Origin of the sequence: Nonomuraea sp. PA05, from assembly GCF_008086045.1 — a bacterium.
GTDB lineage: Bacteria > Actinomycetota > Actinomycetes > Streptosporangiales > Streptosporangiaceae > Nonomuraea > Nonomuraea monospora.
On record NZ_VSEY01000065.1, the window covers coordinates 1 to 54,344 of the forward strand.

A 54,344-nucleotide genomic window follows, 5' to 3' on the forward strand; every position below is an offset into this window, starting at 1 on the left:
GGGAAGAGCGCGGGGGAGTCGCGAGGGCGGCGAGGGGCGGGGGAGGGGGAGGGGTCGGGAGGGTCAGAGCGGGGGCGGGCGGGGCGGGGGGTGTGGCATCAGTGTCGGCGGTGGTAGTGACATTGGCGGTGGCGGTGGCGGTGGTGGTGGTGGCGGCGGTGGTAGTGGCAGTGGCGTTGGTGAGGGCGGCTGTCGGGGACGTGGTCGGGATGGCGGGAGGGATCGCCCGGGTGTCGGGGAGGCGGGCGGTGAGGGAGAGGAGGCAGAGCGGGACCGGCAGGAGGAGCAGGGCGCGCCAGCCGAGCGGGCTCACCAGCCCGCCGCCCGCCGCCGCGCCCGCGAACCCGCCGAGCGTGGCGCAGACGGCCGCGACCGCCAGCCCGCCGACGCGTCCGCCGCGACTCGCACCGGCCCCTGCCTTCTCGGCCGAGTCGGCCACCGCCTTCCCGGCCGAGCTGGCCTCTGCCTGCTCGCCCGAGTCCGTCGTCGCCTTCCCGTCCGAGCCGGACACCGCCAGGACGGCGGTCAGGATCGTGAGGAGGGCGGCGAAGGCGGCCAGCACCAGCCGCCCCGCCAGCAGCGTGACGACCTCGGGCGCCACCGCGCACACCACCGAGACCACCCCGAACCCGCCCGCCCCCCACACCATCGCCCGCCGAACCCCCACCCGCCGCCCGGCCCGCCCCGCCACCGGGATGAACGCGACGGTGGCCAGCGCGTAGCCGAGCACGACCCAGCGGCTGACCGCCGGGGTGATGCCGAGGTCCCGTTCGACGGCGGGCAGGATGACGTTCCCGGCGCTCAGGTTGAGCGTCAGGGCGAAGGCGATCAACCCCGCGGCCACGACAGGCGACCGCAGGCGGCTCATGCGGGAAGCACGCAGTGGGCGCGTGCCCGGCTGGGAGGCGGGTGACCGGCTCGTGAAGGGGACGCGTAGCCGGTTCATGCCGGGTACGGCCCGAGCTCGATACCGGCCGTGGCCAGCCGCTTCCCGTACTGGTGCAGCTCCAGCCCCACGGTGACCCGCCCGTCGGCGGCCCCCGTGACCTCGGCCGAGCACTCCAGCAGCGCCCCGAACTCACCGAAGGACCCGAAGGTGGTCGTGCAGCCGAGCACCGCGGACACCGGCGAGGCCAGCTCCCCGGCCCTGACCGCCGCGACCACCGCCGCCTGCCGGAACCCCTCCACGATGAACGGCCCCGGCACGTGGTCGTAGGCGTGGTCGAAGTACGACGGGTGCGAGGTGTCGATCACATAAGGGAACCGCTCGCCGTCGCCGATGACCACGTTGCGCCGGTCCCGCCGCCCCACGAAAGCCGGGTCGAGCGGGACGACGGCGGCGGCGGCCGGGTCCGGCGGCGGCTTGCTCGCCTGCTGGTATTTGCGCAGCGCCGCGTAGTCCTCCTTGCCGAAGAAGACCACGTCCCCGGTGAAGCTCATGGCGGTGGACGTGCCGATCGTCAGCTCCCCGGCCAGCGTCATGTCGCCCAGGTCGCCGCTCTTGGACTTGTTGTTCACCCGGTAACGCAGCACCCCTTGCAGCGGGGACCGCTCGTCGTCGCGGTAGGCGGCCAGGTCGTGGACGCGGAACTGCCAGCGCAGCAGGCTGAACGGCAGCCCGACGGGGACGCCGAAGTACCGGTGCAGCACGACGAACGACCCCTGCCGGGCGGCCTCGGCGGTGGAGAACGGGTCGTGGTAGGCGGCGAGCCGGTCGAACCAGAGGCTGTGCGCACGCGGGACCTGCACGGCCACCAGGAAGTCGCCGTCGGGGCCGGGGGCGGAGTCGGTGACGAACACCTCGCCCACGGCCTGCCTGTGGGCCAGGGAACGCGGCACCGTCTGGTCGAAGGTCAGCTTCGCGTGCGGGTCGTTCGTGTACGGGTCGTTCGTGTGCACGTCGGTTGTGTGCAGGTCAGAGGTCACGACGAACTCCTCGTCAGAGCGTGGCGGGAGGCCAGCCGGCGCCAGAGGGTGTCCAGCACCTGGCGTTCGGCGGCGTCGAGGTAGAAGTGGCCGCCGGGGAAGCGGGCGAAGGTGAACGCGCCGCTGGTGTGGCGGTTCCAGGCGGACAGCTCAGCCTCGGAGACGGTCGGGTCGTCCGTGCCGCCGAGCGCCGTGATCGGGCACGACAGGGGAGGTCCTGGCCGGAAGACGTACGAGACGGCCAGCTCCAGATCGGCGCGCAGGACGGGCGCGAACAGCCGCAGCAGTTCGGGCGAGTCCCGCAGTGCGGCGGGGATGCCCTGGTAGACGCGGTCGACGGCCTCGATCAGTTCCTCGTCGCCGTCGGGCAGCGTCAGGGGGTACGGGGTGGCGGGCGTGGCGCGGGCGGAGACGACGAGGTGCTCGGGCGCCCGCCCGGCCAGCGTCAGCGCCCGCCCCACCTCGAAGGCCAGCAGCGCGCCGAGGCTGTGCCCGAACAGCGCCACGGGCCCCGGCACCTGGTCGAGCACGGCGTCGGTGATCTCGGTGACGAGGGGGCTCCACTGACGGGCGAACGGCTCGCTCACCCGGGTGGCGCGGCCGGGCAGCGTCGCGCCCCACACCTCGACGTCCGGGGCCAGGCCGGCGACCCAGCGGCGGAACATCCCGGGCTGCCCGCCGGAGTGCGGGAAGCACACCAGGCGCAACGCGGCGGCCGGGTTCTCGCCCAGGCAGGTCAGTGCGGTCATGGGCGCTGCTCTCCTTCGCAGGACAGTGACGTCATGGGCTCAGCTCTCCTTCGCGATCATGGCGGCCAGGTCGAGCGCCGTACCGCCTTGCAGGACGCGCAGCAGCGCCTGCAGCGGCACGGTGACGCCCAGCTCGCTCTCCGCCTGGCCCTTCAGCTCGACGATCACCAGGGAGTCGAGGGCGAAGTCCGCCAGCGGCCGGTCCTCCGGCACCTGCTCGACGTCGTCGAAGCCGAGGGCGTCGGCGATGCGCCGCCGTACGAACAGGGCGATCGTCCCGGTGCGTTCGGCGAGCGGCACCGTCGTGACGAGGTCGGCCCGCTGCGGCGCCTCACCCAGCCAGTGGCGGCGCCGCTGCCACGGATAGGCGGGCAGCGGGACGTCGGCGGGCGCGGAGCCGAGCACCGCCTCCCAGTCCAGCTCCAGCCCGGCGCGGTAGAGGTCGCCCAGCGAACGGTCGAGCGTGGCGGACACCGGCTGGTCGCGCCGCAGGCTGCCCACGGCCCGATAGCGGACGCCGGCCTCCTCCAGCGTCTCGCCGAGGTCGCGCAGCAGCACCGGGTGCGGGCCGAGCTCCACGAACACGGTCACCCCCGTGGCCGCGATCGCGGACACGGCGGGCGAGAAGCGCACCGCGTCGCGCAGGTTGTGCCCCCAGTGCGCCGCGCCGAGCTGCCCCGGCCCTGCCAGCGCGCCGGTGACGGTCGAGTACATCGGCACCGTGCACGGGCCCGGCCGCAGGTGCGCCAGGTCGGCGGCCAGCAGCTCGTCCTGGCCGTCCAGCATCGGGCTGTGGAAGCCGTACCGGCTGGGCAGCCTGCGCACGCTCGCGCCGAGCCGCTCCGCGGCGGCGCAGACGGCCGCCACGGCCTGCCGATCGCCCGACACCACCGTGGAGCGGGGGCCGTTGATCGCGCCGATGCCGACGCGGTCGGAGCCGATCAGGGCGCGGACCCGTTCGGGCGGCAGCGCGATGCTCGCCATCGCGCCGCCCGCCGCGCCCTCCTCCGCCCTGCGCGCCCGCGACAGCAGCACGTCGAACGCCTCGGCCCGGTCCAGCGCCCCGGCCGCGTACGCCGCAGTGACCTCGCCCATGCTGTGCCCGGTGACCGCCGACGGCTCGACGCCCCAGGACCGCCACAGCGCGGCCAGCCCGAGCTGCAGCGCGCCGATCGCCACCTGCGCGACCTCCGTCTCGTGCAGCCGGCCGCCGTCGGCGAGCTGCTCCAGGACGGACCAACCGGCCAGCTCCCGCACGACGGCGTCGCACTCCGCCACCTCCGCCGCGACCACCGGCTCGCGCCGCAGCAGCTCCGTGCCCATGCCGGCCCACTGCGAGCCCTGGCCGCTGAAGACGAACGCCACCCTCGGCGGGCGGGGCGGGACGGCCGCGCCGCCGCCCTCCACCTCGTTCAGGCGGGCCAGCAGCTCGGCCGGGTCTTCGGCGGTCAGGCACAGGCGGTGCGCCAGGTGGGTGCGCCGCGTTCCCGCCGCCGCGCACACGGCCGCCGCCCGCGCCGCGTCCGCTCCGGCCAGCCGCTCGGCGTACGCCCTGGCCAGGGGGACGAGTGCGGCGGAGTCACGGGCCGACAGCGGCAGCACCAGCTTGCCGAGCGTCCCGCCCCCGGCGCCCGGCGTGCTCGTGCCGGTGCGGGCCGGTGGTGCTTGCAGGATGGCGTGGGCGTTCGCGCCGCCGAACCCGAACGAGCTGACCGCCGCCAGCGGCGCGTGCTCGCCGAGCGCCAGCCCGGTGAGCGTGGCCGGCGCGGACAGCCTGCTGCCGGTCAGGTCGATCTCCGGGTTGAGCCGTCGCAGATGCACGTTGGGCGGCACCTGCTCGTGCTCCAGCACCAGCATGGCCTTGATCAGCCCGGTGACGCCCGCAGCCGCCTCCTGGTGGCCGAAGTTCGTCTTCACAGATCCGAGCGCGCACGGCGAGGCCCCGTCCCCGTACACCTCCCGCAGCGCCTCCACCTCGATCGGGTCGCCCAGCGGCGTGCCCGTGCCGTGCGCCTCGATGTAGCTGACCTGATCGGGCCGCACCCGCGCGTCGGCGAGGGCACGGCGCAGCAGGTCCGCCTGGGCGCGCGGGTTGGGCGCGGTGAGGCCGTTGGTGCGGCCGTCGTGGTTGGCGGCCGTGCCGCGGATCACCGCCCGCACCCGCCGGCCCTCGGCGAGCGACTCGCGGGTGAGCACGAGGACGCCGCACCCCTCGGCCCGGATGATCCCGTCGGCCGAGGCGTCGAACGTCCGGCACCGGCCGCTCGGCGCGAGCGGCAGCACCTTCTCGGTGACCAGCGTGGAGATGGGGTTGAGGATGATGTTGACGCCGCCGGCCAGCGCGATGTCGCACTCGCCCTGCCGCAGCGCCCGCACCGCGAGGTGGACGGCCATCAGCGAGGAGGAGCAGGCGGTGTCCACGGCCATGCTGGGGCCGCGCAGGTCCAGCAGGTAGGACAGGCGGTTGGCCAGCACGCTGTGGGCGCCGCCCGGGGCCGTGTAGGTGTTGATCGAGGACGGCTCGCCGTACTGGAGTGTGAGGTAGTCGCTGTTGTAGACGCCCAGGAACACGCCGGTGCCGGCGCGTTGCAGCGTCTCCAGCGGCAGCCCCGCGTCCTCCATCGCCTCCCAGGCGACCTCCAGGACGAGCCGCTGCTGCGGGTCCATCTTGGCGGCCTCGCCGGGCGAGATGCCGAAGAAGCCGGCGTCGAAGCCGTCCACGTCCGTCAGCAGCCCGGCCCAGCGGCCGTTCTCGACGCGGTCGGCGGGTTTGGGGCGGTGGCCGTCGAGCGTGTCGACCGACGGCGTGACGGCGTCCACGCCGTCACGCAGCAGGCTCCAGAACGATTCCAGGTCCGCCACGTCGCCCGGCAGGCGCACGCCCGCGCCGAGCACCGAGATCGGCTCGTGCCTGCCGCGTTCCGCCTCGGCCAGCCTGGCGCGCGTCTCGCGCAGTTGCACCAGGGCGCGCTCCAGGAGTTTGCGCTGGTCGGTCATGCCGTCCCGCCCTTCAGGTCGAGCTCCTCGGCCAGCAGCGCGGCCAGCTCGTCCTCGCCGAGCTCCGCCAGCTCGCCGGGCGTGTCCGGTGAGCCGTCCGTCGTCTGGTTCGTCTCCTGTACGGGGAGCCGCTCGTCGCCGATGCGCTGGGCCAGGCCGTCCGCCAGCGCCTCCACCGTCGGGTAGGTGTAGACGACGGTGGCCGACAGCCGCAGGTCCAGCCCCGTTTCCAGGCGGGTGCGCAGCTCCATGGCCATCAGCGAGTCGAAGCCCAGCTCCTGCAGCGGGGAGGTGGTGTCCAGGCTCTCGGGGGCCCGGCCGAGCACCGAGCCCACCTGCTCCAGCAGGAAGCGGCGCAGCACGTCCAGCCGGGCGGCGGCGCCGGTGGCGGCCAGGGCCGCCGCCTTGATCGCGCCGCGTTCCGCGCCCGCGACCGGCCGGTCGGCGCTGACCTGCCCCTCCAGCATGCGGGCCAGGTCGGGGCCGAGCCCGGCCCTGCCGAACGCCGCCCAGTCGAACGCCGCCGCCACCAGATGGCCGCGGTCGCTGCCGAGCGCCTCCTCCAGCAGGTCCAGCGCGACCTCGGGGGACAGCGGCGGCAGGCCGCGCGCGGCGAGCCGCTCGACGCCGCCCGCCTCCACGGCCAGGCCGGTGCCCGACCAGGTGCCCCAGTCGATGCTCTGCGCGGGCAGGCCGAGCGCGGCACGGTGCTCGGCCAGGCCGTCGAGGAACGTGTTCGCCGCCGCGTACGCGCCCTGGCCGGGAGAGCCGAACAGCCCGGCCAGCGAGGAGAACAGGACGAAGTGCTCCACGGGGAGGTCCGCGGTCAGTGTGTGCAGGTTCCACGCGCCGGCCGCCTTGCCCGCCAGCGCGCGGCGCAGGAGGTCGTCGTCGATCGTGGAGATCAGCGCGTCCTCCAGGACGCCCGCCAGGTGAAACACGCCGGCCAGGTCCGCGGGCAGCATCCTGGCGAGCTGGCCGGGGTCGGCCAGGTCGGCGAGCTCGACCCTGACCTTGGCGCCCGCCTCGCGCAGCTCCTCCAGGACGGCCCTCGCCTTCGGGCCCGGGGTGCCGCGGCCGGTCAGGACCAGCTTGCGGGCGCCCTTGTCCACCAGCCTGCGGGCGACGTGCAGGCCGAGGGCGCCGAGCCCGCCGGTGATCAGGTACGGGCGGTCGGGCCTGATCGGCGCCGGGCCGCCCGAACCCGCCGGGGCCGGTGCGAGCTTCGGCTCCAGCAGGGCGCCGTCGCGGACGCGTACCTGGCCTGGGGTGTCCTGGGCGCGCAGGGCCGTCACCAGGGCGTCGAGGTCGGCCCGCGTGGGGGAGCCGGGCAGGTCCGCGACGCCGGGGGTCAGCTCGGGGTGTTCGTTGGCGAGCACCCTGGCCAGGCCCCACACGACGGAGGCCGCCGGGCCCGCGGTCAGCAGCCACAGTCGTGGCGGCCGGCCCAGCCAGGTGCGGCGGATCAGGTCGCGTGCCAGACCGAGCGCCTTCGAGGCGGGCGCGTGCAGCGACTCGACCCCGCTCGCCGGCGGCCCCTCGTGCGGGCCGGCGCCGGTGGTGGCGTAGGACTGCGGGATGCCGGTGGTGGCGCGCGCGTCCAGGATGCCGCGCAGGCCGCCGTAGCGGGTCATCGCCTCGTCGAGCAGGTCGTCGAGGGGACGTTCGCCGTTGGCGAGGAGGTAGGGCTCGCCCGCCGCGGCCAGCCGTTCCGCCAGCCGCTCGCCCACCGAGGCGGGGCCGCTGCCGGGGACGGGGTCGGCGAGCACCAGCCAGCCGCCACGGCCCGTGACGGCGGGGCCCGGGGTCAGGGGCTGCCAGCGCACCGTGTAGAGGCGACCGGCCTCGGCGGGGCGGCGCCCGATGAGGCGGACGCGCAGACCGGTTACGGCCCAGATCACCTCGTCCGCCGGATCCGTCCCCGATCGCACGGTGACGTCGGCGATCAGCTCGTTCGGGCTCAGGTCGCGGATGACGGCGTGGGCCGTGCCCTCCCGCGCGGCCTCGCCGCCGCCGCGCGACCACACGCGCGCGGCCCCGGCGGGCAGGGGCAGGACTCCGGTGGGAAGCGCCCCGCCGGCCGCCGCCGCGACCGTGTGGAAGCAGGCGTCGAGCAGGGCGGGATGCAGGGGCGGTAGGTCCGCGCCGAGCCCGCCGGGAAGCCGGAACGTCCCGACCGCCTCCCGCCCGCCGGTGCCCAGCCCAGTCCCGACCGCCTCCCGACCGCCGGTGCGCAGCCCGGTCCCGACCGCCTCCCGACCGCCGGTGCGCAGCTCGGTGAGCCCGCGGAAGCGCGGACCGTAGTCCAGGCCGGTCGCCGCCAGCCGCTCGTACAGCTCCCCGACCTGCACGTCACCGGCCAGATCGGCGGGGACGGCGGGAGGCGTGGGCGGGGCGGCGTCCGCGGCGACGGTGCCGCGCGCGTGGACGACGGGGCCGCCGCCACGGTCGGAGGTGATGACGAAGGAGAGCCGCCCCTGCTCGGACGGCCGCATGGCGAGCTGAAGCCCCGGATCGCCGTCGGCCGGGCAGGGATGCTCGAAGACGACGTCCTCCAGCACCACCGGGCCGGGCCCGGCGGCCTGGGCGGCCGTGGCCAGCCAGTAGGCGCCGGGCACCAGCGGCACGCCGTCGGCGACGTGGTCGGCGAGCTCGGGCGCGCCGCCGAGCGACAGCGGCCACAGCCGCAGCCCGGGGTCGGCGCCCACCTTGAGCCGGGCGCCCAGCAGCGCACCCCCGTGCCCCTGCGGGACGACGGCCGCGCCGGGTGTGGCGCGCAGCAGGGGGAAGCGCTGCCGGTCCCACCCGTGGGGCGGCAGGGCGACGTGGACGGCGTCGGCGTACAGGGCGTCCCAGGCGACGGTGGCGCCGCCGGTGTAGAGGTCGCCGAGGGCGCCGAGGAGGGCGCGGGCCTCGTGCTCGTCACGGCGTACCGAGGAGATGACCTCGGCGGGCCGGTCGAGGTGGGCGGCCAGCTCGGCCACCGAGCGGGTCAGCACCGGGTGCGGCGCCACCTCCACGAACAGCTCGTGCCCGGCGGCGATGAGCTGCTCCAGCGCGGGCGAGAAGAGCACCGGCTCGCGGACGTTGCGCCGCCAGTAGGCGGGGCCCAGCTCGGACCCGGCCGCGGGTTCGGCGGTGACCGTCGAGTACAGCGGGGTCGTCGCGGGGCGGGGGGCGAGCCCGTCGAGCGCCGCGGACAGCTCGTCCTGCAGCGGCTCGACCTGGGGGCTGTGCGCGGCGAAGTCGACGGCGACGCGCCGGGCGAACACCCCGCGCGCCTCCAGCTCGGCGATCACCTCGTCCAGCGCCGCCGGCTCGCCGGACAGCACCGTGGCGCGCGGCCCGTTGACGGCCGCGACCGACAGCCGGTCGCGGCGGCCCGCCAGCGTGCGGTCCGCCTCCTCGGCGTCCAGCTCGACCAGCGCGAGCCCGCCCTGGCCCGTGAGCCGGGTGAGCAGCCTGCTGCGCTCGCAGACGACGCGGGCGGCGTCCTCCAGCGACAGCGCGCCGGAGATGTGCGCGGCGGCGATCTCGCCCATGCTGTGCCCGATCACCGCGGCCGGCTCCACGCCCCACGCCCGCCACGTCTCGGCCAGCGCCACCTGGTAGGCGAACAGCGCGGGCTGGACGTGCGCGGTGCCCCGGGGGGTCAGGCCGTGCTCGTCGTCCCACAGCGACTCGCCGAGCCAGCGGCTGATCGCGGCGTCGCAGCGGCGGATCGCCGAGCGGAAGGCGGGCACGGCGTCGGCGAGCTGCCGTCCCATGCCCTCCCACTGGGCCCCCTGGCCGGGGAAGACGAGGGTGGGGCGCTGGGTGCGCCGCCTGCGGGCGGTCGTCGCGTCGCCGGCCTGCGCGATGGCGGTCATCTCGGCCGCGAGCTCCTCGGGGGAGGAGACGACCACGGCGGCGCGGTGGCGGTCGTGGTCGCCGCGCAGGGCCGCCGCCGCTGCCGCCGCGGCCAGCCAGGCGGTGTCGCCCGCCCTGGTGCGCGCCTGATCGGCCAGTGCGGCCGCGCGGCGGCGCAGGGCCGCCCGGGAGCGGGCGGAGATCGGGAACAGGTGCAGTTCGTCGTCCTTCGCCTGCTGGTCGCGGGGCTGCCGGGGCGGGGCCGACGACAGCACGACGTGGGAGTTCGTCCCGCCGAAGCCGAACGAGCTGACCCCGGCCGTGGCCTGACCCGCCTGGGACGGCCACGGTTCGGCGCGGTCCTGGACGGTGACGGGCAGGCGGTCGAGGCCGAGCAGCGGGTTGGGCTTGGTGAAGTGGACGGTCGGCGGCAGCTCGCCGTGGTGCAGCGACAAGGCCGCCTTGATCAGCCCCGCGATGCCCGCGGCCGCCTCCAGGTGCCCGACGTTCGACTTGGCCGAGCCGATCCGGAGCGGACGCTCCTCCGCCCGGCCCGGCCCGAGGACCGTGGCCAGGGCCGCGACCTCGATCGGGTCGCCGACCGCCGTCCCGGTGCCGTGCGCCTCGACGTAGTCGACGGTGGCCGGGTCGATGCGGGCGGCGGCGTAGGCGGCGCGCAGCACGTCCTCCTGGGCGGGGCGGTTCGGCGCGGCGAGGCCGTTGGTGCGCCCGTCCTGGTTGACGGCGCTGCCGTGGATCACCGCGTAGATCCGGTCGCCGGCGGCCAGCGCGGCGGACAGCGGACGCAGCAGCACCACGCCCGCCCCCTCGCTGCGCACGTAGCCGTTGGCCCGGTGGTCGAACGGCTTGCACCGTCCGTCGGGCGCCATCAGCCGCCCCTTGCTGAAGCTGAGCGCGATGCGCGGGCTGGTGATGACGTTGACGCCGCCGGCCAGCGCGAGGTCCGCCTCGCCGGCCCGCAGCGCCTGGCAGGCCAGGTGCACGGCGACGAGCGAGGAGGAGCAGGCGCTGTCCACGGCCATGCTGGGCCCGCGCAGGTTCAGGCAGTACGACAGCCGGTTGGCGATGACGCTGAGCGCCGCGCCGGTGCCGTCGTAGGCCTCGGGCTCGGCGCCGGAGCTGAGCAGGGAGGCGCCGTGGTCGTAGGTGGAGGCGCCGACGAAGACGCCGGCCCTGGCGCCCGACAGGCCGGAGGCGGGCACGCCGGCGTCCTCCAGCGCCTCCCATGCGACCTCCAGCAGCAGGCGCTGCTGCGGGTCCATCCGCGCGGCCTCCCGCGCCGAGATGGCGAAGAAGTCGGCGTCGAAGCTCTCGACGTCGTCGAGGAAACCGCCCCACCGGGTGTTCATCCGGCCGGGCCGGTCGGGGTCGGGGTCGTAGAGCGCCTCGCCGTCCCACCGGTCTGCGGGCACCTCGCGGATGGCGTCCTTGCCCGCGCGCAGCGCCTTCCAGAAGCTCTCCGGCCCGTCGGCGCCCGGCAGGCGGCAGCCGATGCCGACGATCGCGATCGGCTCGGGGTGTCCGTCCCGCCGCTCGCGCGACCCGCCGTGCGCGGCCTGCTGCTCCGGCGACGAGGTGAGGTAGGCGGCCACCGCGTCGGCGGTCGGGTAGTCGTAGGCGATCGTCGGCGACAGCGACCGGCCGCTCCACCGCTCCAGGTCGCCCGCCAGCTCGACCGCCTGCATGGACGAGAGCCCGAGCTGGGAGAACGGCGTGTCGGGCGACAGGTCGGACACCGGCGCCGACAGCAGCTCGGCGGTGCGCCGCAGCAGCCACTCGACGGTCTCCTGGTGCGTGGTCATGACGCTCCTTCGAGCTGGAGTGCGGGCACGGCGGCCGTCAGCGTGCCGCCTTCGAAGGCGGCACGGCAGGCGCGCCGCTGCAGCTTGCCGCTGGACGTCTTCGGCATGGTGCCGGGGGCGATCAGCACGACCTCGTCCACCTGGACGCCGTGCCCGGCGGCGATCGCCGTGCGCACGGCCGCGCGGACCTGCGCGAGCTGCTCCGCGGTGGAGTCGGGCTTGACCTCGGCCACCACGACGAGCGGCGCGTCGCCGAACGCGACCACGCAGCCGCGCCTGACCAGGGGGTGCGCCGACTCGGCCGTCACCTCCAGGTCCTGCGGGTAGTGGTTGCGCCCGCCGACGATGATCAGGTCCTTCAGCCGGCCGGAGACGAACAGCTCGCCGTCGTGCATGACGCCGAGGTCGCCGGTGCGCAGGAACGGGCCCTCGAAGGTGTCGGTCAGGCGGGCGCCGAAGACCTCCGCGGTCTCCTCGGGCCTGCCCCAGTAGCCGTCCGTCACGTCGGGCCCGGCGAGCCAGATCTCGCCCACGTGGCCCGGCCGTACCGGCAGGCAGGTCTCCGGGTCCACGATCTCCAGCCGGCGGCGCGGGCCTGGCCGGCCGGAGCCGACGACGCGGTGGCCGCCGCCGGTGACCAGGCGGCCCTCCTGCAAGGCGTCGAGGTGCACGTCCAGGGTGACGGGGCCGCCGCCGACCGGCGAGCCGGTCGCCATCAGCGTGACCTCGGCCAGGCCGTAGCAGGGGTAGAGGGCGCTCGGGTCGAGCCCGTGCGGCGCGTACGCGGCGGTGAACGCCTCCAGCGTGCCGGCCCGCACCGGCTCGGCGCCGTTGAACGCGACCCGCAGGCTGCTCAGGTCGAGGCCCTGCCGATCCTGTACGGGCACGCGCCGCACGCACAGCTCGTAGGCGAAGTTGGGCCCGCCGGACACGGTCGCCCGGTACGTGGAGATGGCCCGCAGCCACCGGACCGGCTGCTGCACGAACGTCAGAGGCGGCATGAGCACGGCCTCGCAGCCCGCGTAGAGCGCGAGCAGCACGTTGCCGATGAGGCCCATGTCGTGGAAGAGCGGCAGCCAGCTCACGATGACGGAGTCCTGGCTGAAGTCGCCGATCTCGTGCAGCAGCCGCTCCTGCGCGAGCAGCGCGCGGTGGCTGACCATGACGCCCTTCGGCGAGGCGGTGGATCCCGAGGTGTACTGGAGGAACGAGATGCCGGACGGCTCCGCGGGCACCGGCGGGAAGCCGGCCCGCGACTCGTCGACCTCGTCGGCCCCGATCCACGTCAGCGCCGCGATCTCGGGTGAGTTGTCGCGGATGTAGCGCTCGTACCCGTCGGGTCCCGCGAAGAGGACGACCGCGGGCGCGCAGTCCTGCGCGATGGCCCGCAGGTTCGACGTTCCGCGCCGGGCGTCGAACGGCATCGGCGGATAAATGGGGACGGCGATGACTCCCGCGTACTGGCAGGCCAGGAAAGCGCGGATGAAATCGGCCGAGTCGGGTGCCAGGATCAGGGCGCGATCGCCCGGCGCCGCGTGTTCGGCGAGCCGGGACGCGAGCGCGCGAACCTCCAGTTCGAGCTGGGCGAAGGTGAGCGAGTGGGATTCACGCTCGCCGTCCGGGAGAAAGCGGTAGACGATTTTGGAGGCGCTCTCCCGGGCCCGGAAAGCGACTAACTCCCCGAGGGTCTCTGCAAAGGGAATCATGCGCAGTAATGTAACCAGCCCGGGAAACGATGAGAATGGCCTTGAGCCGGACGTGATCGGGCTTTGATGGGGGCCTGACGGGGCCCTGAGGGAAATGCGGCAACGTATAAGCGTGACGATTTCCATAAAAGCAGTCTGGACGGATTTCGGCGGGGTGCTCACGCCGCCCGTCGGCGAGACGTTCAGCGCGTTCTGCGCCAAGACCGGCCTGCCGCCCGACCCGCTGCTGATCGCGGTCGCGAACGTGACCGCCCGCTACGGCACCGACGACTTCATGCTGCCGCTGGACACGCCGCTGGTCACCGAGGACGAGTGGCTGCGGCAGATCGCCGCCGAGCTGGCCACACAGGGCATCGAGGCCCCCATGATCAGCTTCGCCGACGCCTGGTTCGACGGCCGGCGCACCAACGTCGAATGGCTCGCGCAGCTCCACCGGGTGCGCGAGCGCGGGCTGTTCGTCGGGATGTTGTCGAACATGCCGCCGGCGTGGGAGGAGCACTGGCGGCGGATGGTCCCGCCGGAGGGCGTCTTCGACGACGTGGTCAACTCGGCGCAGGTCGGCTGCCGCAAGCCGGACCCGGAGATCTTCGAGCTGGCCGCGCGGCGGGCGGGTGTGCCGGCGGCGCAGTGCGTGCTGATCGACGACCTGGCCAAGAACTGCGAGGGGGCCAGGGCGGCCGGGTGGCAGGCGATCGAGTTCGCCGAGGCGGGCGCGGCGGCCGAGGAGCTGGACGCGCTGCTCGGCCAGTCACGAGTGGCCTTCCCCTAGGGGATGAGGTCAGTCGAGCTGGGCGTCGCCGTAGGCCACGTCCTCGTGGGCGAACCTGCGCAGCGCGCTGAAGACGACGTCGCCCAGCGCCGTCCACACCACGGCCGTCTCCAGGATCGCCTCGGGCTCGGAGTCGGTGATGAGCTGGCCCAGCTCGGCCTCGGCGACCTCGCGGGCGGCCCTGGCGTAGATCTCCAGCAGCTTGAGCTGGTCGGTCTTGCCGAGCCGGTGCAGGGTGGCGAGCGCGGAGGCGAGGGTCAGCCGGGCGGGGTTGGTCGCGCGAACGTTCCAGCCGAGCCGCTCGATCAGCTCCTGCGTCTCCTCCTCGGCCGACTTCCACGCCTCGTCCTTGACCACTTTGGGGCTGACGGTCATGGCGAACTGGGCCTTGCCGGCCTGGTCGATGAGGCTCATGCCGGGGGCGTCCATCTTCTCCAGGACGTCGCGGGTGGCGGCGACGCTGAGCCCGCCGACCTCCAGCAGCGCCCGCACGAGCCGGAGCCTGCGGACGTGCTCCTCGGTGTATTGCGCCTGGTTGTAGCTGGTGCGCTCGCCGGGGGACAGGAGGCCTTCGCGCAGGTAGTACTTGATCGTCGGCACGGGCACGTCGGCCCTGCGGCTCAGCTCCGCGATGCGCATGGTTCCTCCCCTTCCGCCCAACTCGTACCCACGAGCTGGCCCTTGCCAACCCATCGAAAAGGATAGTAGACAGTTCTCGTATCCATTTTTCGACCGGCCTGGGAGTTGATCGTAATGGACTACCGACCACTTGGTCGGACTGGCTTGAAGGTAAGTCCGATCTGTCTCGGCGGGATGATGTTCGGCTGGTGGGGCGAGAACGGCCCCGAAGAGACCGGAAAACTGATCCAGCGGGCCCTCGACGCCGGGGTGAACTTCATCGACACGGCCGACGTCTACGCAGGCGGCGAGTCGGAGGAGCTGATCGGCCGGTACCTGGCCGAGAGCGGGCTGCGCGACGAGGTCGTGCTGGCCACCAAGGTCCACGGCCAGATGGGCGAGGGCCCCAACCGCGGCGGCAACAGCCGGGCCTGGATCATGCGGGCCGTCGAGGACAGCCTGCGCCGCCTGCGTACGGACCGGATCGACCTCTACCAGATCCACCGCCCCGACCCGTCCGTCGACCTCGACGAGACGCTCGGAGCGCTGACCGACCTGGTGCGCGCCGGCAAGGTGCGCTACATCGGCTGCTCCACCTTCCCCGCCCACCGCGTCGTGGAGTCCCACTGGGTCAGCGAGCGGCGGCAGCGGGAGCGGTTCGCCAGCGAGCAGCCCCCGTACTCGATCCTGGCCCGCGCGGTCGAGGCCGACGTGCTGCCCGTGTGCGGGCAGTACGGCATGGGCGTGCTGGCGTGGAGCCCGCTGGCGGGCGGCTGGCTGTCGGGCGGCTACCGCGAGGGCGCCGAGCTGCCGCAGAGCAGGCGCGCCGCGCTGCTGCCCGCCCGCTACGACATGGCGCTGGAGGAGAACCGGCGCAAGCTCGCCGCCGTAGAGCGGCTGGCCCTGCTGGCCGAGCAGACGGGCATCTCGCTGGTCCAGCTCGCGCTGCAATTCGTCATGCAGCACCCCGCCGTGACGGCGGCCATCATCGGCCCGCGCACCATGGACCACCTGGAGAGCCACCTCCAGGCCCTCGACGTCACGCTGACGCCCGACGTGCTGGACGCCATCGACGAGATCGTGCCCCCAGGGCTGACGATCAACGCCGCCGACACCGGGTGGCAACCGCCCGAGCTGCTCGATCCCGCCCTCCGGCGCCGAGGGCAGCCACGATGACCACGACGACCGCCCCCGTCGCCACGACAGAACGGGCGACCGTACGCGAGGACCTCGTCACCGTCCTGTGCGGCACCCTCATGATCTCCGGCCTGGCCATCGACGGCTGGGCGCACAAGAACGTCATCGACACCCTGGAGGGGTTCTTCACCCCCTACCACGCGGTGCTCTACCTCGGTTACGGCCTCACCGCCGCCTGGACGTTCCGGCTGGCGTACGTGCGGCGCGACCGCCACCCGCAGTGGTGGCGCGACGGCTGGCCGGAGGGTTACCGGCTGGGCGCGATCGGCGCGCTCGTCTTCTTCGCCGGCGGGTTCGGCGACATGATCTGGCACCAGACGATCGGCATCGAGATCGGCCTGCTGCCCTCCTTCAGCCCGACGCACATCATCGCCACGCTCGGCGGCATCATCCTGGGCACCAGCCCGCTGCGCTCCTGGTGGGCGTCGGGGGAGGGCGGCCTGCGCGCGGTGGCGGGCGTGGCCGCCATGACGTACGCGGTGATGGGCATGCTGGTGCTGCTCAACTACGGCGCGTCGATCATGACGATCGCGCCGACCCGCCCCTACGAGCCCGTGCTCGGCGACTACGGCGGGATCATCGACACGCCGGACGAGTTCCTCGTCGTGCAGGGCGTCTTCAGCTACCTGATCACCACGCTGCTGGTGGCGATCCCGCTGCTCATGATGCACCGGAGGCGGGCCACGATGTTCGCCGGCACCGCGCTGATCCTCGGGGTGGCGATCAGGCTGATGGTGATCAACGAGTTCCCGCAGCCGCATCTCGCCGTCGCCGCGGGCGCGGTGGCCGCGGCCCTGCTCGCCGACGCCCTGATGGTGCGTCTCGACGCCGTACGCGGACCGGCGGCGGTGCTGCGGCTGCCCGTGGCCGGCGCGCTCTACTCCGGGCTGGTGTGCGCCGGGCAGCTCGTCGGCCTGCATCTCGCGGCGGGGGTGCGCTGGTCCCCGGAGATGTGGGCGGGGACGGTCGTGCTGACCGTACTGCTCGGCGGCCTGCTCGGGATGCTCGCGGCCCGCCCGCTTGTGTATCGATAGTGGAAAGCTCTACTATCGGTATTCGGATCACCTCGTCGAGGGAGAGATGATGTTTGCGACCATCGGCCGCTTCGTAGTCAGGCGCCGAAGTTGGGTGTTCGTGGCCGCGATCCTGTTCGTCGTCCTGGGCGGCGTCTGGGGTTCGGGTGCGGGCGGCGTCCTGGGCGGCGGCGCCGGGCTCGACAACCCCCATGGCGAGTCCTCCCAGGCCAACAGCCTGCTCGCCGGCACGCTCGGCCGGCACGTCGCGGACGTCGTGGTCATGTACGAGAGCCAGACCATGTCCGTGGACGACCCGGGGTTCAAGCAGCAGGTCGAGGCGGTCGTCGCCAAGCTGCCCAAGGACTCCTACGAATGGCTGGAGAGCTACTACTCCACCGGCTCCACCGACTTCGTCTCAGAAGACCGGCGCAAGACCTACGTGGCCCTGCAGCTCCCCGGCGCCGTCGAGGAGGAGCAGGTCGTCGTCTACAACAAGATCCTGCCCCTGTTCGACGCGCCGGACCTCACCGAGCGCTTCGGCGGGCTGACCGCCGTGGGCCAGCAGTTCAACGCGATCAGCAACCGCGACCTGGCCAGGGCGGAGCTGTTGTCGTTCCCGCTGCTGATCATCCTGCTCCTGGTGGTCTTCCGCAGCCTCGTCGCCGCGTCGCTGCCGCTGGCCATCGCCATCCTGGTGGCGGTCGGCTCGCTCGTGGTGCTGCGCATCGTCGGCGGGCTCGTCGACCTGTCCACCGCCGCCATCAACGTGGTGGTGATCCTCGGGCTGGGGCTGGCGACCGACTACGCGTTGCTCATCGTCAACAGGTTCCGAGAAGAGCTCGCCGCCGGGCGCGAGGTCGAGGACGCCGTCGTACGGGCGACCGCCACGGCCGGCCGCACCGTCGCGGTCTCCGGCATCACGGTCGCGGTCACGCTCGGCGGCCTGATCGTCTTCCCGTCCCGGTTCCTCACCTCGCTGGCCTACGCCGGCGTGAGCGTCGTGCTGTTCGCCGTGATCGCCGCGCTCACCGTGCTGCCCGCGCTGCTGTCGGTGGCCGGCCGCCGTATCGACTCGCTGCGCATCCCGCTGCTCGGACGGCGCCGCCCCGAGGCCGAGGGCACCCGGTGGTACCGCACGGCGCACCGCGTCATGCGCCGCCCGGTCACCGTCGTGCTGGGCATCACCCTCGCGCTGGGCGCGCTGGGAGTGCCGCTGCTGAGCGCGGTCTGGACGCGGCCGGCCGAGTGGGCGCTGCCCGCCGACACCGACAGTGTCGTGGTGACCAGGCAGCTCGCCGAGGAGTTCCCGTACGACCCGACGAAGGTGATCAGCACGGTCGTGCGCATGCCCGGCCCGGCGGACACGCCGGAGGCCAAGGCCCAGCTCGACGACTTCGCCCAGCGGCTCGACCGGATCGAGGGCGTCGACCGCGCCCAGGTCACCGGCACCGAGGGCGACCTGGCCCGGATCACCCTGGGCTACTCCCTGTCCCCGTACGGGCAGGAGATCAGGGACGTGGTGATCAAGCTGCGGGCCGAACCGCCGCCACCGGGCGCCACAGCGCTGTTCGCCAACCGGCCGGCGGCCATCGTGGACATGCTCACCATGATCGGCAACGGGTTGCCGTGGATGTTGCTCATCACCTCGGTGGTCACGTTCGTGGTGCTGTTCCTGGCGTTCGGATCGGTCACGCTGCCCATCAAGACCGTGCTGATGAACCTGCTGTCACTGTCGGCCGCGTTCGGCGCGATGGTGCTGATCTTCCAGGACGGGTTCCTGTCGGGGCTGCTCGGGTTCACGGCGCCCGGGTTCATCGACGCGAACATGCCCGTCATGATCGCGGCGATCGCGTTCGGCCTGGCCATGGACTACGAGGTCTTCATGCTGGCCAGGATCCGCGAGCACTACCTGGCCTCGGGCGACCCGGTGGAGTCCGTGGCGATCGGCGTGCAGCACACCGCCCGCATCGTGACGGCCGCCGCGCTGCTGCTGGGCGTGGTGGTGGGCGCGTTCGTGATCACGAACGTGACCGTGCTGAAGATGATCGGCGTCGGAGTGGTCGTGGCGCTCGTGGTCGACGCGACCATCGTGCGCGGCCTGCTCGTCCCGGCGTCCATGAAGCTGCTCGGCCGCTGGGCGTGGTGGTCGCCGCGCCCGCTCGCCCGCTGGTGGGAGCGGCACGGCATGCCCGAGCCCGAGCAGAGCGCCGTCACCGTGACGCCACCCATCCCTGTCCCTGATCCGGCCGTCCGGAACTGAGGCTTTCCCGAGCCCGTCCACCTGTGCGCAGGTGGACGGGCTCTCTTTCATGATTGGAAACATCGAGGACATAAAGATATCAACAATCTTCATATTAGAATTGCATTCGAAGTATTGCCCCGCCGATGACATTCTGGCTATTCTTCTTTATGTACAGGCTTACGTTCGCTAGTTGAATTGCCAATTGTAGAACGGTGGGCTGAACAGGCAATGGGAACGAAATCTCCATCGTTAGCGCATGGATGGAACGGGGGGTTCCCCAGGCCGGCGGGGATCAGGATCGTGATCGTCGACGAGCACACGCTGCTACGCGAGGTCCTGGGAGAGGTGCTGCTGGCCGAGGACGACTTCTGCGTGGTGGCGGACTCGGCGGACTTCGAGTCGTCGGTCGCGTTGATCGCCAGGACCAGGCCGGACATCGTACTGATCGACATCGACAAGCCGCACGGCAGCCCCGGCGGGGTGGTGCGGCGGCTGCGGGAGGCCTCGCCGCGCTCGGTCGTGGCGGTGCTGAGCATGTACGACGACGCCCGGATCGTGCAGGAGATGATCAGGGCGGGGGTGCGCTGTTACCTGCACAAGGGCATCACACGGCGGGACCTGGTGGCATCACTGCGAAGCGTGGCGGGGGCCGGCGAGCAGGTGACGCTGACGGTGCCGCACGGCACGATCGCCAATCTCGACGCCGACACGGGGCCGCTGTCCAGGCGCGAGAAGGAGGTCATCACGCTCGTGGCGGCGGCCATGAGCAACCGCCAGATCGCCACGCACCTGTCGGTGACGGAGGGGACCGTCAAGCGGCATCTGCGCAACATCTTCCACAAACTGGGCGCCGTGTCGCGGATCGACGCGGTCAACAAGTACAAGGCCCTCGGTGAGTCCGCCACCTATCCCTGGTCTGCCGCACGAGTGTAGATAGTGGTAAGCTTAGCTATCCATACTCAGGGAGGCCGCGGTGCGCACATTCCTGATCGCGGGCGTCGCCAGCTTCATGGCGGCACTCGACACCCTCGTCGTGACCACGGCGCTGCCCACGATCCGGGAGCAGTTCGGCGCGTCGCTGGAGAGCATGGAGTGGACGGTCAACGTCTTCACCCTCTGCTACGCCGTCTTCCTGCTGGCCGCCGCCGCGCTGGGCGACAGGTTCGGCAGGAAACGCGTGTTCGTCCTGGGCCTGGTGCTGTTCACCGGCTCCTCCGCGGCTGCCGCGATGGCGGGCTCCATCGGCATGCTCGTGCTCGCGCGGGCGATCCAGGGGCTCGGCACCGCCATGATCATCCCGCTGGCGCTGACGCTCCTGGTCAGCGCCACCCGGCCCGAGCGGCGCGGCGCCGCGATCGCCGGGCTCGGCGGCATGGTGGGGCTCGGCATCGCGCTCGGGCCCTGGATCGGCGGCGCCGTGGTGCAGCTCGGGTCGTGGCAGGCCGTGTTCTGGATCAACGTGCCGGTCGGGCTGGTCCTCGTGCCGCTGGCCGCGCTGCTCCTCACCGAGGGCGGCCGGACCCGGCGGCGGCTCGACGTGCGGGGCGTCCTGCTGCTCATGGCGGGGCTGTTCGGGGTGGTCTTCGGGCTGATCCGCAGCGTCACGCTCGGCTGGTCGCACGTCCAGGTGCTGCTGCCGCTCGCGGCCGGCGTGGCCGTCCTGGGCGTGTTCGCCTGGTGGGAGCGGGTGGCCGCCGAGCCCGTCCTGCCGCCCCGCCTGTTCCGCAGCCGCGGGTTCACGTTGTCCAACCTCGCCTCCACGCTGGTGCAGGGCGGCATGCTCGGCGCGGTGTTCCTGCTCACCCAGTTCTTGCAGCTCGTCCTCGCCTACGGGCCGCTCGACGCGGGCGTGCGCACCCTGCCGTGGACGTTGCTGCCCGCCCTCGTCGCCCCGCTGGCCGGCGTCTTCGGCGACCGGCTCGGGGTCAGGCGGCTCATGGTGGCCAGCGCGGTCCTGCAAGGGGCGGCGCTGGCCTGCTTCGCCGTGGTGGTGGCGCCCGCCGTGCCGTACTCGCTGCTGTGGCCCGGCATGGTCGTGGCCGGGGCAGGCATGGGCCTGTTCTACGCGGTGGCGGCCAGGCAGCCGCTCGACTTCGTCGCGCCCGCCGAGGAGGGGCTGGCCGCCGGCGTCAACAACGCGATGCGGCAGATCGGCATCGTGATGGGCGTGGCCGTGCTCGCCGGGGTGTTCGCCGCCGCCGGCGGGTACGGCACGCCGGCGCTCTTCGTCTCCGGCCTGCGCGCGTCGCTGTGGGTGGGGGTCGCGATCCTCGGGGCGGCGGCGGTGGCGGCCTGGCTCGTCCCTGCTGTCGCGGTGCGTCCCGGTTCCCGCTCGCAGCCTCTCGCCACGGCGGCGAGCGGCGACCCCTCGGTGCGGCCGCTGGCGTCCTGAGCCATTCCGGTCAGTTGTCGCCGACCATTCTGGCGGCCTTCAGATCGGCCCAGATCTGCCGGGCGGGAATGATGCGCGAGATGAGCGTGACGGTGAGCACCAGTGCACCGCCACAAAGCACCGCGGTCGGTAGCAGACCGGCCATTCCGTGGAGCTCCAGCGCCGCCCGGTGAACCTGGGCGGGGATCAATCCCAGCGGGCCGGTTATCTGCGTGAGATTGATCAGGAGTGTCGTCCAGAAAGCCCAGTCCGACCCGCGCAGCGCGAACATGCCGAGCGTGTTTCCCAGCACGTAGTAGGCGGTGATCACACGCAATTGGGCGACGAGGCCCGAGGTTTCCTTTGTCGCCCTTCCGGCCAGATGCAAAGACAATCTCACCGTCTCTTCGTTGATGATCAGCCAGCCCTGGAAGAGGGCGCAGAGGGCGAAGATGAAAGAGCAACCGAAGGTGAAGAGTTGCAAGCGGTTGCTCCATAACAAAGGGATGCCGCCGGGCGCCGGAGTCATGGTACGCACCTTTCTCGGGCGCCCTGGAGCGACGCGTTTATGAGGGTTTCAATTTAGCATTTCCGGGAGATCGGGTAAAAGGTGTTCGGAAATGAGATGAGCCACCGCCGGGTCCGGCGGTGGCTCATTGGAGTCATGGTTCACCCGGGAAGGACCGCACCCGTCCAGAGCGCGGCCGCGGCTTTGTAGATACTGGCCAGCTCGCCGTCGAAGTACGGCGACAGGCTCGTGTCGTAGCGCTGGTCGGCGTCGGTGTCGGCGACGCTGAGGGTGAGGCCGTTGAGGTAGCCCCTGCCGCTGGCCTTGTCGTAGCGCAGCAACCAGGAGGAGCCGAGAGAGCCTTCCCCGGTGAACGGGGACTCCACGGCGAGCAGCTCCTCACCCTTCACCGCAGGGGCGGTGGCGGTGACGGGCAGGCCGCTGGACGTCTCAAGGGTGTCGCCTGCGTACGGCCGCTGTCCGTCGGGGTGCGGGCCGGCCGGATAGCCGAAGACATCGACCGCGGACCCCAGCGGCTGGTTCCAGGCCAGGCCCTGGCCGCCGACGTTGTCGCCCAGCCTGCCGAAGTTGGCCGGCTCGCCGGTGGCGGAGGAGACGACGCCGCCGTAGACGTTGACGAAGGCGTAGTCACGGTCGTAGTCACGGTAGGCGTCGAAGTCGTAGTGGCCGAAGACCTGCTTGCCGACGTAGAGGCCGGACAAGGCGGCGCCGTCAGCGTAGCCGGGCACGAAGACCCACTTGCCGAGCGGGGAGCCCGGGGTCTCGGTGTCGAACGCGCAGTGCGCCGCGGTCGCCACGACGTTGCGGTACTGGGACTGCACGGAGGTTCCCGTGCACCAGTGCGGCCGGCCGTCGGCTCCGATGAAGAACACCTTGCCCGAGGTGGCGGGGGCGACGGTCTTGCCCGCGAGAGGCGGCGTCGGAGAGATGGAGCCGGGCTTGGTGTCGGGGGTGACGCCGCTGCCCTTGGTGATGATCTCCCCGACGGCGGTCTGGACGTTGTAGGGGGTGGCGGCTGTGAGGTTGGCGCCGTTGTCGCTCAGCCAGAAGGTCGCTACCTCGGCTGCGGCCGTCTGGGAGGCGGCCAGTGGGGCGGTCACCACGTTCTCGGCGGCGGCCGGGGACGGGGTGGCGAGGAGGAGGGAGGTGAGCAGGGGGATGGCTAAGAGGGCGGACGTTCGATTTCTCATGCGATCCTCTCCGTCTAGGTGAACGCTTCCTGATGGCGATTCGAACATGTGATCGCCACCAAGCAAGGACGCTACCCGCCGTCGAGGTCGCGATCAACGGTTCTCCGCGCGGACCGCCTTCAGGTGGGCGGCGGCGGCCTGCTCCAGGTGGACGAGGTCGGAGGCGACCGTGGCGAACGTGAAACCCTCGGCCAGCCGGCGGGCGGCCTGCTCGCCGGTCGGGTTGTGGATGCCGGCCGCGATGCCCGCCCGCCCGGCCGCCATCCTGACGCGCTCCAGCGCCGCCTCGAACACGTCCGCCACCTCGGGGTCGTTCGGGAACCTGCCGCCCACGGCCAGGCACAGGTCGGAGGGGCCGACGTACACGCCGTCCAGGCCGGGGACGGCGCAGATGGCGTCGAGGTTCGCCAGCCCGTCAGGCGTCTCGATCATGGCCAGGACCAGCACACTCCCGTCCGCCTCCGCCGGGGTGGGGCCGATGCGCAGCATGGACCGCATCGGCCCGTACGAGCGGCGGCCCCCGGCCGGGTAGCGGGCCGCCGACACCGCGCGGGTCGCGTCCTCGGGGGTGTCGATCAGCGGCACGATCACGCCGCCCGCGCCGAAGTCGAGCGCCCTGCCGATGGCCGCCGGCTCGGCCGACTCCACCCTGACCAGCCCGGCCGACCGGCCGCCCGCGTCGATGGCCATGAGGTTGCTCAGCAGGCCGGCGTTGCCGATCAGGCCGTGCTGGGCGTCCAGCGCGACGTAGTCGTACCCGAGCCTGGCCAGCCGTTCTGTGGCGACGGGCGCGTCGAGCACCACCCAGTAGCCGACGCACTGCTCGCGGTTGCGGATCCTGGCGGCGAACTCGGCTGCGGTCATGGCTCAGGTCTCCTCGGTCGTGGGCTCAGGGTTTCTGTCAGCGGTTGTAGGCGGGCATCGGGCCGCGCAGCGCGTCGCCCACGGCGTCGCAGGCGGCGGACACCTCGGCGGGCAGCGGGCCCGCCGCCAGGGCGGACAGGTTCGCGCGCAGGTGGCCGGGTCCGGAGGCGCCGAGCAGCACCGCGTTCACCATCGGCTTGCCGAGCAGCCAGCGCAACGACAGCTCCGCCAGCGGGACGCCGGCCTCCAGCGCGATCGCGCCGAGCGCCTCGACCGCCTTGAACAGCTCGGCGTCCCAGTACCGCTGCCGGTACATCGCCGCCAGCCGCGAGTCGCCGAACCGGCCCGTCCCCGGAGCCTGGTCGAAGCGGTGCCGGCCGGTCAGCAGGCCACCGCCGAGCGGGTTGTAGACCATCGTCCGCAGACCGGAGGTGACGGCGAACTCGGCGTACTCGTCCTCGACCCGCCGCGCCAGCAGGTTGTAGAGCTGCTGGGCGACCACCGGGCGCGGGCTGAGCCGCGCGATCTGCCAGGCGGCGTAGTTGGACACGCCCAGGCTGCCGATCTTGCCCTCCGTCATCAGGGCGGCGACGGTGGCCAGCGTGGACTCCAGGGGCGTGGCCCGGTCGGGCTGGTGCAGATAGAACAGGTCCACGTGATCGGTGCCGAGCCGCCGCAGACTGCCCTCCAGCGACAGCCGCAGCCCGGCGGGGGAGAGGGGCGCGTGCCCGGCGGCGTCCGGGTGCGGGATGCCTGCCTTGGTGGCCAGCTTGACGCGATCCCTTCGGCCGCGCAGCAGGGCGCCGAGGATCTCCTCGGACGCGCCGCCCGCGTAGCCGTTGGCGGTGTCCACGCCGGTGACGCCCGCGTCCAGCGCCAGGTCCAGCATCCGGCCGGCCGTGTCCGCGGCCACGGTGTCGCCGAAGGTCATGGTTCCGAGCACGGGCTCGACGGTCATCGCAGGGCTCCTCTCGGGGTGCTGGGAGGCGCAGGTGGTCCGCGGTCAACTGTGGCAGAACGTGCGCGTTTCGTGCAATGCTTGGTGCGCGTCTTGCGCAATTCTGGTGGCGGGGTGGAGGTGTGAGCGTTGCGGGCTCCTTCCGTGTTCGCCCTGGCTGATGATCTGTCGGGGGCGGCGGAGACGGCGGCGGTGCTCATGTCGTCCGGGCGTCCTGCGCGGATCGCGCTCTCCGGGCCGCCGTACGCGTCATCGGCGCCCGTGATGGTGGCCGACCTGGACTGCCGGTATCGGGCGGGGGCGGGGGAGGTGGTGCGGGAGGCGTTGCGGCACGCGGGGGAGCGGCGGGTCTTCGTGAAGGTCGACTCGCTGCTACGGGGGGATGTGGGCGCCACAGCGGCGGCGACCTTGGACGCGGCGATCCTGGAAGCGGCGTTCTCGCGCGCAGCCGCCCCTGCGCTGGTCGTGCTCGCGCCCGCGCTGCCCTCCGCCGGGCGGGTGACCGTCGGCGGCGTCCCGCGCATCGGCGGCCTGTCCTTGCGCGAAACGCGCGCCTGGCAGGTGGAGCGCCGCCCCGCACCGGCGTCCATCGCCGACGCCCTGGGCGGCGTGCCGGTCGCGCTCGTGCCGCTCGCCACCGTCCGCGCCGACCGCGCCGACCGTGCCGACCGTGCCACGTTGGTGCGGGCGTTGTCGCGGACGGCGGGACGGGTCGCCGTGTGCGACGCGGAAACGGACGCCGACCTGGACGCGATCGTGGCCGCCACCCTCACGGCCGACCCGCGCGCCCACCTCATCGGCGCGGGCGGCCTGGCCTCCGCCCTCGGCCGCACCCTGGCCTTCAGCGGCGACCGCACCGGGGCCACCGCTCCCGGCCGCACCCTGGCCTTCGGCGGCGACCGCACCCGGGCCACCGCTCCCGGCCGCATCTCGGACGGCCACCCTCCGATCGCCCCACGCCCGTCCACCCAGGACCGTCCCCTCCTAATCGTCGTCGGCACCGCCGAGCCAGGGGCCGCCGACCAGGCCCGCCGTCTCCTCCCGTACGGCGCCCACCCCCTCACCCTCGACGCCACCACAGACCTCGCCCCCGCCCACCGTGCGCACATCGCGCACCGCCTGCGCACGGCCTTACGCCCGTCCACCGCGTTAGTCGTGCTGACGCTCACCGGCCAGGGCCCGCCGGACGCCGCCACCGCCCTGGCCGAGATCGTCGCCACCGCGCTGACCGGCGACCACACTCCCGACCTGGTCTTGACCGGCGGTGAGACGGCCAGACGGGTCCTCGACGCGCTGAAGGTGCACGAACTCACCCCCGTCGGACAGATCCACCACGGCGCCGTCCACTGCCACACCCCCGAGGGCCGCTCGGTGGTCACCAGGCCGGGCAGTTTCGGCGACCGCGACAGCCTCCTCAACATCGCCGCCCATCTCGCACCCGAAAGGCTGACATGAGCACACCTCTCATCGCCCTCACCATGGGGGACGGCTCCGGCGTAGGCCCCGAGGTCATCGTCGGCGCCCTGCTCGCCCCCGAGACCGCCGCGTTCTGCCGCCCGGTCGTCATCGGTGACGCGGGACGCCTGCGCAAGGCCGCCGCCTGCCTCGGCGCACGGCCGGAGGTGGTCACGGTGGACGGCGTCGCCGGAGCGGTGTTCGAGCCGGGCCGGATCAACGTCATCGACCCCGGCCTGCTGCCCGACGACCTGCCCTGGGGTGAGGTGTCGGCGGTCGCGGGCGGCGCGGCCTACGAGTACGTCAGGCTGGCCGGCGAGCTGGCGATGTCCGGCCAGGTGCGGGCCATCTGCACGGCGCCGCTGAACAAGGAGGCCCTGCACGCCGCCGGCCACCTCTTCCCCGGTCACACCGAGCTGCTCGCGCACCTGACCGGTACGGAGGAGGTGTCGATGATGCTCTCCACCGCCAAGGTGAAGGTCATCCACGTCACCACCCACATCGGTCTCATCGACGCGGTGGCCCGCATCGAGCCCGGCCTGGTGGAGCGGACGATCAGGCGCGGGCACGCCGCCATGCGCGGCTCCGGCCTCGGCCATCCCAAGATCGGCGTGTGCGGCATCAACCCGCACGCGGGCGAGAACGGCCTGTTCGGGTACGGCGAGGAAGCGGAGAAGATCGTCCCGGCAGTCGAGCGGCTGTGCGCCGAGGGCATGGACGTGCACGGCCCGCTCCCCGCCGACACGGCCTTCTTCCTGGCCGGACGGGGCGACTACGACCTCATCGTGGCCATGTACCACGACCAGGGGCACGGCCCCGTCAAGATCCTCGGCCTGGAGGCGGGCGTCAACATCACCGTCGGGCTGCCCGTGATCAGGACGTCGGTCGACCACGGCACCGCGTTCGACATCGCGGGAAAGGGCGTGGCCGACGCCGGTAGCATGATCGAGGCCCTCCGGCAGGCGGCCGAGCTGTCGTCCGCGCAGGGCGTGTGAGGGAGAGGGTTCGCCGATGGGCCGCGCAGCACAGAACCGCCGCGACGAGATCGTCCGCCTGGCCACCACCACCGGGCTGGCCAGCGTCGAGGAGCTGTCGGCCCAGCTCGGGGTGACCGCCTCCACCATCCGCCGCGACCTGGCCCACCTGAAGGCGGCCGGGCTGCTGGCCCGCACGTACGGCGGTGCGATGGCGGTCGTCACCCACCCGGAGGCGTCGCTGCGGCAGCGCGTCGGGGAGGCGTTCGAGGCCAAGCGGGCCATCGCCGCCTGGGCCGCCGCGCAGATCCGTCCCGGCGAGACGATCCTGCTCGACGCCGGCTCGACCACCGGCGCCCTGGCCCACGAGCTGCGGCACGCGGCGGACCTCACGATCGCCACCACCGGCCTCAACGCCCTCCAGGAGCTGGTGGGCGCCACGGGCGTGCACGTGGAGTGCCTCGGCGGCACGCTCAGGCAGGTCAGCCAGGGCTTCGTGGGGCCGCTCGCGGAGGCGGCGCTGAGCCGGATGACGTTCGACCGGGTCTTTCTGGGCGCCGACGGGGTGACGGCCGACGACGGCATCTGCGAGGCCAGCCTCCAGCAGACGCGCATGAAGGAGCTGATGATGGCCCGCTCCCGGCACGTCTACCTGCTCGTGCACGCCGCCAAGCTGGGACGCAGGCCGTTCCACGCCTGGGCGCGCATGCCTGAGACCTGGACACTCGTCACCGACGCGACCGCCACCGCCGAGGCCGTGGAGCCGTTCAAGGCGCAGGGCGTGCACGTCGTGGCCGTGCCCCCGAACCGGCCCCCAGACCGGCCCTCAGACCGGCCCTCAGACCGGCCCTCGGACCGGCTCTCAGACCGGCCCTCAGACGGGCACTCGGCCGGCTGACGAAGAGGCGCGCCGTCTTGACAGCTTGTGACCGGCAGGCCCTATGTTGTTCATATGAATACCTCTTCAGATAACAAGGTCTTGGCGATGGACAGTTGTTCCACTCGGGTGGTCGACGCCGACAGGGTGGCCGCCGTGCACGAGCGCATGCCGCCCGCCGAGGACCTGGCCGACACCGCCGACATCTTCGGCCTGCTGTCCGACACGAACCGGTTGCGGCTGCTGGTGGCGCTGCTGGACGGCGAGTTGTGCGTGTGCGATCTGGCGGCGGTGACGGGGCAGAGCGAGTCGGCGGTCTCCCACGCCCTGCGATTGCTGCGCGCCCACCGCATCGTGGCCGCCCGCCGCTCCGGGCGGATGGCGTTCTACCGGCTTGAGGACCCGCACGTGCGGATGCTGCTCGATCTGGCGCTCGCCCACACCGAGCACACCGAGGCCATGCACCCCGAGCGCGAGGGGGACGCCTGATGGGGGCCGGGCACGGTCATGGGCACGGTCATGGGCACGCGGGCGGCCGTCACCGGTGGCGGCTGGCGGTCTCGTTCGTCCTGATCGGCGCGTTCTTCGTGGTGGAGCTGGTCTTCGGGCTGCTGTCCGGCTCGCTGTCGTTGCTGTCGGACGCCGGGCACATGGCCGCCGACGTCGTCACGCTCGGCGCGGCGCTGGTCGCGACCCGGATCGCCACCCGCCCCGACACCACGGGCAGGCGCAGCTACGGCTCGTACCGGGCCGAGGTGTTCGCGTCGCTGCTGGCCGTCGTGCTGATGCTGGGCGTCGCGGTGTACGTGGTGCTGGAGGCGATCGGCAGGATCGGCGGGCCGGCCGAGGTGTCGTCCGGGCCGATGCTCGTCGTCGGCGCCCTCGGCCTGCTCGTCAACCTGGTCGCGCTGCTGATGCTGCGTTCGGGGGCGGGCGAGAGCCTGAACGTCAAGGGCGCGTACCTGGAGGTGGTGGCCGACACCGCCGGGTCGGTCGGTGTCATCGCGGCCGGTTGGCTCGTCGCGGCGACCGGGCAGGCGCTGTGGGACACGGTCATCGCGCTGGCCATCGGCGTCTTCGTCGCCGTGCGGGCGGTCTCGCTCGGGCGGCAGGTCTTCGCGGTGCTGGGGCAGCACGTGCCTGAAGGGATCGATGCGGCTGCCGTGGCGAAGGATCTGGCGGCCATCGAAGGGGTGCGGGACGTGCATGACCTGCATCTGTGGACGTTGACGTCCGGCATGAACGTCGCCACCGCCCATCTCGTCACCGGCGAGCAGGGCGACAGTCATGCCGTGCTGGACCAGGCCCGCGACGTGCTGCGGCGTCGGCACGGCGTCGCGCACGCCACCCTCCAGGTCGAGCCGGCCGACCACCGGGGCTGCGACGAACTGGATTGGTGAGGCGGTGGGTGCTTCCCCAGGCAGGGTAAGAAGGGGGAGGGGAGCGACACCGGACAAATGCTGAAATGTGGGGATTCGGGGGGAAGTGTCGCATGCTGCCTGAAGTGCACGGCTGGTTGCGGCGCCGTACTTCGTCCGCCGGGGACTGGCCACTCCGGGACCTGCTGGCCGCCAAGGGAGAGACCACCGTCAGCGTGGTGCTCCCGGCGCGCGACGAGCGGGAGACCGTCGGGGAGATCATCAAGGTGATCCGGCGGGAGCTGGGCGGGCTCGTGGACGAGCTCGTCGTCATCGACTCACGTTCCACCGACGACACCGCGCTGGTGGCGGCTCGGGCGGGGGCCAGGGTGCACGCCCAGGACGAGATCCTGCCGCAGCTCAAGCCGCTCGACGGCAAGGGGGAGGCGCTGTGGAAGTCGCTGGCCGTCACGTCGGGGGACGTGCTGGTGTTCGTGGACGCCGATATCCGGAAATTTCGTGCTTCGTTGGTGCTTGGTGTGCTCGGGCCGCTGCTGGGCGACCCGACCGTGGTGTATACGAAAGGGTGCTATGACCGTCCGCTCAACGGGGCGGGCAACGGAGGCGGGCGCGTCACGGAGCTGGTCGCCCGGCCACTGATCAACCTGCACTGGCCCAAGCTGGCGGGTTTCGTGCAACCGCTGGCGGGGGAGTACGCCGGGCGGCGCTCAGCCCTGGAACGGGTGCCCTTCGTGACCGGGTACGGGGTAGAGCTGGGGCTCCTGATCGATCTGCTGGAGCTGGCGGGGCTGGACGCGTTCGCGCAGGTGGACCTGGGCTCGCGCGAGCACGCGCCGCAGTCCACGGAGGCGCTCGGCGGGATGGCGGGGCAGATCATGCTCGCCGCCTGGTCGCGGCTGGAGCGCCAGGGGAAGATCCGGGCGTTCGAGGAGCCGGCGGTGCGGCTGGCCCAGTTCCGCAGGGGGCAGGACGGGCACGACGTGCTGATCAGGGACGTCGGGATCGGCGAACGCCCGCCGATGCTCACCATCGACGCCTGAACAGGGCGGCCGGCGGCGAAAGACGCGCACGGACGCGTGGCGTGCGGACGGGGGCGAGCGCACGGACGCGTGGCGTGCGGACGGGGGCGAGCGCACGGACGCGTGGCGTGCGGATTGGGGCGAGCGCACGGACGCGTGGCGTGCGGACGGGGGCGAGGCCCTACTTCAGCGCGGCGGTGACGAAACCGGCGATCTGATCGCGGATCGCGTCGTGATCGTCGGCCGTGTCACCCAGAATGATCCGCCCGAGCTGCGGCATCATCGCCGGGAACAGAGCCAGCCCCGTCAGCATGAACAACAGCCGGGCCGTCGTGTCGGAAGGCTCCGTCTCGCCTCGCCCCTCCGCCAGCGAGGCCTTCTTGCGGCCGCAGCGCTCCACCCGCGCCTCCTGGCCTTCCAGCAGCTCCGGCCCCCGGTAGTTGAGCGCCTCCCACATCAGCAGCCGCACCGTGTCGGGATGCGAGCGGTAGTAGTCGGTCAGCTTGGCCACGTACTCGACGGGGTCGGCGCCTGGCAGGGCGATCTGGGTGGTCAGGTCGTCGAGCGCCTCGTTGACGACCGTGTCGAACAGCTTCTCCTTGCTGCCGAAGTGCCCGTAGATGCGCTCCTTGTTGACGCCGGCGCGCTCCGCGATGCGATCCACGCGCGCGCCCGCCACCCCGTACGCGGCGAACTCCTCTCGCGCGGCCTCCAGCAGGGCGGCGCGGGTGGCGGCGGTCGAGACCTTGGGTGCCATGACGACATCCTAGCCACCAACCGGTTGGTTGCAAACCAACTGAACAGTTGACATCCAACTGGTTGGTTGGCTAGCGTCCCGCCTCATGACACTCACGCTTTCCCGCACCCCACGGCTACGGCCGCCGACCCCCGCCACCGCCCCCTTCGCGAGCACGATGACGGCCTTCACGCTCACCGCCGTCCTGGTCAGCGGCCAGTTGTACGTCGTGATCCCCCTCTTGCACGACATGGCCACCGGCTGGGCGACCTCGCCCGGCGGGCTGACATGGCTGGTGACCGCGTTCGGCATCGGCTACGGCATCGGGTTCCTGGTGTTCGGGCCGCTGTCCGACCGTTACGGGCGGCGCAGATTGTTGACGATCGGGCTGCCGCTGGCCGCGCTGACGACGGCGCTGGTCGCGTTGAGCCCGTCGCCCGAGGTGGCGATGGGGTTGCGGGCGTTGCAGGGGATCGCGGTGGCGATGTTCCCGCCCGCCGGGATGGCGTACCTGGGTGAGCGGCTGGAGCCGCGCCGCCGGGTGGTCGCCATCGCGGCGGTGACCGGCGCGTTCCTCGCCTCCGCCGTGGTGCTGCAGGTCGCCGCCCAGCTGCTGGTGGACGTGATCGGGTGGCGCGGGCTGTTCGGCCTCTCGGCGGCCGGGTTCGTCCTCGCCGCGCTGGGCGTGCGCGCGGTCATGCTGCCCGACCTCCCCGGAGAGGAGGCCGATCCCGGGCGCGCGCCGCGCCGGGCGATCGGATCCCTGCTGTCCGCCTACCGGCCGCTCCCCGGCCTCCTCGTCCACCGCGTGCTGACCCTGCGCTACCTGGCCACGATCATGCTCATGGTCGGCTTCGTCGCCGTCTACACCGGCCTGCAGATCTACGGCGTCAGCTCCCCCTCCGAACTCCTCGCCCTGCGCGCCGCCGGCCTCCCGTCGATCGTGCTGATGCCGCTGCTCATGCCCTGGCTGGCCAGGATCCGCAGGACCACCAGGGCGATCGTCTTCATGGCTGCCGCCGCGCTCACGCTGGCCGTCATCGGCTTCACCGGCACCGCCGTCCTGGTGCTCCTGCTCGCCCTGTACGTCGCCGCCATCACCGGCGGCCTGCCCAGCATGAACGAGTCGATCTCCGCCGAGGCGGGCCGGGCGCGCGGCACGGCGCTGGCGCTGTTCTCCGCGGCGCTCGCGGTCGGCGGCAGCGTCGGCCCGCAGGTGGCCGCCGCGTTCGGCGGTTTCACCCCGCTCATGTACGGTCTCGCGGCCGGCATGGCGCTGTCCGCCCTCTTCGTCCTGGTCTCCACCTGGACGGGGGGAAAGACCGTTCAGGAATGAGAGGCGAGGCGTTCCGGTGGCGCGCTACCGGCCGGTAAGGTGTTACCACCGGTAACCTAAGGGGGGCACATGGCGGGGTTCTGCCCGGAGCCGAGCGACGACGTCGTGCAGGTGCGTGACTGGGTGCACGCGTTCGCCCGCGACGTGATCCGCCCCGCGGGCGCCGAATGGGACGAGCGCGAAGAAACCCCCTGGCCGGTCATCCAGGAGGCGGCCAAGATCGGGCTGTACTCGCTCGACTTCTTCGCCACGCAGTGGTTCGAGGAGAGCGGGCTGGCGCTGCCGGCGGCGTTCGAGGAGATCTTCTGGGGCGACGCCGGCATCGGCCTGTCGATCACCGGCACCGGCCTGGCCGCCGCGGCGCTGGCCGCCAACGGCACCCCCGAGCAGATGGGGGAGTGGCTGCCGCAGATGTTCGGCACGGAGAACGACGTCAAGCTGGGCGCGTTCTGCGCGTCCGAGCCCGACGCCGGCTCCGACGTCGGCGCCATCCGCACCCGTGCCGTCCGCGACGGCGGCGACTGGGTGCTCAACGGCGTCAAGACCTGGGCCACCAACGGCGGCATCGCGAACGTCCACGTGGTCGTCGCGGCGGTCGACCCGTCGCTGGGCACCCGGGGGCAGGCGTCGTTCGTCATCCCGCCGGGCACCCCTGGGCTGTCGATGGGGCAGAAGTTCCGCAAGCACGGCATCCGCGCCTCGCACACGGCCGAGGTCGTCCTGGAGGACGTGCGGGTGCCCGGCTCGTGCCTGCTCGGCGGCCCCGAGAAGCTGGAAGCGCGGCTGGCGCGCGTACGGAAGGGGGAGCGGGCGGGCGAGCAGGCGGCGATGCGCACGTTCGAGACCACCCGCCCGTCGGTGGCCGCGATGGCGGTGGGCATCGCCCGCGCCGGCTTCGAGTACGCCAGGGACTACGCGCGCGAGCGCGAGCAGTTCGGCCGCAGGATCGGCGAGAACCAGGCCATCGCCTTCCTGCTCGCCGAGATGGCCACGCGGGTGGACGTGGCCCGCCTGCTCACCTGGCGGGCCGCGTGGATGGCCCGCAACGGCAGGCAGTTCGAGCAGGCCGAGGGGTCGATGTCGAAGCTGGTGGCGGGGGAGACGGCGGTGTGGGTGACCGAGCAGGCGATCCAGATCCTGGGCGGGGCCGGGTACACCAGGGAGCATCCGGTGGAGCGCTTCCACCGGGATGCCAAGATCTACACGATCTTCGAGGGGACGAGCGAGATCCAGCGGCTGATCATCGGCCGGGCGGTCACGGGTCTGCCCGTCCGCTGAGAGCCGCCTCTGTTCTGCCTCTGTGGCTTGGAGTTGCCGGAGCTTGGCGGCCGGGCGGTGGAGGAGGGGCGGCGCCCGGGTCTGCCTTTCGGGGGCTACCCCGAATCTGACCCCAATCTGCCCCGGCGAATTGCGATTGTCCGCGGACTTCAACGGGTATGTGCTTCGCTGAGGCACCTCTCCACATGGACTAAGAATCCATTGCGGAGGAGGTGCCTCTTGCCGGTGGGAGGGCGTGCGAGGCGGCCGGCGACCTGGTCGCGGACAATCGGTGCAGGATCGGTTGGCGTTGGTGGCCCGGTGCTGACGTGGTCGGTGCATCCTGCGCTGGGTGGCGTGGTGATCGCGCTTGAGGTGTTCGTCGTCGTGGTGATTTTAGGGACTGCGCTGTTCGGCTCCGAGGTGATCAGCGAGCGGGCGTTCCGGGTAATGCGATGGGCGTTGGACCGCCCGGAACCGAAAAGCCCGCTTCGCCTTCCCGCCGCCGAGGACTGATCGCACGGCCTGGAGTGTCGCTGCTCGTTCGGCGCTTCCTACGGATCAGCAGACCCTTGATGTCCATAGAGGTCTTCGACATGTACATTCCGGCCATGACGAAGCGAGGGCCACGGGGGCCGGTGCCGATCTACCAGATGATCATTAACACCATCAAGGAGGACATCGCCGCCGGCACGCTCGCGCCCGGCCAGGCGCTCCCCACGGAAGCCGAGCTGGGCGAGATCCACCAGGCATCGCGGCTGACGGTGCGCCGGGCCCTGGAGGTCCTGCGCGAGGAAGGCGTCGTTTACACCATCCGCGCCGATGGCTCCTATGTCGGACCCCGTGACGCTCCCCAGATCCGCGAGCCGCGGCAGCATGAGCAGATCGCCGCCGATCTCGCAGCAGGCGTCAAGCGGGGTGTCTACGGGCCGGATCAGGTGCTGCCCTCGCAGTTGGAGCTGATCGAACAGTACGGGGTGGCCAAGAAGACGGTCAGCGCCGCCGTGGCTCTGCTCCGCGGGCAGGGCTGGGCGTACACCGTGCCCGCGATCGGGACGTTCGCCGCGCACCGCGACAAGTGGCCCTGGACGTCTCAGGAGATCGCGGCCGACGTGATCGAGCGCATCGAGAGGGGCGGCCATGCGCCCTATGAGGGGCTGCCGTCCGAGTCCGAGATGATGGAGGAGTACGGCGTGGACAACGAGACGGCCCACGCCGCCATCGCTCTCCTGCTTGCGCAGAGTTGAGTTCTCACCTCGCACATGACACATGGCTCGCGGAGAGTCGGCGGCGTTCGGTATTCCCTTTACAAATGCCCCAACGGGCACGCGGCCCTGTTGATGGCATCGCGGGTGACGATGAGCGAGGCTCGTTCCGATGGCGTTACCGCAGGCAGGTGAAGCGTTCCTTTCCCTGGCACGAGAGATGCCGCGAAAACGCCGGTTTCTTGCGGATCGGTAAGGAGCACCTTGATATCGTAAGATCGGCCTGTCGTTCCCTCTCTGCCGAGTTCCTGCCACGCCCGCCACCGGCCGTCAGTACCGATGTCCTTGACTTTCCTGATATGCCAGGGCTCATCGTTGGATTCAGAAATAAGCCGGTGCCCGATCCACAGCGTCATTTCGTGGCCTACCGGGGTGGACCCGCTGAACTCGTGACACCTGGGTACATGGCCCGCCGGCTGGGTGATGGAGATCTCGGGAGGGAAGGGCTGCCAAACCGGGAACACCTCCCGGATCAGCGACGCGAGGGCGATGCAGACTGCGATCACTGGTACCCACGTGCCGATCCACGACATGCTCATGGACTTGTCGCCCTTCGGGCTTTTCTCCGCATCGGGGTCCTTTATGTCATCGAAATCCGTCGCGCTATCCTTCATGGCACGCCAGATTACCCGCGAAGTATACGCAGGGCAAAAAGCCAGTTGGCTTTTCCCGAGGATTCACATATGTCGACCGAGCACCCATACGGGGACATTCGGCTGCGAGTTTGGGTGACCGATGCCGCGCCTGCGCGCCGGCTTGCGCACAACGGCTCTCGCCGCCGAGACCCGCATGCGCAGAATTCGGCCGGTCCGCTGAGGGCGCCGGCGGGTCAGGACGTGCAGTACACCCGCACCCAGGCCGGATGCGGGGCGAAGCCGTCGTTGTTCTCCCACGTGGCGCCGCCGCCGATGTTCCCGGGGAAGTTGTTCAGCTTCGTCCGCGTCAGGTTGGGGTCGTGGCCCTCGTGCGTCTCCACCAGCTTGGGATGGCTCACCGGGCAGATCACGAACGACGAGAAGGTGCCCAGGGGCGGCAGGGTCACGTTCTTGGTGAAGTGCACCGAGGGCGGGTGCGGCGGCTTCACGTTGGAGCAGGTCACGTGGAGCTTGATGGAGACGTCGGCCGGCGGGTTGGTGTTCAGCGGCTCCGAGTTGGTGAAGCTCACCGACACCGACCGGTTGGGCTCGTTGGCCTTCGCGTCGATGAGGTGCGTGTGCGACTCGTCCCCGTCGGAGTTGATCTGGGTGCTGGCGCCGAAGCTGACGATGTAGGGCAGCGTGGACGGGCACTTCAGCGTCACGGTCTTGTGGTTCCCCGCGCCGATGCTGCCGCTGGAGGTCTGGAAGTCCTGGGTGATGGGCTCCGCCGCAGCCCACGCGGGGCCGGGGACGCTGACGAATCCGGTGGTGGCGAGCGTGACTGCGGCGAGGAGCTGAGCCGGGCTGGTGAGTCGCATGTCTCTCCTTTGTCGTGGCCGGTGTGAGAGAAAACTAGGCATTCCTTCTGGGAACCGGCTTGGACGCGACTTGCGAAGATTGTTGACGGTTGTCGCCGAAATTGTTAACAATCTCTTCGGTAGTACGGCAACACATGGGAGACAGGCATGCCCGATCATCCCAAGCCCTCCGCGCGAGCTCGTGACCTGGTCGCGGGCGCCTACGACTGCCACATCCACGTGGCGCCCGACGTGATGCGCAGGCGGATCGACGACCTGACGCTCGCGGCCCGCTTCGCCGAGGTCGGGCTCGCCGGCTTCGTGCTCAAGTCCCACTACGTCCCCACGGCAGAGCGGGCCGCGGTGGTCCGCGCGGCGGTCCCCGGTTTCGGCGCGGTCGGCGCCATCACCCTCAACGCCTCCGTCGGAGGCATGAACCCGATCGCCGTCGAGATCGCCGCCCGCGGCGGCGCGCAGGTCGTCTGGCTGCCCACCGTGGACAGCGCGAACCAGCGGGCCTGCACCGCCGCCGACCCCGAAGGGGCCACCCCGCCCATGTGGGCCCGCCTTCAGGGCGAGCTGCGCGAAGCGGGCATGGCCGCAGACCCGGTGGAGGTCGTGGCGCCCGGCGGCGGCGTGCTCGAACGCACCCGGCAGGTGCTGCGCCTGATCGCCAAGCACGACCTGACGCTCGCCACCGGCCACCTCGGCGCCGACGAGATCGACACCGTCGTGGACGCGGCCGTGGCCGAGGGTGTGCGGCGCATCGTGATCACCCATCCCGAGTTCACCTCCCAGCGCGTCGCCGTGGCCAGGCAGCGGGCGCTGGCCGCCAGGGGCGCCCTGCTGGAGCGCTGTTTCACCACCCCGCACAGCGGCAAGATCTCCTGGCAGACCTGGCTCGCGAACATCGAAGCCGCGGGCCCCGAGCACTCCGTGCTCTCCAGCGACCTAGGCCAGCCGTTCAACCCGCCGGTGGAGGACGGTCTGGCCCTGCTCGCCGACCGGCTGCTGGCCGAAGGCTTCACCGACAAGGACGTGCGCACCATGGCCGTGGACAACTCCCGCCGCCTGGCGGGCGCGGCATGAGCGCCCCTGCCGTCATCGAGGTGAGCGGGCTCGCCAAGCAGTTCGTCAAGGACGACCTCGGCATCGTGGCCGTGCGCGACCTCGACCTGGAGATCGCGGAGGGCGGCTTCGTCACCGTGCTGGGCCGCAGCGGCTGCGGCAAGTCGACCATACTCAACCTGCTCGCCGGCCTGACCACGCCCACCTCCGGCACGATCGCCTACCGGGGCAGGCCGGTCGCCGGGCCGCGTACCGAGGTCGGCTACCTCACCCAGTCCGACACGCTCATGCCGTGGCGCAGCGTGCACAGGAACGTCGAGCTGCCCCTGGAGGTCGCCGGCGTGCCCGCAGGGCGGCGCAGGGCACGCGCGGCCGAGCTGATCGAGAAGGTCGGCCTGCGGGGGTTCGAGCGGCACTACCCGCGCGAGCTGTCCGGCGGCATGCGCCGCCGGGTCAGCCTGGCCAGGATGCTGGCCGGGGATCCGGAGACGCTGCTCATGGACGAGCCGTTCGGCGCCCTCGACGCCCAGCTCCGCGCCGAGCTGCAGGCGGAGCTGCTGCGGCTGTGGGGGGAGAGCGGGCAGACGGTGGTGTTCGTGACGCACGACATCGAGGAGGCGCTGCTGCTCGGCGACCGCGTCGTGGTGCTCGGCCGGGTCGGCCGCATCGTGCTCGACCGGCCGATCGGCCTGCCCAGGCCCAGGGACGCCGACGAGCTGCGGGTGGACCCGGAGTTCGTGGCCCTGCACCGCGAGCTGAGCCAGGCGCTGCGGGAGGGAGCCCGGTGACCGCCACGACCTCGGAGCCGCGGGAGGGAGCCCGGTGACCGCCACGATTCAGACGGTGCGGCTCGACAGGAGCTGGTGGAACAGGCACGGCGGCACCGCCACGGTGTGGTCGATCCGTGCCCTGCTGGTCGTGGCGCTGCTGGTGGTGTGGGAGCTGACCGCCGAGCGGTGGTTCGACATCACGTTCACCAGCCGCCCGAGCGACATCTGGACCCGCCTGGTCCAGTGGCACCAGGACGGCACGCTCTGGTCCAACACCTGGATCACGGTGCAGGAGGTGGTGTACGGGTTCCTGGTCGGCGCGGTGGCGGGCGCGCTGTCCGGCTTCCTGGTGGCCTCCGTACGGGCGCTCTACCGGGTGCTCGACCCGTTCGTGATGGCCCTGTACGCGATCCCGAAGGTGGCGCTGGCGCCGCTGTTCATCGTCTGGTTCGGCATCGGCATGCACATGAAGGTGCTGCTGGCCGCCGCGACCGTGTTCTTCCTGGTCTTCCTCAACACGGCCGCGGGCGTGCGCGAGGTGGACAGGGGGCTCGTCGACGCCGTCCGCCTGATGGGCGGCGGCCGGCGCACCATCATGGTCAAGGTGGTCGTCCCTTCGTCCATGACGGGGCTGCTCACCGGGCTCAAGGTGGCCATCCCGTACGCGCTGATCGGCGCCGTGATCGGCGAGCTGGTGGCCTCCAACCGGGGGCTCGGCTACCTGATCAACGACGCCGCCGCCCAGTTCGACACGGCCGGCGTGTTCGCCACGCTCGTCGTGCTCAGCGTGATCGCCGCGCTGCTCAACCTGGTCGTCGGGCTGCTGGACCGCCGGGTCGGCCGGTGGAAGCCGATGGAGGCCAGGCAGTGAGGCGGATCGCCGCGATCCTGGCCGCCCTGGCGCTGGCGCTGTCCGGCTGCGCGCAACGCACCTCGACCACGCCGCCGGGCGTGCTGAACGTCGGCCAGATCAGCAACTCCATCGCCTTCTTCCCGCTGTTCGTGGCCGAGCAGAACGGCTACTTCACCCAGGAGGGGGTCAAGCTGGGCGAGCGGCCCCGGCTGGGAACCGGCGCGAAGGTGGCGGCGGCCCTCAAGTCGGGCAGCATCGACCTCGGCGCCGGGGTGATGACGGACGCGCTCAACCTGGCCAGGATCGACGACAAGGGCAGGCTGGTCGCCAACCTGGTGGACCGGTACTACGTGGACGTGGTGGTCGGCACCTCGTTCGCCGGGGCGTCCCCGTCCGACCCGCTCGACGCGCGCATCCGCGCCCTGCGCGGCAAGAAGATCGGCATCACCGGGCCGGGCAGCGGCACGGAGGCGCTGGTCACCTACCTGTTCGCGAAGACCGGCATGAACTCGGCCACCGACTGCGAGCTCGTCAACCTCGGCAGCACCGCCGCGTCGGCGCTGGGCGCGCTGAAGGCCGGCCGGGTGGACGCGCTCGCCTTCTTCCAGCCCATCGCGCAGCAGGCCGCCGCGGCCGGCATCGGCACCCGCTACATCTCGCCCGCCGCCGGCGACGTGCCGGGGCTCGAACGGACCGCGCACGGCGTCGTGTTCACCACCCAGCGGATCATCGACAAGAAACCCCGCGAGGTCGCCGCCTTCCAGCGGGCCCTCGGCCGGGCCCACCGGCACATCCACCAGGCCCCGCCGGAGGAGATCGTCAAGCTGCTGACGGTCTATCTCAAGGGCATCGACCCCAGGGCGCTGGCCGAGCTGCCCGGCCTGATGCGCACGGAGATCCCGGAGGGCATCGGCTTCTCGCGGGCGTCGTTCGACACGGCCATCGCCTTCCACCGGGTCACCGGCCTGGTCAGACACCTGCCCGCGTACGAGAGGATCGTGCCGCCCGCGTTGCGGGCGGACACCTGAACGTCAGCCGCTGTACGGCGCCAGCGTGATCCGGTCGATCACCGGCGCGTACTGCGAGCGCAGCAGCACGCCGGGGAAGGTCTGCGAGGCGTAGGTCTCGCCGTCGAAGTTGGGCAGCTCCTGGGAGGAGAACCGCACCGTGTTGCCGCCCGCGCGCAGCTTCACCGGCACGGTCAGCTCCCAGAAGTTGTTCTCGTGGAAGGTGTGCGGGAACAGCGTCCGCTGGGCGGCGCCGCCGTTGACCGCGATGTCGGCGTGCCGGGCGAGGGGGTCGGGGTTGTAGTGCGTCGCGGGTGACTGCTCGGGGTTGGAGTAGCGCACCCGCATGGCGTACGTGCCCGCCGCGCCCGCCTGGACGGTGAACGTCAGCGTGTTGCCGTTGCCCGGCGGCCCGCCGACGCCGGTCACCGCCGCCCGGCCCGAGGCCAGCGAGAGCTGCGACACCTTCGCGGTGCCCGCCGGCTGCGCGGCTTCTGCCTCGTACACGGTGGCGGGCAGTTCGGAGTCGGCCTGCCGCACCGTGAGGCGGTCGATGAGCGCGGTGCCGGACGTGCCGGTGACCGTGACCTTGTTGACGCCGCCCGACAGCGACACGTCCACGGCGGAGGCGCCGCGCCGGGCGTTCAGCACCGGCACGCCGTTGACCGTGACCGAGGCCCGGCCGGAGCCGAGCAGCGCGAGGTCGAGGGTGGCCGCGGCGTCGGCGGCGGAGTAGACCCAGAACACGGCCGAGCGGCCCCGCCCGGCGCTCACCGCGCCGGAGCCGGACTCGCCCCGGTCGTAGGTGACGCGGGCGCCGTGCAGGTCGGCCAGCTCCGCCTCGTAGACCGAGGCCGCCGCGGCCGGGTTGGGCAGGGAGAGCCTGATCCGGTCGAGGATCGCGTCGCCCTTGGTCGCCCGGGAGCCGTCGAGGGAGCGCGCGGCCAGCGAGATGACGTGCCTGCCCGCCGTCAGGTCCACGGTGGCGCCGGCGTGGTCCCACACCACCCACTTGTAGCCGAGCGGCAGGAACAGCTCCTGCTCCGCGCCGCCGTCCACGCGCACGAAGACGTTCGTCGGGCCCTGCTCGCGCACCAGGTCGTAGGTGTTGAGCGAGTTGGCGAACACGCTCAGGTCGTAGCGGCCCGTCTCCGGCACCTCGACGGTGAAGTCGAGCACGCCGTCGGAGCCGGTGCGCAGGCCGCCGACGTCGTAGCCGCCGGAGGTGTAGAACTTCGACACGTCGCGGGGCGAGCCCTCGGGGCCGTTACGGCTGTAGCCGGAGCCGGTGTACTTCGCGTCCTCCGCCTCGTACGACTTCTCCCACAGCTCGGGCACGGGCGCCGTCGCCCTGCCGGAGCCGGCCGGGCTGAGCACGATCTCGTACGCGGACGACTCCTTCAGCCTGGGCAGCCCCGTGCCGTCGAAGTCGAGCACCACCGTGCCGTCCCTGACCGTCACGTCGCGCTCGGCCACGATCCTGGGCTGGGCGGAGTCGCCGAGCTGGCCGGTCCACGGGATCTCCCTGATCCAGGCGTGCACCTCGCGGCCGAACACCTTGCGGGGCACGTGCTCGAAGCGGATGTGCCCCGCGCTCGCGGCCCCGCCGACGATGGCTCTGGCCTGCCGCTTGGCCGGGTCGAGCGTGGCGACGCCCTGCAGCGTGTAGTTCTGCCCCGGGTACGGCGGCGTGACCCGCACCGTGCGGCCGCTCATCCCGCCGTAGGCGTTGAACAGCCACCACTGCCCGTTGCCGCGGTTGGCCTGCACGGCCGAGTCGCTGAGGTTGCCGTCGATGTTCCAGTACGCGATGTCGGCGTCCACCTTCGACTCCTCGATGGCCGAGATCCACTGGATCATCTGGCCGGGCACCGAGGTGTGGTAGTTGAAGGCGTACTCGTTGACGTTGACCGGCAGCCGCCTGCCCGGCAGGACCTCGGCCTCCATCTCGCGGTACCGCTTGACACTGGAGCGGACCTGCTCGGGGTGGCTCAGCTCGTGCCAGGTGATCACGTCGGGCACGGTGCCCGCCTCGGCGGTGTGCTGGAGGAAGTCCTTGACCTGGGCGTAGAGCACGCTCGTGTTGGGGCCGGCGATGCGGGCGGCGGGCAGCTCGTCCTTGATGAGCCGGTAGACCTCGTCCCAGGCGCGGAAGTAGTCGCGCGGGTCGCTGAGCCAGCTCACGCCGTTGTAGCTCCACTGGCCGGTGCCGAACATGTTGCCCTCGGGCTCGTTGAACGGCACGAAGACAATGTTGTCCTGATATTTCGTGTCAAGTTGCTGGACCTGGGCGACCTGCTTGGCGATCTTCTCCTTGTACAGGGTCAGCTTCTCCTCCGGCGTGCCGCCCGGCCACTGGTAGGGGAAGCCGCGGTGGATGTCGGTCATGTAGACGTACACGTCGCCGCCGGTGCTGTCGGCCAGCGGCTTGACCACCTCCAGCGCGTCGGCGCCCGGATGTTGCGGGCCGTCCTGCGCCTTGGTGGAGACCGTGCGCAGCCGCATGCCCTCGATCAGGTTGTTCGTCGGCACGCCTGGGCCGTACAGGCCGTACAGGGTGCCGGACGCGCCGCCGTGGAAGGGGCCGGTGTCCTCGGCGAGGTCGATGACGAGCTGCCCCTCCCGGATCACCGTGACCTCGGCGGTGACCGGTCTGCCGGCGGCCGTCCCGCTCACGGTGAACGTGCCCGCCCGCGCGTAGTCGCCGGGGTCCACGGGCGGCCAGGTGATGGGCAGCTCCCGGTCGTAGCCGTCGGAGAACGTGGCGCGCACCGTGGCGGGCAGCGCCGGCGCCGTGCCGATGACCGTACGGACCTCGAAGGCGTCCTGCGCCGGCCCGGTCGGCGACGGCGGCTCCACCCCGGCGTCCTGCGCGACCTCCGCGGCGGTCAGCGCGGCGGCGTACACGCGGAAGTCGTCGATCGCGCCGCCGAACAGCGGGTCCTGGTAGAACGAGCGCCCGATGAAGCCCGCCTCCGTCGTGGCGGCGTCGATGAGCTGCCCGGCGGTGATCGTGGTGGCGGCCGAGGCGACGGCGGCCCCGTCGAGGTAGGTGGTGATCCGGCCGGCGGTCGTGTCGAGCGTGACCGTCAGCGTCTTCCACGCGCCGGACGGCAGCGCGGCCGACCCGGTGACCTGTGCCTCGGCGCCGCCTCCCCCGGTGGTGACGGCCGTGCGCAGCCGCCCGTCACCGTTGTACGGGGTGGTGAACAGGTAGCGGCCGGTGTCCTTGCCGAGCGCGTAGATCCACTGCCACGGGGCGGTCGTGCCGTCCCAGCGCACCCGCGCCGACACGGTCAGGTCGGTCCTGCCCTGGAGGACGGCCAGGGGCAGCCGCACGTACGCGCCGCCGGAGGTGGGCGCGCCGCCGGGCAGGCTCAGCGCGTGGCCGCCGCCCCGGCCCTCGACCAGGGCCGCGGTGGCGGCGTTGACCAGGGTGCCGTCCAGGCCGTTGCCGGAGGAGTCGGTGACGGTGCCGGAGGTGAGGTCGTCGGCGTCGAACTCGTACGCGAGCACGGGCGCGGGGGCCGCATCCGCCGCGGCAGGGGCGGGGACGGGGGCGCATAAGGCGAGGAGGAGGGCGATCCTGACATACATGGCTAGTCCTTCACTGCGCCGGCCGTGACGCCGGCGGCGACGTAGCGCTGGGCGATGACGAGCAGGACGGTGGCCGGGACGGAGGCCACCACGGCGGTGGCCATGATGGCGTTCCACTCCTGGTTGTTGTTGCCGATGTAGTGGTAGATGCCGAGCGTGATCGGCTGGTGGTCGCCGCCCTGGTCGAGCGTGGAGGCGAAGATGAAGTCCGACCACGCCCACAGGAACGCGAACAGCGACACCGTGATGATCGAGTTGCGGGAGACGGGCAGCACGATCGAGACGAACGTGCGCACCACCCCCGCCCCGTCGGTGCGGGCCGCCTGCAGCAGCTCCTCGGGGATGCCGGACATGAACGCGGTGAAGATCAGCACCGCGAACGGCACGGCCAGCGTGGAGTCGGCCACGATGAGGCCGGGCACGGTGTTGAGCAGGCCGGTGTTGAGGAAGATGGCGTAGAAGCCCATCGCCATGATGATCCCCGGGATCATCTGCGCCACCAGCAGCACGAAGCTCAGCGCCCTGCCGCCGCGCGGGCGCAGCCTGGCCAGCGAGTACCCGGCGGGCGCGGCCACGACCAGGGTCAGCGCCACCGTGCCGAACCCGACGGCCAGGCTGGTGCCCAGGTAGGGGAGCTGCTGGTCCAGGACCGTGCGGTAGCCGTCCAGGGTGCCGTTGACGGGGAACCAGTTGGGCGGCGACCTGCGCATGTCGGTGTCCCGGGTGAACGACACGTTGATCATCCAGTAGACCGGGAACAACATCACGGCCGTCAGCAGCAGGCCGATCGCGGTCTTGACGCGGCTCATGCCAGGGACCGCCTCCTCACGTACACCAGCCCGAACACCAGCGCCATCACGATGAGCAGGTTGCCGACGGCGGCGCCCGGCCCGAAGGAGGGCACCAGGTTGCCGAAGCCCAGCCGGTAGGACCAGGTGGCGAACGTGGTGGACGCCCCGCTCGGCCCGCCCTTGGTCATGATCCAGATGATGTCGAACACCTTCAGCGTGTAGACCAGCCCGAGCAGCAGCGTGATCGCCGACACCGGGCGCAGCAGCGGGAACGTCACCTTGCTGAACCGCTGCCAGGCGCCCGCCCCGTCCAGGGCGGCGGCCTCGTGGATGTCCGGGCTGATGGCCTGCAGCCCGCTGTAGAGGACGACCAGGTTGAACGGGATGCCGATCCAGATGTTGGCGATGGTCACCGACCACAGCGCCCAGTCCGGCGAGGTCAGCCAGTTCACCGGCCCGAGGCCGAGCCAGGTCAGCGCCGCGTTGACCACGCCGGAGTCGCTGTTGAGCATCCACGACCAGGTCGAGGCCGACACGATCAGCGGCAGCAGCCACGGCACGAGGAACAGGGCCCGCAGCGTGGCCGACAGCCGGAAGTTCTTCATGAAGAACAGGGCCAGCGCGAGCCCGATGGTGAACTGGAAGACCAGCGAGACCACCGTGAACACCACCGTGTGCCACAGCGCCGGCCAGAACGTCGCGTCGGCGAACACCTTGGCGTAGTTCGCGAACCCGGCGAACGGGGCGTCGCCCTGCACGAACGAGCGCACGGTGTAGCTGCGCAGGCTCAGCTCCACGTTCCTGAACAGCGGATAGGCGTAGAACAGCAGCAGGTAGAGCACCACAGGGGCGAGGAACGCCCACGCCGCCCACTGCCCCGACCTGCGGCGCGGGGCCCGATGGGCCCTGGCCGCCGGGCGGTCCAGGGCCATCGGGATGCGGGCGCTCATCGGACGGCGCTCGCCGCCGCCTGCTGTGCCGCCGTCATCGCCTCCTGCGGTGGCTTCGACCCGCTCAGCGCCGCCTGCACCGCGCCCCACATCGGCTCGGAGATCTTCGGGTACTTGGTGCCGAGGTTGTCGCTGGTGCGGCCCTTGGCGGCCTTGACCGCCTCCACCCACACCGTCAGCTCCTCGTTCGCGGCGACCTGCTTGGCCTGCACCGCCTCGGTCGCGGCGATGTACGACAGCGTCGTGTCGGTGGTGTAGGCGTTGCCGGCGCTGGTCAGGCAGGCCACCAGCTTCTGCGAGGTGGCGTAGCGGCCCGTGTCGGCCTGCACGGGCACGCTGACGAACTCGCCGCCCGTCGGCGCGGGCGCCGTGCCGCCGGCCTTGGCCGGGATGGGGATGATGCCGTACTCGAAGCCGGTCTTCTTGGCGTTGGCGAGCTGCCAGGTGCCGTTCTCGCCGAAGGCGAAGTCGCCGGTGGCGAACTCCTGCCAGCTCGTCGTCTGCGTGTTGCCGATGACCGAGTTGGGCGCGTACCCCTTCTTCACCCAGTCGGCCCAGAGCGTCACCGCCGCGACGCCCTCGGCGGAGTCCAGCTTGGTCAGGCTCGCGCCCGCGCCCCAGAACCAGGGCAGGAACTGGAAGCTGCCCTCCTCGGTGCCGATCGCCGAGAACGTGATGCCCTTCTTGCCCGACGCCTTCACCTTCTCCAGCGCCGCCGTCAGCGTCGCCCAGTCCTTGACCGACGCCGGGTCCACGCCGGCCTCGTCCAGCACCGCCTTGTTGTAGTAGAGCGCCAGGGTGTTGGCGCCGATCGGGACGCCGTACGTCTTGCCGCCCGTCTGCCCGGCGGCCAGCAGGTTCGGCGCGATCGAGGAGGTGTCGGTCTTCGTCTCCTCGGTCGTGGTCAGCACCCCCGCCTCGGCCAGCGTGGAGACCACCGGGTTGTCCACGATCAGCACGTCGGGTGGGTTGCCCTGCTGGGCGGCCAGCAGCGCCTTGTTCGTCAGGTCCGTGGTGTCGAAGCCGGTGCGCTCCACCTTCACCCCGGCCTCGGCGCCGCACGTGTCCAGGAGTTTCACCCAGTCCGAGCTCTTGTCGAACTGCGGGTAGGGGTCCCAGATCGTGTACGCGGTGCTGGTCGCGGCCGGCGCGCCGGGTGTGGAGCCGCAGGCCGCCAGGGTGACGGCGGCCAGGGCCAGGCAGGCCGCCCGGGGGACGAAGCTCGCCATGTCGGTTGATTCCTCTCTCAGGTGAGCTGGATGTAGTCCAGCTCGGCGTATCCGGTGCCGCCCGCGAAGTACGGCGAGCCCTTGGCCAGGCGGATCACGTTGTAGCCCGCGCGGAGCGTGACGGTGGTGCCGGCCGTGGCGCCGAACTGGCCCCACCCGGCGGTCGGCGGGTAGCTGACCGTGCTCCAGGCGCCGCCGTTGTAGGCCAGTCCCTGCGTGGCGGTGGCGCCGGTGCCGTTGGCGTAGCCGATCGTCATCGTGTACGCGCGGGCGGCCGGCACGTTGACGACGAAGTCGACGTAGCTGTCGGTGCGGGGCGTGCCCGCGTTGTCGATGCGGCCCACGTACCCGCCGCCCGACGCGCTCGCGGCGCTCAGCCGCTGGGCGCGGAACACCGACGCGTTCTCCGCCTCGTAGCGCTGCTGGTAGGCGGGCACGCCGGAGGCCGGCTCGACGACGAGCTGGTAGGCGCTGGTGGCCACCATGTTCGGCACGGACACGCTGAGCTGGCCGCCGCTGACCGTCCTGGTCGTGGTGGAGACCGTCGCCGGCGCCGTCACGGCGGTGAAGCGGCCGCTCGACGGCGTGGACAGCAGCGTGACGCGCACCGAGGAGCCGAGCGCGCCGAGACCGGTCAGGTTGACCGTGTTGGTGCCCGCCTCGTTGCCGAACACCACGTTCACGATCCTGCGGGTGCCGTCGTAGGAGGCGAAGCCGTCCAGGCCCGTCTGGGTGCTCGGGGTCGTGGTGAGCATGCCGCCGGCCATGTCGCCGTACCACTTGTACAGCCACCACGTGCCCGTCGGCTGGCTGTTGTTCACGACCAGGCCGTTCATGGTGCCGTACTCGTACCAGAAGGCGCGGTGCGCCGACTCCGCGCCGCCGCGCTCCAGCTTGGCCACGTAGCTGGCGATCCGGCCCGGCACGTCCACCTCGGCCGGGGCGGCGTACTCGTTGATCGACAGGCGGCGCGGGCTGATGCCCAGCGACGCCTCCAGGTTGCGGTAGTCGGCGATGTCCGACGCGATCCTGACCGGGTCCTGCAGCTCGTGCCAGCAGATGACGTCGGGCAGCGTGCCGGTGTCCCTGGCGCGGGTCAGGAACGCCTGCATCCAGGAGCGGTTGTAGACCGCCGTGCTCGGGCCGACGATCGGGGTCTGCGGGTCGAGGGCGCGCACGGCCCGGTGCGTACGCACCCAGCCGTCGTTGAAGTTGCCCGCCGCCGCCGTGTTCCAGGTGTAGTCGGGCTCGTTCCAGAGCTCCCAGCCGATCACGTTCGTGACCGTGGTCGCGTTGAGCCTGGCCCTGACCATCGTGTCCACCTTGGCCAGCCAGTCGTCCCAGCTCACCCACCGGTAGGGGAAGTCGGGGTAGATGTCCGGCATCCTGATGAACTGGCCCGCGCCGACGCGGGTGGCCTGCGGGGCGATGAGCAGGGAGTCGCCGCCGGGCGGCTGGCCGTTGGGACGCTGGCCGACGCCGGGGGCGGGCTGCGTCAGTGAGTTGACCTTGATCGGCAGCAGCGTCGAGTCCGCCGGTCTGGAGTTCTCCGCCAGGCCGTACAGGCCGCCCGAGGCGGCGTGCGTGACCGGGCGGAAGGGGCGGGCGACGTCCACGGTGAGGGTCGCGCCCGCCGCGTGGGCGGGGGCCGCCGGTAACCCGCAGGCGAGCAGGGCGGCGGTGAGTAAGACGGCGGCGGTTCGCTTCGGCCGGGGGGTGGACACGTTCGTACCTCGCTCGTTCTAGAGGGGTTCTGTCATGGCGTGCCGGTCGTGGGCAGCCAGACCCGCATCGGGCCCTGGCTGCGGTTGCCCCACAGGAAGTAGGGGACGGCGGTGAGCTGGAGCGGGGCGGCGCCGGTCGGGCGCCGGTCGGTGGTGTGGAGCGGGACGTTCGTGACGTCGAGCGCCTTCCCGGACGCTGTGATCACCACGGGGGCGGTGCCGGTGGGCCGGAGCGGGGCGTCACCGTCGAGGCGGACGTCCTCCAGCACCACGCCGTCAGGCAGGTCGTGCTGCTCCAGGCAGTAGACGAGCGGGCCGCGCGCCAGCGCGACGCAGCCGCGCACCGCGTCCACGCGCGGGTGCGGGCGCACCTGCCTGACGGGCATGCCCAGGTCCAGCACGACGCTCGTGCCCTCGCCCCACGCCCTGGACAGCCGGAGGTAACCGGCGTCCACGGACGCGCGGGCCGGCTCGCCGTCGATCAGCACGCTGAACGAGGAGCACCAGGACGGCACGCGCAGCGCCAGCGTCCACTCCTCGGGCGCGCTCACGGTGAGCTCCACCCGGCCCTGCCACGGATAGTCCGTACGCACCCGCACCGTGGCCGGGCCCGCCTCGATCGTCGCGGCGGCGTACAGGTGCAGTTGCAGGCCACTCGCGTCGCCGGTGGCCAGGTAGGCGGGCAGGGAGGCCATCAGGCGGGCGATGTTCGGCGGGCAGCAGGCGCACGAGTACCACGGCAGGCGGTGGCCCGCCGACTCCTCGCCCGCGTTGGTGTGGCCGGTGCGCAGGTGCAGGGGGTTGGAGTAGAAGAAGTGCCTGCCGTCCTCGGAGACGGCCGCGGCGACGGCGTTGTGCAGCACGCGCTCCATCTCGTCGGCGTACCTGGCCTCGCCGGTGGCCAGCAGCAGGCGCCAGCTCACGTGGAAGGCGGCGATCGAGGCGCAGGTCTCGGCGTACGCGCGGTCGGCCGGCAGCTCGTACGGGTCGCCGTACGCCTCGTCGCGGTGGCGGGAGCCGTGGGCGCCGGTCACGTACGTCCTGGTGCCGATCGCGTCGTCCCACAACCGGCGGGACGCCGCCATCAGCGCCTCGTCGCCCGTCTCCACCGCGACGTCCACCATGCCCGCCAGCAGGTAGAGCTGGCGCACCGAGTGACCGGTCACCTCGCGGGCCTCGCGCGGCGGCACGTGGTCCTGGTGGTAGCGGGGGCCGAAGCGGCCGCGCTCCAGCAGGCCGCGGCCGCGCAGGTCGAGGAAGCGCCTGGCCAGGTCGAGGTAGGGGTGGTGCCCGGTGAGCCGGTAGAGCTCGGCCAGCGCCGTCTCGATCTCCGGGTGCCCGCACACCTCCTCCACCTGCGAGAACCGCTCGACCAGCAGGTCCGCGAAGTGCCTGGCCACCGCGACCAGCTCCGGGCAGGCGCCGGTGCGGCCCGCGGCCACGGCGGCCTGGATGAGGTGCCCGGCGCAGTAGAGCTCGTGGCTCCAGACCGGCTTGAGCCAGCGCTGGTCCGGCTCGGCGAGGGTGAAGTAGGAGTTGAGGTAGCCGTCGGGGTGCTGGGCGCGGGCGAGCAGCGCGACGGTGTCGTCCACGAACTTGCGCAGGCCGGGGTCGCCCGCGACGTCTTCCAGACCCGGGTCCGCGCTGGGGGCGGCCAGTTCGCGCAGGCCAGGGTCCGCGCTGGGGGCGGCGAGCTCCCACAGGGCCGCCTCCAGCGTCTTGTGCACGTCGGAGTCGGCGAACCACATGCCCGCGAACTCCTCGCCGGTCTCCCCGGCCGCGGCCCGCAGGTTGCCGAGGTTGCCGCTGCTCTCCAGCCGTTCGATGCAGTGCGGCAGCGTCTGCCCGGCGTTGCGCCGCCGCCACTGCCCGAGCAGGCCGCCGTCGTCCAGCCGCACGTGGTCCAGCCCGAGCGGGTGCAGCGCGCCGGGGCCGGGGGTGGCCGGGCCGGCGGCACGGGTCGCCAAGGGGTTGCCTGAGGGTTTCGGCGCAGTCATCCAGCTCTCTCTTGGAAAGTTAGGAAAAGGTTTGCCTCAAGCTAGCAACGCCGTATTGCCGGAGTCAACGGGAGGTAGAGTGGCGACGGGCAAGGTGTTAGGAAAGTGGAGGAAAGTATGGGGAAATTGGAGCGTCACGCGACGATCGCCGACGTCGCGGCGCTCGCCGGGGTGTCGGTGGGCACGGCCTCCAAGGCGCTCAACGGGCGCGGGTCCCTGCGCGAGGAGACCCGCACCCGGGTCAGGGACGCCGCCAGGCAGCTCAACTTCGAGGTGAACGCCGGCGCCCGCAGCCTGCACTCGGGCCGCACGTACACCGTCGGAATGATCACCACGGACACCATCGGCCGATTCAGCATCCCGGTGCTGATGGGCGCGGAGGACGCGCTCGGCGCCGGGCAGATGTCGGTGTTCCTGTGCGACGGGCGCGACGACCCGATCCGGGAGCAGTACCACGTCAAGACGCTGCTCAGCCGGCGCGTGGACGGCATCATCGTCACGGGCCGCCGCACCGAGGCGCGCGCGCCGATCGCCGCCAGGCTGCCCGTGCCCGTCGTCTACGCCTTCATCAGCTCGACCGATCCCGCCGACTGCTCCGTGGTGCCCGACGAGGAGGGCGGGGCGCGCAAGGCCGTGGAACACCTGCTCGCCATCGGCCGCACCCGCGTGGCGCACGTGACAGGGCCCGAGCACCACCACTCCGCCCGCGTGCGCTCGGCCGCCGCCGTCCAGCGGCTCACCGACGCGGGGCTCGCCCTGGCGGGGCCGCCGCTGTTCGGCGCGTGGAGCGAGGCCTGGGGGCGGCAGGCCGTGGGGATGCTGCTGGCGGGCGGCACCTCGTTCGACGCCGTCTTCTGCGGCAGCGACCAGATCGCGCGCGGCGTCGCCGACGCGCTGCGGGCCGTCGGGCGGCGGGTGCCCGATGAGGTGGCGCTGATCGGGTACGACAACTGGGACGTCATGGCCGAGGCCTGCCAGCCGCCGCTGACCAGCGTCGACATGAACCTGGAAGGGCTGGGCAGGACGGCCGCCGAGATGCTGCTCGCCGCCATCAACGGCAGCCCCGCGCCTGGACGGCACGCCCGGCCGTGCCACCTCGTGGTCCGGGAGTCCACGACCGTCCCGCTGGTGCCCGCCCCGTGACGCCGGTCCCTCACCCGTACCGGCGGGAGGTCAGTCGCCCGGCCGGTACAGCAGCAACATCGCCGCGTCATCCAGCAGCGGCCCGCCCGTGTGCTGCACCAGATCCGCCCGCAACGCGTCCAGCCCCGCCTGCGGCTCGTCCCGCCGCAACAACGGCACCCGCTCCTCCAGCGGATAGAACTCCCCCCGCCCGTTGCGCGCCTCGATGACCCCATCGGTGTAGAACAGGATCCGATCCCCGCCCCCGAACGGCACCCGATGCTCCTTGACCGCCGCCGGCTCCAGCGCCCCCAGCCCCAGCGGCAGGCCGGGGTCGGGTGGTTCGGCGGTGCGGAGCGTGCCGTCGCCCAGGACGAGCAGGGGCGCCGGGTGCCCGAAGTTCACCAGCGTCATCTCGCTCTCGTGGATCTCGGCGATGATCGCGGTGACGAACTGCTCCCCGCCGAGGTGCCGGGTCAGGCTGGCCTCCAGCCGTTCGCCGATGTCGGCCAGGCCGGGCTGGTCGTAGGCGGCCTCCCTGAACGCCCCCAGCACCCACGCCGCCGTCTCCACCGCCGCGAGCCCCTTGCCCTGCACGTCGCCGATGAGCAGCCGCACGCCGCGCGGGGTCGTGACGATCTCGTACAGGTCGCCGCCGATCTGGGCCTCGGCCGCCGCGGAGGTGTACGACAGCGCCACCCGCAGGTCCCCCGCCCGCCGGGGCACGGGCCGCAGCAGGACGCGCTGCGCGGCCTCCGCGACCTGCCGGACGCTGGCCAGCTCGCGCTCACGCCGCAGGCGCAGGCGGCTGGCCAGCATGCTGGCCGCCGTCACGCCCACGATGCTGATGACCGTGAGGTTGTTCTCGAAGGTGAACAGCAGGTCGTTGTAGACGGCCATGGGCACGCAGAGCGCCAGCGCGACGGCGCCGACGGCGGCGGTGCGGCGCACGCCGCCCGACACGGACGCGAAGGCGGGGCCGAGGGTGAGCAGCGGCAGGAAGACGAGGTTCTCACCGGCCAGCAAATCGGTGAGGGCGACCCCGAGCATGACGACGAAGGGCAGCCAGCGCAGGATTCGCAGTGACCTCATCCGACCCCCGAGTGAACATCATCCGACGTCCCAGCATCCCGCAGGAAACCCACCGTTCTCAACCCGTGAGGCCGGGCATCCGGCCGTGCGCGATTCCCGAATACGCTTCGACGGCATATGCAGGATTTGCCGGACATTTGATGAAACGTGTTCGCGTCGGTACGCACCGTGAAATCCGTATGCCGCTTTTCTGGTCCTTCTCTCCGCTCGATATGGATAGATTCACTCTGACGGAAAGGAGTCAGCAACGTGGCATTGGCCGACGCCGGCATCCGGCGATTACTGGTGGATTCGGGGGAGCCCCGAGGATGGGTGTCCCCCAGGACCGACCTGGTGACGGCGCTGCTCGGGGTGTGGTTCGGGGTCGGGCTGATGATCGACGCCTGGGCGCACACCAATCTGACGGAGCTGGAGACGTTCTTCACCCCGTGGCACGCGGTGTTCTACTCGGGGTTCGCGGTGGTCTCCGGCTGGATCCTCTGGCAGGTGTGGCGGAACGTGCGCACCGGCAGGCAGGGGCTGGCGGCCGTGCCCACGGGATATCTCGCCGGGCTGGTGGCCATCCCCGCGTTCGCCGCCTTCGGATTCGCCGACATGATGTGGCACACCATTCTGGGCATCGAAACGAGCCTCGACATTCTTTTCAGCCCCTCACATCTGGGGCTCATCGTGACGATGCTCCTCATCATCACCACACCGCTCCGCTCCGCGTGGAACGCCCCCGACGTGGGCGCCCGCCCGGCACTCGGCCGGCTGCTGCCCGCGCTGATCGGGCTCGCGTTCGCCACCACTCTGGTGTCGCTGTTCCTCTCGTACGGCGACGCCATGCAGTACCGCCCCGCCCGCATCGTCGAGGCGTTCTCCTCCGTGAACGACCCGGGCGCCGACCGGCTCGCCCTGGCCATGGTCGTCACCAACGTCGTCGTCCTCAGCCCCGTGCTGCTGCTGGCGCGCCGGTGGGTGCTGCCGTTCGGCTCGGTCACCGTCATGTACACGATCGCCGTGCTCATGCCGGGGGCTCAGACGGAGTTCCAGAACGTGCCGGTGCTGGTGTCGTTCATCGTCGCCGGGCTCGTCAGCGATCTGCTCGTCCGGTGGCTGCGGCCGTCGGGGGAGCGGCGCGGCGCCTACTGGGCGTTCGCCGGGCTGTCGGCGTTCGCCACCTGGACGCTGTACATCGGGATCTCGTCGGTCGCGGGTGGTGGGCTGCCGGCCGTGCCCGAGTTGTGGACCGGGGCGCCGATCATCGCTGGGCTGATCGGGCTGGCGCTCGGGGCGCTGTTCCTGCCCAATGCGGTCGCCGCGAAGGACGCCGGGGCGGGCACGATCGACGCCGGGCGGGCATGATCCATCGCACTTCACGGCACGCCGCCGGCGCCCCAGGGCCCGGCGCTCGCCCTCTGCGGCTCGCCGGGCGCGCTCCTGGGCCCGCCCGCTTTCCGTGGCTTGCTGGGCGCGCTCCTGGGCCCGCCCGCTTTCCGTGGCTTGCTGGGCGCGCTTCTGGGGCCGCCCGCCTTTGGCGGCTCGCTGGGCGCGTACCAGGGCTCGCCGGCTTTCCGCGGCTGGCCGTCCGAGTGTGGTGGCTCGCCGCAGCCCTCGTGACGGCG

At 72.0% G+C, this 54,344-nt stretch carries 43 protein-coding genes; 22 read left to right on the forward strand and 21 right to left on the reverse strand.

Annotated elements, in window-relative coordinates; genetic code table 11:
* The 6 genes from FXF51_RS55325 to FXF51_RS55350 all read right to left on the reverse strand — a co-directional run.
* Positions 1–868, reverse strand: an 868-nt coding sequence (locus FXF51_RS55325; protein ID WP_187415106.1) for an MFS transporter, incomplete at its 3' end; no start/stop codon positions are given.
* 74 nt (positions 869–942) lie between these two features.
* On the reverse strand, positions 943–1,926 hold the full coding sequence (locus FXF51_RS55330; RefSeq protein ID WP_148442927.1) for an AfsA-related hotdog domain-containing protein: 984 nt from the start codon (positions 1,924–1,926) through the stop codon (positions 943–945).
* On the reverse strand, positions 1,923–2,675 hold the full coding sequence (locus tag FXF51_RS55335) for a thioesterase II family protein (protein WP_148442928.1): 753 nt from the start codon (positions 2,673–2,675) through the stop codon (positions 1,923–1,925). Before FXF51_RS55335 ends, FXF51_RS55330 begins: the two co-directional genes overlap by 4 nt.
* Positions 2,676–2,714: 39 nt before the next feature.
* Entirely contained in the window at positions 2,715–5,672 is a 2,958-nt protein-coding gene (locus tag FXF51_RS55340) for a type I polyketide synthase (RefSeq protein WP_148442929.1), read from the reverse strand.
* Positions 5,669–11,344: a type I polyketide synthase gene (locus FXF51_RS55345; RefSeq protein WP_148442930.1), complete on the reverse strand. Its 5,676-nt coding sequence runs from the start codon at positions 11,342–11,344 to the stop codon at positions 5,669–5,671. The genes FXF51_RS55340 and FXF51_RS55345 overlap by 4 nt, the downstream gene beginning before the upstream one ends.
* Positions 11,341–13,050, reverse strand: a complete 1,710-nt coding sequence (locus FXF51_RS55350; RefSeq protein ID WP_187415107.1) for a fatty acyl-AMP ligase — start codon at positions 13,048–13,050, stop codon at positions 11,341–11,343. Before FXF51_RS55350 ends, FXF51_RS55345 begins: the two co-directional genes overlap by 4 nt.
* Positions 13,051–13,162: 112 nt before the next feature.
* On the opposite strand from FXF51_RS55350, the gene FXF51_RS55355 reads away from it, so the two are divergent.
* Positions 13,163–13,819 (forward strand): HAD family hydrolase, encoded by a 657-nt coding sequence (locus FXF51_RS55355; protein WP_262380533.1) that lies wholly within the window; start codon positions 13,163–13,165, stop codon positions 13,817–13,819.
* 9 nt (positions 13,820–13,828) lie between these two features.
* Here FXF51_RS55355 and FXF51_RS55360 read toward each other — a convergent pair whose 3' ends face one another.
* Positions 13,829–14,458 (reverse strand): MerR family transcriptional regulator, encoded by a 630-nt coding sequence (locus FXF51_RS55360; protein ID WP_148442933.1) that lies wholly within the window; start codon positions 14,456–14,458, stop codon positions 13,829–13,831.
* Between the two features lie 144 nt (positions 14,459–14,602).
* Between FXF51_RS55360 and FXF51_RS55365 the strand changes: the two genes are divergently transcribed.
* The 5 genes from FXF51_RS55365 to FXF51_RS55385 all read left to right on the forward strand — a co-directional run bounded on the left by FXF51_RS55365 (position 14,603) and on the right by FXF51_RS55385 (position 21,284).
* Complete coding sequence (locus FXF51_RS55365; RefSeq protein WP_262380534.1) at positions 14,603–15,613, forward strand: aldo/keto reductase; 1,011 nt, start codon at positions 14,603–14,605, stop codon at positions 15,611–15,613.
* Positions 15,610–16,668: a hypothetical protein gene (locus FXF51_RS55370; protein WP_148442935.1), complete on the forward strand. Its 1,059-nt coding sequence runs from the start codon at positions 15,610–15,612 to the stop codon at positions 16,666–16,668. The genes FXF51_RS55365 and FXF51_RS55370 overlap by 4 nt, the downstream gene beginning before the upstream one ends.
* 46 nt (positions 16,669–16,714) lie before the next feature.
* On the forward strand, positions 16,715–18,910 hold the full coding sequence (locus FXF51_RS55375; protein WP_148442936.1) for an MMPL family transporter: 2,196 nt from the start codon (positions 16,715–16,717) through the stop codon (positions 18,908–18,910).
* Between the two features lie 282 nt (positions 18,911–19,192).
* Positions 19,193–19,825, forward strand: a complete 633-nt coding sequence (locus FXF51_RS55380) for a LuxR C-terminal-related transcriptional regulator (protein WP_222871912.1) — start codon at positions 19,193–19,195, stop codon at positions 19,823–19,825.
* Between the two features lie 40 nt (positions 19,826–19,865).
* Positions 19,866–21,284, forward strand: coding sequence for a DHA2 family efflux MFS transporter permease subunit (locus FXF51_RS55385; RefSeq protein WP_222871913.1), 1,419 nt, complete (start codon positions 19,866–19,868; stop codon positions 21,282–21,284).
* Positions 21,285–21,294: 10 nt separating this feature from the next.
* On the opposite strand, the gene FXF51_RS55390 is transcribed toward FXF51_RS55385, so the two are convergent.
* From FXF51_RS55390 to FXF51_RS55405, 4 genes are all read right to left on the reverse strand, one after another.
* Positions 21,295–21,792 (reverse strand): hypothetical protein, encoded by a 498-nt coding sequence (locus FXF51_RS55390; protein WP_148442938.1) that lies wholly within the window; start codon positions 21,790–21,792, stop codon positions 21,295–21,297.
* Positions 21,793–21,932: 140 nt separating this feature from the next.
* On the reverse strand, positions 21,933–22,982 hold the full coding sequence (locus tag FXF51_RS55395) for a trypsin-like serine peptidase (protein ID WP_148442939.1): 1,050 nt from the start codon (positions 22,980–22,982) through the stop codon (positions 21,933–21,935).
* Between the two features lie 93 nt (positions 22,983–23,075).
* Positions 23,076–23,846, reverse strand: coding sequence for an HpcH/HpaI aldolase family protein (locus tag FXF51_RS55400; protein WP_148442940.1), 771 nt, complete (start codon positions 23,844–23,846; stop codon positions 23,076–23,078).
* A 37-nt stretch (positions 23,847–23,883) separates the two neighbouring features.
* Positions 23,884–24,804 (reverse strand): aldo/keto reductase, encoded by a 921-nt coding sequence (locus FXF51_RS55405; RefSeq protein WP_148442941.1) that lies wholly within the window; start codon positions 24,802–24,804, stop codon positions 23,884–23,886.
* Between the two features lie 129 nt (positions 24,805–24,933).
* On the opposite strand from FXF51_RS55405, the gene FXF51_RS55410 reads away from it, so the two are divergent.
* The 6 genes from FXF51_RS55410 to FXF51_RS55435 all read left to right on the forward strand — a co-directional run bounded on the left by FXF51_RS55410 (position 24,934) and on the right by FXF51_RS55435 (position 30,529).
* Entirely contained in the window at positions 24,934–26,259 is a 1,326-nt protein-coding gene (locus FXF51_RS55410) for a four-carbon acid sugar kinase family protein (protein WP_148442942.1), read from the forward strand.
* The gene (gene pdxA / locus FXF51_RS55415; RefSeq protein ID WP_148442943.1) at positions 26,256–27,254 is read left to right on the forward strand and encodes a 4-hydroxythreonine-4-phosphate dehydrogenase PdxA; all 999 of its coding nucleotides are present in this window, start codon (positions 26,256–26,258) and stop codon (positions 27,252–27,254) included. The genes FXF51_RS55410 and pdxA overlap by 4 nt, the downstream gene beginning before the upstream one ends.
* A gap of 16 nt (positions 27,255–27,270) precedes the next feature.
* On the forward strand, positions 27,271–28,131 hold the full coding sequence (locus FXF51_RS55420) for a DeoR/GlpR family DNA-binding transcription regulator (protein WP_148442944.1): 861 nt from the start codon (positions 27,271–27,273) through the stop codon (positions 28,129–28,131).
* Between the two features lie 87 nt (positions 28,132–28,218).
* Positions 28,219–28,599, forward strand: coding sequence for an ArsR/SmtB family transcription factor (locus tag FXF51_RS55425; RefSeq protein WP_262380535.1), 381 nt, complete (start codon positions 28,219–28,221; stop codon positions 28,597–28,599).
* Positions 28,599–29,510 carry a cation diffusion facilitator family transporter gene (locus FXF51_RS55430; RefSeq protein ID WP_148442946.1) on the forward strand — a complete coding sequence of 304 codons (912 nt, stop codon included), beginning with the start codon at positions 28,599–28,601 and terminating at the stop codon, positions 29,508–29,510. The genes FXF51_RS55425 and FXF51_RS55430 overlap by 1 nt, the downstream gene beginning before the upstream one ends.
* A 92-nt stretch (positions 29,511–29,602) precedes the next feature.
* Positions 29,603–30,529 (forward strand): glucosyl-3-phosphoglycerate synthase, encoded by a 927-nt coding sequence (locus FXF51_RS55435; protein WP_148442947.1) that lies wholly within the window; start codon positions 29,603–29,605, stop codon positions 30,527–30,529.
* Positions 30,530–30,689: 160 nt separating this feature from the next.
* On the opposite strand, the gene FXF51_RS55440 is transcribed toward FXF51_RS55435, so the two are convergent.
* Positions 30,690–31,265 carry a TetR/AcrR family transcriptional regulator gene (locus tag FXF51_RS55440; RefSeq protein ID WP_148442948.1) on the reverse strand — a complete coding sequence of 192 codons (576 nt, stop codon included), beginning with the start codon at positions 31,263–31,265 and terminating at the stop codon, positions 30,690–30,692.
* A gap of 85 nt (positions 31,266–31,350) precedes the next feature.
* Between FXF51_RS55440 and FXF51_RS55445 the strand changes: the two genes are divergently transcribed.
* The 4 genes from FXF51_RS55445 (at position 31,351) to FXF51_RS55460 (ending at position 35,084) form a co-directional block, all read left to right on the forward strand.
* Complete coding sequence (locus tag FXF51_RS55445; RefSeq protein ID WP_148442949.1) at positions 31,351–32,580, forward strand: MFS transporter; 1,230 nt, start codon at positions 31,351–31,353, stop codon at positions 32,578–32,580.
* A gap of 69 nt (positions 32,581–32,649) precedes the next feature.
* The gene (locus FXF51_RS55450) at positions 32,650–33,858 is read left to right on the forward strand and encodes an acyl-CoA dehydrogenase family protein (protein WP_148442950.1); all 1,209 of its coding nucleotides are present in this window, start codon (positions 32,650–32,652) and stop codon (positions 33,856–33,858) included.
* A gap of 300 nt (positions 33,859–34,158) precedes the next feature.
* On the forward strand, positions 34,159–34,353 hold the full coding sequence (locus FXF51_RS55455) for a hypothetical protein (RefSeq protein WP_148442951.1): 195 nt from the start codon (positions 34,159–34,161) through the stop codon (positions 34,351–34,353).
* A 59-nt stretch (positions 34,354–34,412) separates the two neighbouring features.
* Positions 34,413–35,084: a GntR family transcriptional regulator gene (locus tag FXF51_RS55460; protein WP_187415108.1), complete on the forward strand. Its 672-nt coding sequence runs from the start codon at positions 34,413–34,415 to the stop codon at positions 35,082–35,084.
* Between the two features lie 59 nt (positions 35,085–35,143).
* On the opposite strand, the gene FXF51_RS55465 is transcribed toward FXF51_RS55460, so the two are convergent.
* Positions 35,144–35,716, reverse strand: a complete 573-nt coding sequence (locus tag FXF51_RS55465; protein WP_148442953.1) for a hypothetical protein — start codon at positions 35,714–35,716, stop codon at positions 35,144–35,146.
* Between the two features lie 215 nt (positions 35,717–35,931).
* Positions 35,932–36,558, reverse strand: coding sequence for a hypothetical protein (locus FXF51_RS55470; protein WP_148442954.1), 627 nt, complete (start codon positions 36,556–36,558; stop codon positions 35,932–35,934).
* 147 nt (positions 36,559–36,705) lie between these two features.
* On the opposite strand from FXF51_RS55470, the gene FXF51_RS55475 reads away from it, so the two are divergent.
* Genes FXF51_RS55475 through FXF51_RS55490 form a run of 4 tightly spaced genes read left to right on the forward strand, consistent with a single transcriptional unit; the run spans position 36,706 to position 40,256 of the window.
* Positions 36,706–37,626: a DUF6282 family protein gene (locus FXF51_RS55475; protein WP_148442955.1), complete on the forward strand. Its 921-nt coding sequence runs from the start codon at positions 36,706–36,708 to the stop codon at positions 37,624–37,626.
* The gene (locus FXF51_RS55480) at positions 37,623–38,393 is read left to right on the forward strand and encodes an ABC transporter ATP-binding protein (protein WP_148442956.1); all 771 of its coding nucleotides are present in this window, start codon (positions 37,623–37,625) and stop codon (positions 38,391–38,393) included. The genes FXF51_RS55475 and FXF51_RS55480 overlap by 4 nt, the downstream gene beginning before the upstream one ends.
* 34 nt (positions 38,394–38,427) lie before the next feature.
* Positions 38,428–39,246 (forward strand): ABC transporter permease, encoded by an 819-nt coding sequence (locus FXF51_RS55485; RefSeq protein ID WP_148442957.1) that lies wholly within the window; start codon positions 38,428–38,430, stop codon positions 39,244–39,246.
* Positions 39,243–40,256, forward strand: coding sequence for an ABC transporter substrate-binding protein (locus FXF51_RS55490; RefSeq protein WP_148442958.1), 1,014 nt, complete (start codon positions 39,243–39,245; stop codon positions 40,254–40,256). The genes FXF51_RS55485 and FXF51_RS55490 overlap by 4 nt, the downstream gene beginning before the upstream one ends.
* Before the next feature lie 3 nt (positions 40,257–40,259).
* On the opposite strand, the gene FXF51_RS55495 is transcribed toward FXF51_RS55490, so the two are convergent.
* From FXF51_RS55495 to FXF51_RS55520, 6 genes are read right to left on the reverse strand one after another with little or no spacing between them, the layout of a single operon-like run.
* Entirely contained in the window at positions 40,260–43,832 is a 3,573-nt protein-coding gene (locus FXF51_RS55495) for a LamG-like jellyroll fold domain-containing protein (RefSeq protein WP_148442959.1), read from the reverse strand.
* Positions 43,833–43,834: 2 nt separating this feature from the next.
* Positions 43,835–44,641, reverse strand: a complete 807-nt coding sequence (locus FXF51_RS55500) for a carbohydrate ABC transporter permease (protein WP_148442960.1) — start codon at positions 44,639–44,641, stop codon at positions 43,835–43,837.
* Complete coding sequence (locus FXF51_RS55505) at positions 44,638–45,573, reverse strand: carbohydrate ABC transporter permease (protein ID WP_148442961.1); 936 nt, start codon at positions 45,571–45,573, stop codon at positions 44,638–44,640. The genes FXF51_RS55500 and FXF51_RS55505 overlap by 4 nt, the downstream gene beginning before the upstream one ends.
* On the reverse strand, positions 45,570–46,802 hold the full coding sequence (locus FXF51_RS55510; protein WP_148442962.1) for an extracellular solute-binding protein: 1,233 nt from the start codon (positions 46,800–46,802) through the stop codon (positions 45,570–45,572). Before FXF51_RS55510 ends, FXF51_RS55505 begins: the two co-directional genes overlap by 4 nt.
* Before the next feature lie 17 nt (positions 46,803–46,819).
* Positions 46,820–48,526, reverse strand: a complete 1,707-nt coding sequence (locus tag FXF51_RS55515; RefSeq protein ID WP_262380536.1) for a CBM35 domain-containing protein — start codon at positions 48,524–48,526, stop codon at positions 46,820–46,822.
* Between the two features lie 32 nt (positions 48,527–48,558).
* A complete protein-coding gene (locus tag FXF51_RS55520) occupies positions 48,559–50,523 on the reverse strand; it encodes a glycoside hydrolase family 127 protein (protein ID WP_187415109.1) in 1,965 nt (654 codons plus the stop codon).
* Between the two features lie 117 nt (positions 50,524–50,640).
* On the opposite strand from FXF51_RS55520, the gene FXF51_RS55525 reads away from it, so the two are divergent.
* Positions 50,641–51,666, forward strand: coding sequence for a LacI family DNA-binding transcriptional regulator (locus FXF51_RS55525; RefSeq protein WP_148442963.1), 1,026 nt, complete (start codon positions 50,641–50,643; stop codon positions 51,664–51,666).
* 30 nt (positions 51,667–51,696) lie between these two features.
* On the opposite strand, the gene FXF51_RS55530 is transcribed toward FXF51_RS55525, so the two are convergent.
* The gene (locus FXF51_RS55530; RefSeq protein ID WP_148442964.1) at positions 51,697–52,737 is read right to left on the reverse strand and encodes a PP2C family protein-serine/threonine phosphatase; all 1,041 of its coding nucleotides are present in this window, start codon (positions 52,735–52,737) and stop codon (positions 51,697–51,699) included.
* A gap of 249 nt (positions 52,738–52,986) precedes the next feature.
* Between FXF51_RS55530 and FXF51_RS55535 the strand changes: the two genes are divergently transcribed.
* Complete coding sequence (locus tag FXF51_RS55535) at positions 52,987–54,084, forward strand: hypothetical protein (protein WP_262380537.1); 1,098 nt, start codon at positions 52,987–52,989, stop codon at positions 54,082–54,084.
* The last annotated feature ends 260 nt before the right edge of the window (positions 54,085–54,344 follow it).

Excerpts from the sequence above, each read along its gene's own strand:
- FXF51_RS55440 (WP_148442948.1), bottom strand. The coding sequence starts at position 31,265 with ATGGCACCCAAGGTCTCGACCGCCGCCACCCGCGCCGCCCTGCTGGAG.
- FXF51_RS55425 (WP_262380535.1), top strand. The coding sequence starts at position 28,219 with ATGGACAGTTGTTCCACTCGGGTGGTCGACGCCGACAGGGTGGCCGCC.
- pdxA (WP_148442943.1), top strand. The coding sequence starts at position 26,256 with ATGAGCACACCTCTCATCGCCCTCACCATGGGGGACGGCTCCGGCGTA.
- FXF51_RS55420 (WP_148442944.1), top strand. The coding sequence starts at position 27,271 with ATGGGCCGCGCAGCACAGAACCGCCGCGACGAGATCGTCCGCCTGGCC.
- FXF51_RS55520 (WP_187415109.1), bottom strand. The coding sequence starts at position 50,523 with ATGACTGCGCCGAAACCCTCAGGCAACCCCTTGGCGACCCGTGCCGCC.
- FXF51_RS55395 (WP_148442939.1), bottom strand. The coding sequence starts at position 22,982 with ATGAGAAATCGAACGTCCGCCCTCTTAGCCATCCCCCTGCTCACCTCC.
- FXF51_RS55475 (WP_148442955.1), top strand. The coding sequence starts at position 36,706 with ATGCCCGATCATCCCAAGCCCTCCGCGCGAGCTCGTGACCTGGTCGCG.
- FXF51_RS55505 (WP_148442961.1), bottom strand. The coding sequence starts at position 45,573 with ATGAGCGCCCGCATCCCGATGGCCCTGGACCGCCCGGCGGCCAGGGCC.
- FXF51_RS55370 (WP_148442935.1), top strand. The coding sequence starts at position 15,610 with ATGACCACGACGACCGCCCCCGTCGCCACGACAGAACGGGCGACCGTA.
- FXF51_RS55405 (WP_148442941.1), bottom strand. The coding sequence starts at position 24,804 with ATGACCGTCGAGCCCGTGCTCGGAACCATGACCTTCGGCGACACCGTG.
- FXF51_RS55335 (WP_148442928.1), bottom strand. The coding sequence starts at position 2,675 with ATGACCGCACTGACCTGCCTGGGCGAGAACCCGGCCGCCGCGTTGCGC.
- FXF51_RS55450 (WP_148442950.1), top strand. The coding sequence starts at position 32,650 with ATGGCGGGGTTCTGCCCGGAGCCGAGCGACGACGTCGTGCAGGTGCGT.
- FXF51_RS55345 (WP_148442930.1), bottom strand. The coding sequence starts at position 11,344 with ATGACCACGCACCAGGAGACCGTCGAGTGGCTGCTGCGGCGCACCGCC.
- FXF51_RS55360 (WP_148442933.1), bottom strand. The coding sequence starts at position 14,458 with ATGCGCATCGCGGAGCTGAGCCGCAGGGCCGACGTGCCCGTGCCGACG.
- FXF51_RS55375 (WP_148442936.1), top strand. The coding sequence starts at position 16,715 with ATGATGTTTGCGACCATCGGCCGCTTCGTAGTCAGGCGCCGAAGTTGG.
- FXF51_RS55530 (WP_148442964.1), bottom strand. The coding sequence starts at position 52,737 with ATGAGGTCACTGCGAATCCTGCGCTGGCTGCCCTTCGTCGTCATGCTC.
- FXF51_RS55390 (WP_148442938.1), bottom strand. The coding sequence starts at position 21,792 with ATGACTCCGGCGCCCGGCGGCATCCCTTTGTTATGGAGCAACCGCTTG.
- FXF51_RS55460 (WP_187415108.1), top strand. The coding sequence starts at position 34,413 with ATGTCCATAGAGGTCTTCGACATGTACATTCCGGCCATGACGAAGCGA.
- FXF51_RS55445 (WP_148442949.1), top strand. The coding sequence starts at position 31,351 with ATGACACTCACGCTTTCCCGCACCCCACGGCTACGGCCGCCGACCCCC.
- FXF51_RS55525 (WP_148442963.1), top strand. The coding sequence starts at position 50,641 with ATGGGGAAATTGGAGCGTCACGCGACGATCGCCGACGTCGCGGCGCTC.
- FXF51_RS55495 (WP_148442959.1), bottom strand. The coding sequence starts at position 43,832 with ATGTATGTCAGGATCGCCCTCCTCCTCGCCTTATGCGCCCCCGTCCCC.
- FXF51_RS55435 (WP_148442947.1), top strand. The coding sequence starts at position 29,603 with ATGCTGCCTGAAGTGCACGGCTGGTTGCGGCGCCGTACTTCGTCCGCC.
- FXF51_RS55480 (WP_148442956.1), top strand. The coding sequence starts at position 37,623 with ATGAGCGCCCCTGCCGTCATCGAGGTGAGCGGGCTCGCCAAGCAGTTC.
- FXF51_RS55510 (WP_148442962.1), bottom strand. The coding sequence starts at position 46,802 with ATGGCGAGCTTCGTCCCCCGGGCGGCCTGCCTGGCCCTGGCCGCCGTC.
- FXF51_RS55350 (WP_187415107.1), bottom strand. The coding sequence starts at position 13,050 with ATGATTCCCTTTGCAGAGACCCTCGGGGAGTTAGTCGCTTTCCGGGCC.
- FXF51_RS55400 (WP_148442940.1), bottom strand. The coding sequence starts at position 23,846 with ATGACCGCAGCCGAGTTCGCCGCCAGGATCCGCAACCGCGAGCAGTGC.
- FXF51_RS55470 (WP_148442954.1), bottom strand. The coding sequence starts at position 36,558 with ATGCGACTCACCAGCCCGGCTCAGCTCCTCGCCGCAGTCACGCTCGCC.
- FXF51_RS55340 (WP_148442929.1), bottom strand. The coding sequence starts at position 5,672 with ATGACCGACCAGCGCAAACTCCTGGAGCGCGCCCTGGTGCAACTGCGC.
- FXF51_RS55430 (WP_148442946.1), top strand. The coding sequence starts at position 28,599 with ATGGGGGCCGGGCACGGTCATGGGCACGGTCATGGGCACGCGGGCGGC.
- FXF51_RS55465 (WP_148442953.1), bottom strand. The coding sequence starts at position 35,716 with ATGAAGGATAGCGCGACGGATTTCGATGACATAAAGGACCCCGATGCG.
- FXF51_RS55500 (WP_148442960.1), bottom strand. The coding sequence starts at position 44,641 with ATGAGCCGCGTCAAGACCGCGATCGGCCTGCTGCTGACGGCCGTGATG.